Genomic DNA, 57,671 nt, shown 5'->3' on the forward strand with positions numbered 1-57,671 from the left:
GTTGAGCACGGCCCGCGCTCTGGCCTTGCCCTCCGGCGTGCGCGCGGCAAAGCTGCGCGCCATGGCCACGCCGATGTTCGTGGGGGAGCGCAGCACGTCCACGAACCCTTCGGGTGTGCTGCCCTGCCAATCGGGGCCCACCCACAAGTACTTGCCCGCCGGCGTCGCCGAGGCGGAGCCGAGTTGGTGCGTCACCGTGGTGAAGGCATTGACGATCTGGATCGTCCAGTAGTGGCCTTGGGGAACATCGTCCGGCGTCTGGATGACCACCGGCTCATCGCCCAGATCGGCGAAGCAGGCACCGTAGATCGTGTCGTTATTGGGCGTCACCACCTTGCGCTGGCTGGCGGGCAGATAGTCGTCGACATAGCCCATCCAGTTCTTGGGACTGCCGGGAAACAGCCCCATCGCCATTCCGGGCCCGTGCCCTTCCATAAGCGCCCAGGTACTGCTCCGCCCCACGGTGTTCACCAGCGGATGCCCCCAGACATAGACCACGCGGGCCAGCGCCTCGACATAGTGCTCACTGGTCAGGCTGGCGGGAACGCCGCCGCCGTTGGCCAGCCCCGGATTGGCCGGCGTGAACTGGCGGATGAGATAGGGCGCCTTTGAAGGCGGGGGCGGCGTGTCGACCATGACGGCAATCTCCTGGCAATCGCTTGCCGGAGCCTATCGGCCTTCGTTGAAGGCAATCATTGGGAGGAACCCGCAAAACACGGCGTACTATCCCCATCGGTAACAGGCCAAAGCCGCGCCATCGGGAGCCCTCTCCGCAGGGCCGAGGGTTTCACCCGATGTTTTTGGCTTTGGCCGCGAGGGAAACAGGGCGGAACGCAGGAGAATATGATGGCCGCTGATTCCCCCCGTCCGAACATCGTCGCGATCATGATCGATGACATGGCGCCCATGGACCTATCCGCCTACCACCGCGGCCTTGGCGCGGTGAGCACGCCCAACATGGACCGTCTGGCCCGCGAGGGCATGATGGTTTCCGACTACTACGCGCAGCCCAGTTGCACGGCCGGGCGCGCCGCGTTCCTCACCGGGCAATACCCGATCCGCACCGGCCTCACCTCGGTCGGCCAGCCCGGCGCCAAAGTCGGCCTTCAGGACGGAGATGTAACGCTGGCCGCGCTGCTCAAGGATCTGGGCTATGCCACGGCATTGTTCGGCAAGAGCCATGTGGGCGACCGCAACGAGTTCCTGCCGACCGTCCACGGTTTCGACGAGTTTCGCGGCTTTCTCTATCATCTCAACATGATGGAGATGCCCGAGCAGCCCGATTTCCCCACAGACCCGAATTTCGCCGGCCGTCCGCGCAACATGATCCACGCCCGCGCGAGCGACAAAGACGATCCGACGGAAGATCCGCGTTGGGGCCGTGTCGGCAAGCAGACGATCGAGGATCTCGGCCCGCTGACCACCGAACGGATGGGCACGATCGACGACGAGTTCACCGATGCTTCGATCGAATACATCAAAGCGCAGAAGGCAGCCGGAAAGCCTTTCTTCCTGTGGCACTGCCCTTCGCGCATGCACCAGCAGATTCACGTTTCGCCCGAATGGTTCGGCAAGAGCGGGCACACGCCGTATTTCGATGCGGTGCTGCAACTCGATGGCCTGATCGGCAAGCTGCTCGATACGCTGGACGAGGAAGGCCTGACGGACAACACCATCGTACTGCTGACTTCGGACAACGGCATCAATCTGGCGCATTGGCCAATGGCCGGCACCGCATCGTTCCGCGGCGAGAAGGGTACGACGTGGGATGGCGGCTTCCGCGTTCCCATGCTGATCCGCTGGCCGGGCAAGATCGCCGCGAACAGCTGGACCGGCGAGTTCATGACCAGCGAGGATTGGGTGCCGACCTTGCTGGCCGCCGTGGGCGAGCCGGATGTGAAAGAGCAGCTCGTCGCGGGCAAGACCATCGGCGGGACCGACTACAAGGTCCATCTGGATGGCTACAACCAGATCGACATGCTGACCAAGCCCGACGGTAAATCGCAGCGCCGCGAATTCTTCTTCTTCGCGGAAACGGAGCCAACCGCCCTGCGCGTCGATAACTGGAAGGTCCATATCGCGATCAAGGACAAGTGGCTCGATGCGGCCACCAAGATTCCGGGCGGCCTGGTGATCGACATCAAGGCCGATCCGTTCGAACGCAGTCCCGATACCGGCGGCCAGTTCCTCTGGATGAAGGAAAAGAGCTGGATCATGCCCGAACTGACCGAGCCGATCGCCCGCTTCGTGCAGAGCCTGCATGACTTCCCGCCCTCGCAGAAGGGAACCGGCATCGGCATGGCCGCGGTTCTTGCGGGAATGAAGGACCACACGCCTAGCGACTGAAGGCGCGCATGAGCGGGGCTTTGGCCAAGGCCAAGCCCCGCTGTCAGGTCAGGTCGAAATCCAAAAAGCAAAAGCGTGGTCCGTTCATCCTGAACCGGACCACGCTTTTGCTTTGGTCGTCGCGGAGGGCTCCGGCGAACTTGAGCGGGCGCTAAACCTCGCTCTTGTGGAGGCGCTTGAGGAACGGGACCGCGATCAGCGTATTGACCACCGCCGCCAGAATGATCGCGGCGGGTGCCAGCTTTGCGTCCGGAAAGCTTGTCGTCGCGATGCCGATCGCGACACCGGGGTGACGGGCAGCGGAAGCCAGCGCCAGCACGGCCCGGTTGTCCCGATTGTCTCCGGCCAGAAACCAGCCGGCGGCCAGCCCGACCAGACTCATCGCGACCAGCGCCACGATCGTCCCGTCCCCGAGCAATTTGCCGACGGCCGGCGCCAGCGCGACCAGCAGGGACAGCACGCTGACCGCAAACAGGACGTTGGCCACTTTGCTGAGGGGCCCCGAGACCGCCCCGGCCCTTGCGTCACCCAGCACGCGCTGGCCCAGCACGCCCAGCACCAGCGGCAGAGCGATCGTCAGCCCCAGCGTCGTCGCCATGCCGGCGCGCGACACCTGCATTTGCAGGCCAAAAATCTCGCCTATCAGCGAAAGGCCGATCGGTGCCAGCACCAGCGAGGCCAGCGCCGCGGCGACCAGAAGACCGGAGATGTACGATGCGTCGCCACCGGCCTTGGCCTGCTTGCGGGGCAAGAGAGGCGGCACCGGCGAAAAGGCCAGCGCCACCAGCGCAACTTTCACCGGGCCCTTCAGATCGAAGACATCCGCCATGATAATCGCAACGACCGGCACGATGACGAACATCGCGATCACCGCGCGCAAGCCCAGCCGCCATTCGCGGAACAGGTAGAAGAAATCCCCCGCTCTTGCCCGCAACGCAAGGGAAAGAACGGTGAGCATCACGCTCAGCAAAACGAGCAGCTTCATGGCCTGCACGAGAGTCATGTCGGTCTCCGATCCGGTCCGAAGGCGCGTGCGCCGGGCGATCGGCATGGTTCGCCCGGCGCCGCGATGATGGGCTTTGCCTGTTCCCGAAAGGTCACTCGATATGCTGGGCGAACGCCAGGTAGCGCTCGTGCAGTTCGTCTTCCTCGCTCTGGCTGAGATTGCGGGCGGCCAGCTTGATGTCCACCCGCTCGATCTTGCCGCCCTTGAAGGCGAACGGCGGCTTGTAGGCATCCGACACCGGCGATCCGCTGTCCGCGCCGACCCCGAAAGTATCGATGCCGAACCGGCCTGCGACGGTCTGTTCGATACGGCCCCGGCCGACTTCCTCGCCATTGAGCAGCAGCACGGCCTCGCCGCCCTTGCCCAGCCCGCCGCCGTCATAGGCGAAGGCGACTTCGATGGTCGACTTGCCCTTGGGCAGCGGCTTGCTGGACACGACGTTCAGCCGCACCTTTTCGAAGAAGTTGTAATGATAGACCGGCTTGCCATCGAGAATGTAGATCGCATACCCGGCCGAACCTCCACCTGCCGCCAGCAGCACGCCTTCGGCTTTGCCGGAGTCGTTATCCACGGCCACCTTGATGGAGTGCGAGCGGTTCTTGGTATTGGGCGATGCCGTTTCCGGCAGCCGCGCCGCGCCTTCGAAATAGGTGAATTCGGTACGGTTCGGATCCGCGCCGCCGGGTGACGGCTTGGGTTCGGCCAGACGGCCGGCTCCGCGATCGTCGAGCGGGTAGACGTTGTATTTCTCCGCTTCCTCGTCGAAGATCCGCTTCAGTTCCTCCACCTTTTCCGGGTGCTTGGCGGCCAGATTCTTAGCCTCGCTGAAGTCCTCGTCGATGTTGTAGAGTTCCCAGGTGTCGTTTTCCCAGTGGCCCGGCGCGAAGTCCTGCCGCCATGGGAACGTGTGCTGGGCGCAGGCGATCCAGCCTTTGTCGTAGATCGCCCGGTTGGAGAATATCTCGAAATACTGGCGTTCGCGCACGGCATGGGCATCGGCACTGGCGAAAGTCGACTGGATGGAAACGCCGTCCATCGGCTTCTGCTCGACGCCGTTGACGTAATCCGGCGCGGGAATGCCGGCCGCCTCAAGCAAGGTCGGCACGATATCGATCAGGTGGCAGAATTGCGGCCGCAGACCACCCTTGTCCTTGATCTTGTCCGGCCACGAAATCACCATCGGATTGCGCGATCCGCCGAAGTGGGAGGCGACCTGCTTCACCCACTGGAACGGCGCGTTGCCACACCAGGCCCAGCCCAGCGGATAGTGCGGCTCGGTATCCGGGCCGCCGATCTCGTCATAAGCGGCCAGATTGTCCTCGATCGACGAGGGGATGCCGTTGAGGTTCATCACCTCGTTCACGGTCCCGGTCATGCCGCCTTCGGAACTCGCGCCGTTATCGCCGACGATATAGATGATGATGGTATTATCCGCATCGGGCATTTCACGCACGGCGTCGATCAGGCGGCCGCATTCGTGATCGGCGAAGGACAGATAGCCCGCAAAGTTCTCCATGAACCGCGCGAACAGCTTCTTCTCGTCGGCCGAGAGGCTGTCCCAGTCCTGCACCCAGTCCGGCTTCGCCGTCAGTTCGGTGTCCGGCGGGATGATGCCGGCGGCGAGCTGCCGCTGGTAGGTTTCCTCGCGGACCTTTTCCCAGCCCTTGTCGAACTGGCCCTTGAACTTGTCCCGCCACTCGGCAGGCGGATGATGCGGCGCGTGGGCCGCGCCCGGCGCGAAGTAGCAGAAATAGGGCTTATCGGGCGCCACCGACTTCGAATAGCGGATCCAGTTGATCGCGCGGTCGGTCATGTCGGTCTGGAAATGGTAGCCTTCCTCGGGCGACTTGTCGGGCTCCACGGCGACGGTGTTCTCGAAGAGGACCGGGTAGTACTGGTGGGTTTCCCCGGCGATGAAGCCATAGAAATAGTCGAAACCCATGCCGGTGGGCCAGCGGTCGAACGGCCCGGCGACGCTGCTCTCCCAGTCAGGCGTATTGTGGTTCTTGCCGAACCAGCTGGTGGCGTAGCCGTTTTCCTTGAGGATGCGCCCGACCGTCGAGGTCGATTGCGGGATCATGTTGTTGTAGCTGGGAAACCCGGTTGCCCATTCCGACAGGAACCCGGTGCCGCAATTGTGGTGATTGCGCCCGGTAATCAGCGCCGCGCGCGAGGGGCCGCAGATCGCCGTCGTGTGAAACCGCGTGTAGCGCAATCCGGTGCCCGCCAACTTGTCCAGAACCGGCGTCGGCACCGGCCCGCCGAACGTGCTCGCCTGGCCGAAGCCGACGTCATCGAGCAAGATCAGCAGGACATTCGGCGCCCCCTTGGGAGGTTTGGGCAATTCCGGCCACTGGCTTTCCGATTCCTGGTAGGTCTTGCCGATCTTGCCGGTGAACGGCGGCCGGGGAAGCGGGAGATGGCTGCGATCGATGTCGGGCATGGGGCTGCTCACGTCGTGGGAGGTGAGCGCTCATCCTGACGTGTTCGACTGCCGCAGATATCGGGAATGTCCCTGACCATGCCGGGGGCAGGACCTGAAAAAGGGGCAACCAAGCCGCAGAACCGGACGGGTCCGTGGGCCGGCCGATCCGATCTCGGCGCGCGCGACTTCAATTATGGCCGGAGATAGACCTTGCCTGCTTCGAGGCGCTCACCTGAAATGCGGATGCATCGCCGGGGCCCAAACGGAAAAAAGCCCGCATCCCTGCGGGCTTTTTCCGTTTTCGTGCTGCTAGCTACCAGTCGGTGCCAGACGCCAAATCATTCCCACTCGATCGTGCCCGGCGGCTTCGAGGTGTAGTCATAAACCACGCGGTTGATGCCCTTCACCTCGTTGATGATGCGGGTGGCCACGCGTGACAGGAACGCGGCGTCGAACGGATAGATATCCGCCGTCATGCCGTCGGTCGAGGTCACGGCGCGCAGGGCGCAGACGTTGTCGTAGGTGCGGCCATCGCCCATCACGCCCACGGTCTTGACCGGCAGCAGCACCGCGAAGGCCTGCCAGATCGCGTCGTAGAGACCCGCGTTGCGGATTTCCTCAAGGTAGATCGCATCGGCCTTGCGCAGGATGTCGCAGCGCTCGCGCGTCACTTCGCCGGGGATGCGGATCGCCAGACCCGGTCCGGGGAACGGGTGACGGCCCACGAAGATCTCGGGCAGGCCCAGTTCGCGGCCCAGTTCGCGGACTTCGTCCTTGAACAGTTCGCGCAGCGGCTCGACGAGCTTCATGTTCATGCGCTCGGGCAGGCCGCCGACGTTGTGGTGGCTCTTGATCGTCACCGAGGGACCGCCGGTGAACGAGACCGATTCGATCACGTCCGGGTAGAGCGTGCCCTGCGCCAGGAACTCGGCGCCGCCGATCTTCTTCGCCTCGTCCTCGAAGACGTCGATGAAGGTCTTGCCGATGAACTTGCGCTTGGCCTCGGGGTCGGTGACGCCGGCAAGGCCGTTGAGGAACAGCGTCGATGCGTCGACGTGGACCAGCGGGATGTTGTAGTGGCCGCGGAACAGGCTGACGACCTGCTCGGCCTCGCCCATGCGCAGGATGCCGCCGTCGACGAAGACGCAAGTGAGCTGGTCGCCGATCGCTTCATGGATCAGCAGCGCGGCCACGGCGGAATCGACGCCGCCCGACAGGCCGCAGATCACGCGGCCTTCGCCGACCTGGGCGCGGATCTCGTCGATCTTGGTCTTGCGGAACTCGGCCATGGTCCAGTCGCCGGCAAGGCCGCAGACATGGCGCACGAAGTTCTTCAGCAGCTTGCCGCCGTCAGGCGTGTGCACGACTTCGGGGTGGAACTGCATCGCGTAGATGCGCTTCTCGTCATTGGCGATCACCGCGAAAGGCGCGCCTTCGCTCGATGCAACGGGACGGAAACCGGGGGCAAGGCTGGTCACCTTGTCGCCATGGCTCATCCAGACCTGATGGCGCTCGCCCTTGGCCCAGAGGCCGTCGAACAGCGCGCAATCGTCGCCGATTTCGATGAAGGCGCGGCCGAATTCGCCCGAATCGCCCGCCAGCACTTCACCGCCAAGCTGGTGCATCAGCGATTGCTGGCCATAACAGATGCCGAGCACCGGCAGGCCGCTATCAAGGATTTCGGCGGGAATGCGCGGGCCATTCTCGTCCAGCACCGAAGCGGGCGATCCCGAGAGGATCACGCCGGCCGGATTCATGCGGGCGAAGGCTTCCTTCGCGGCGTTGAACGGGGCGATCTCGGAATAGACGCCGGCCTCGCGCACGCGGCGTGCGATAAGCTGGGTCACCTGGCTGCCGAAGTCGACGATCAGGATAGAATCGGAACTGTGGCCCGGAGTCCGGGCGGGAGTCTGGTCAGTCATGGCCGGCCACTATAGGCAGAGGCCGCAGGTGTCCAGTGGAGGCGCGCATTCCTGCGAGGATTTGCGGTTAACCCGCTCCCGGCGCTCTCTCTTGCGAGCAACGTTGCAAAACATGCACGTAATTTTGTTGCTTTGTAATTTGCAAAAATTCCCCGCTGGCGTAATTGGGATTCATGACCGGGCGACGTGACCGCACGGTTAGCGATAAGCCAAAAAACGTAAGTTTGCAGGACAAGCCATAAATTCGCGGATGCCCCTCCCGGCATTCGCTGCTGCCGTGGGCGCTGGGTGTGTGCCCTGCGGCGGAAGTTCATGCACCCTCCCGGCATGGGCGAACCACACATGGCGAAGGGCGGCTCCCCAAGGGGCCGCCCTTTTTGCATCCGTTTCGGCGTCATCACGGGCGGCAAAACAGCCCGGCGGCGATCATGCCCGCGCGTCTGTCCCAGTCTTGTGGAAAAGCCCGCCCCCTCAGCCGGTTTTGCTTGGGTTCCTCGCCCCCAAACCCTATATGCTCGATATGGCTAGCTCCGACGACACCCGACCCGACAACGCCCGGCCCGACAACGGCAAGAACCAGAACAGCTACGGCGCGGATTCGATCAAGGTCCTGAAGGGCCTTGACGCGGTCCGCAAGCGTCCGGGCATGTACATTGGCGACACCGACGACGGCTCCGGTCTTCACCACATGGTGTTCGAAGTCTCGGACAACGCGATTGACGAGGCACTGGCAGGTCACTGCGACCTCGTGCTGATCGAACTCAATCCCGATGGCTCGGTCTCGGTCGAGGATAACGGGCGCGGCATTCCCACCGGCCTCCATTCCGAGGAAGGCGTCTCGGCGGCCGAGGTCATCATGACCCAGCTCCATGCCGGCGGCAAATTCGAGAACACTTCGGACGACAACGCCTACAAGGTGTCCGGCGGCCTCCACGGCGTGGGCGTCTCGGTGGTGAACGCGCTTTCCGAATGGCTCGAACTCACCATCTGGCGCGACGGCAAGGAGCACTGGATGAAGTTCGCCAACGGCGATGCCGTGGCGCCGCTCAAGATCGTCGGCGATGCGCCGAAGGTCAGCCAGAACCCGGACGACAACGGTTTCAAGAAGGGCACGCGCGTAACCTTCCTCGCCTCGACCGAGACGTTCAAGAACGTCACCGAGTTCGACTTCGACAAGCTGGAACACCGCTACCGCGAACTGGCCTTCCTAAACTCCGGCGTGCGCATTCTCCTGCGCGACAAGCGCCATGAGGAGGTCAAGGAACACGATCTCTATTACGAAGGCGGCATCGGCGCTTTCGTGAAGTACCTCGACCGCAACAAGCAGCCGCTCATGCCCGAACCGATCTCGATCGGCGCCGACAAGGACGGCATCGGCATGGAAGTGGCGCTTGAGTGGAACGATTCGTACTACGAGAACGTCCTGTGCTTCACCAACAACATCCCGCAGCGTGACGGCGGCACCCACCTTGCCGCGTTCCGCGCCGCGTTGACGCGCACGCTCAACGGCTATGCCGAGCGTTCGGGCCTGCTCAAGAAGGAAAAGGTCTCGCTTTCGGGCGACGACATGCGCGAAGGGCTCACCGCGATCGTCTCGGTCAAGCTGCCCGACCCCAAGTTCTCGTCGCAGACCAAGGACAAGCTGGTCTCCTCCGAAGTGCGTCAGCCGCTCGAAGCGCTGATGGCGGACAAGATGAGCGACTGGCTGGAGGAAAACCCCGGCCACGCCAAGACCATCATCCTGAAGGTGATCGACGCCGCCGCCGCCCGCGAAGCCGCGCGCCGCGCCCGCGAATTGACCCGCCGCAAGGGCGCGATGGACATCGCCTCGCTGCCCGGCAAGCTGGCCGACTGCCAGGAGCGCGATCCCAGCAAGTGCGAACTGTTCCTGGTCGAGGGTGACTCCGCAGGCGGTTCGGCCAAGTCCGGGCGTGACCGCAAGACGCAGGCGATCCTGCCGCTCAAGGGCAAGATCCTCAACGTCGAGCGCGCGCGGTTCGACCGCATCATCTCGTCGAAGGAAGTGGGCACGCTGATCCAGGCCATGGGCACGGGGATCCGCGACGACTTCAATCTTGAGAAGCTGCGCTACCACAAGATCGTCATCATGACCGACGCCGACGTCGACGGCGCCCATATCCGCACGCTGCTGCTGACGTTCTTCCACCGCCAGATGCCGGACATCATCCGCGCCGGGCACCTCTTCATCGCGCAGCCGCCGCTCTACAAGGTCGCCAAGGGCCGCAGCGAGGTCTACCTCAAGGACAACGCCGCGCTCGACCGCTATCTGGTCGAGGCCGGGACGGCCGGCCGCGTGCTCGAAACCTCGGGCGGCGCGCGCATGGGCCCCGACCTTGCCATCCTGGTCGAACACGCGATCCGCTTCCGCAACCTGATGGCCTTCGTGCCGCGCCGCTTCGATCCCACCATTATCGAGGCGCTGGCACTTTCCGGCGCGTTCGAGCCCGATCTCTCCCCCGCCGACCGCAACGCCGCGCTGGAACGCACGGCCAAGTGGCTCGATCGCGGCGATCTCGAGGCCCGCTGGTCCGCGCGCATGACCGAGGAAGGCAACTTGGAAATCGAGCGCCTGTGGCGCGGCGTCACCGATCACCACAAGATCGAAGGCGCGTTCCTGGCCAGTGCCGAGGCCCGCAAGCTCGCCCGCCTTTCGGCCGAGAATACCGACGTCTACGCCGGTGCCGCCCGCTTCACCCGCGCCAGCGCCGTGGTCGAGAGCGAAGCGACCGAAACCGAAGACGAAGCCGCCGCCACCCGTCCGGTGCTGGGCGCCGATGCGATCACGCGCCCGCTGCAATTGCTGGACGCGGTGCTCGCCGCGGGCCGCAAGGGCCTCTCGATCCAGCGCTACAAGGGCCTTGGCGAGATGAATGCCGATCAGCTCTGGGAAACCACGCTCGATCCGGAAAACCGCGCCCTGCTTCAGGTCAAGGTGGAAGACGCCGACGTCACCGACGAGATCTTCACCCGCCTGATGGGCGACGTGGTCGAACCGCGCCGCGAATTCATTCAGGAAAACGCTCTCAACGTCGCCAATCTCGACGTCTGAGCCACTGGCTCATCCCGTTCCGCAACGCATCGGTCGATGCGTTGCGGAACGGGCCTTGAAGGGTCAGTCCGTCTGCGCCCCGCCGTCCACTGCGGACGGGTCCATCCACATCACCTCCCAGACATAGCCGTCGGGATCTTCGACATGGCGGTTGTACATGAAGCCGAGGTCCTGCACCGGATCGGGATCGGCGGTGCCGCCTGCCGCCGCCGCGCGGTTCACGATTGAATCGACATCGTCCCGGCTCTCGGCGGACAGTGCGATCAGTGTCTGACTGCTGGTCCGCGCATCGCCGATCGGGCGCTTGGTAAATCCGCCGTAGTAGGCATGAGTCAGCAGCATGACGCCGATGGCGTCCGAAAACATCACGCAAACGGCATCTTCATTTGAGAACTGCGGATTCACCGTCCCGCCCAAAGCGACGTAGAAAGCCGAGGAGGCCGTCAGATCGCGCACGGGCAGGTTCACGAAGATCATCTTGGGCATGGTCCACACCTCCGCCTTTCAGGGAATGGTCCCGGCCGGGCCGGAACCGCGACATTTGCTAACATCGCGGCGCGAAGCTGTCTCGGCATATCCATCGGGGATGGCCGCATTTTTCGCCGCCCCGCCTGCTGACAAGCGCGCGGCGGCCTCCTAGCATCGCTCCCCTGAAACGGGGGAAATCATGACGAAACTGGGTCGAAGCGCATTCGTTCTGGCGCTTCTGGGCGGAACCGCGCTGCTTGCCGCAGGCGCGCAGGCACGCGACATCGGCGAAACCGTGGCGAAGACACTGCCGCGCCTGCAATCGACGATGAACGGCAATGACTGCAACGGCGCGCTCAAGCTGGTTTCGCCGATCCTCGCCCGCAAGGACTTCACCACGCTCGAACCCAAGCAGCAGGCCCCGGTCCTGCTGGCGGCAACGCTGTGCGAGGGCGACACCAACAAGCTGGAGCCGGCGCTGGTCCATGCCCGGATGCTCACCGCCCTGCCCGGCGCGCCCGATGTCGCCTGGCGCATTCGCTACGGCGTCGAGATCGACACCGGCCGCAACGAGGATGCCGTGACCACGCTGGAAACGGTGATGAAGAAGCCTTCGGCGGCGGCGACGTTCGAGAACGAGTGGATTTTCGCGCTGGCCCGCAAGCTCGCCGCGACGCCCGACGATCCGGCCTATGGCCGCCTGACCGCGCTGGTGAGCGCCGACGATTTCGCACCGGCACAGTATGAATTCGGCTTCGACGGAATGCGTCTGGCCCACGCCCGCCAGCTCGCCAAGGACGGCAAGCCGGACCAGGCCAAGGCGATGCTGGGCAAATTGCGCCTCGGCTCCGCCATGCGCGATGCCAGCCTCGATCCGGTGCTGCGCGGCCTGCTACCGGCCGACTTCAAGCTGAGCGATGCCTATCGGCACGAAGTTTCGGTGCTGGAGAAGATGAGCCTCGAACGGCCCGGCCTCCTGGCCTTGCCGATCGATCTTGCCGCGACCCAGCGCGCGCTGGGGCAGGGCGACAAGGCGCTGGCCACGCTCGAAGCCGCGCGGCCGGACGGCGCGCTGGCCAAGCAGTTCTCCGACCGCAAGGACCGGATCAACTGGTGGTGGGACGGCATGGCACGGACCTACGAACAGCTCGGTCGCTACGACAAGTCGGTAGAGGCCTATCAAGCCGCCATCGCACTGGGCGAATACGGTAAGCCCAATTTCAGCCAGACGATCAACCTTGCCTATCTCCACATTCGGTTCGGCCATCCGCAGGACGCGATGACGGTGCTTGCGCCGTTTGCCGATCAGCCCGTCGCCATAGCCAGCCCTTACGGCATGATGGAGTTCCACCTCGCCCATGGCTGCGCCGCGCAGGCACTGGGGCAGACCGACGCCGCGAATGCCGACCTCGCCTACGCCGTGGCCCATGCGAAAGATCACCCCGAAGCCTTCACCGACCTGCAACTCTGCCTGGGACGGATCGACACGGCAGCGGCGGCGATGATTGCCCGGCTGAACGATCCCACGCTCCGCATTGATGCGCTTGCCCAGCTTAGCGACTATCGTGCGCTTCCCGCCGGAGCCCCACCGGGACCATTCGAGGCCGGAATGCAAGTGCTGCGCGGCCGCGCCGATGTGCAAGCGGCCATAGCGCGCGCCGGCGGCACCCGGCATTTCGACATCTATCCGTCCTCGCTCTAGCTGCGCTTGCGCCTACGCATGGGCGCGGCCATAATCCGCGCCCATGCGTATCCTTCTTGCTGCCGCGCTCCTTGCCGGCTCCGCTTCCGTCGCCATCTCGCCCGCAATGGCCCAAAATACCTCGAATTCCGGTCCCGCCCCGATCCTGACCACGCCCGAGGCGAAAGACGTCTGGACTCACGCCGAGCCGCAAGTGGCGCGCGTCACCCATGTCGCGCTCGACCTCGATGTCGATTTCGCCACGAAGACGCTGTCCGGCAGCGCCGTGCTCGACATTCTTGCCGCGCCCGGCGCCACCCAAGTCGTGCTCGATGTCAACGACATCGCCATTTCCGCCGTCACCGACATGGCGACAGGCAACCCGCTCAAGTGGACGGTCGGCCCCAAGGACGCGAAGAATGCGGACATCGGCTCCGCGCTGACGGTCGAACTGGCAGGCGCCAAGCAAGTCAGGATCACTTACCGCACCAAGCCCGGCGCTGCGGCGCTGCAATGGCTGCCGCCGGAAATGACGTTCGGCAAGAAGCAGCCGTTCCTGTTCAGCCAGGGCGAATCGATCCTCAACCGCTCGTGGATCCCGACGCAGGACAGCCCCGGCATCCGCCAGACCTGGGACGCCACCTTGCGCGTGCCGGGCAATCTGGTCGCGGTGATGAGCGCGGAAAAGCTCTCGGGAGACAAGGGCGAGGCGCTGCCCGACGGCCGCCGCCAGTTCCGCTTCCGCATGGACAAGCCGGTGCCGCCCTACCTGATCGCCTTTGCGGTGGGCGACCTGAAGTTCCGCTCGCTCGGCCCCCGCTCGGGCGTCTGGGCCGAGGCGCCGATGCTGGACAAGGCGGCGAAGGAATTCGTCGATGTCGAGAAGATGATCGACGCCGCCAGCAAGCTCTACGGACCCTATCGCTGGGGCCGCTACGACATGCTCGTGCTGCCGCCCGCCTTCCCCTACGGCGGCATGGAAAACCCGATGCTGACCTTCCTGACGCCGACCATCGTCACGGGCGACCGCTCGAACACCGATGTCGTCGCGCATGAACTGGCGCATTCGTGGTCGGGCAATCTCGTCACCAATGCCACATGGTCGGATTCGTGGCTGAACGAGGGCTTCACCACCTACTTCGAGAACCGCATCATGGAGGCGCTCTACGGCAAGGAGCAGGCCGCGACTTACGCCGATCTCGACTGGGACGTGATGCAGCGCGAGATTGCCGATGGCGGCGGCCAGACCGGCGCCGTCACGCGCCTGCACGGCGATCCGGGCGCGGGCGAGGTGGATTACACCAAGGGCTCCAACTTCCTGCGCATGATCGAATATACGGTCGGCCGCGAGAAGTGGGACGCCTATCTCACCTCCTACTTCGACCGCCATGCCTTCCAGCCGCAGACGACTGCCGGGTTCCTTGCGGACCTGCGCGAACGCCTGCTGAAGGACCAGCCGGAACTGGAACTGAAGCTCCAGCTCGACCGCTGGTCCTATGGCGCGGGCCTGCCCGACAATGCCGTGCGCGTGCACAGCGCGACGCTGGCCAAGATCGATACCAAGCTGGCCGCCTTCAACGCCGGTGGGCCTGCCAGCGCGGTGCAGCCCACGGGCTGGACCACGCAGGAATGGCTGCGCTTCCTCAACGGCATCGACCGCCAGCAGACGCCCGCGCGCCTGAAGGAACTGGACGAGACGCTCGGCCTCTCCGCATCGAGCAATGCCTATATCCAGTCGGCATGGTTCGAACTGGCCATCGCCAACCGCTATGACCCGGCAGTGCCCTATCTGCGCAGCTATCTCTCGCGGATCGGGCGCGGGCTGCTGGTCTATCCGCTCTACAAGGGGCTGATGAAGCAGGGCGATTGGGGCCAACCCAAGGCGCGGGACTTCTTCGCCGAGGCCAAGCCCACCTACCACCCCTCCACCGCCGCCGGGATCGAGCGTATCGTCGCCGGACAGGAGTAACCGCATGAGTCAGCGCTTCGGAAACGCCCCCGGCCCCGCCGAATTCGAGGCCCTCGCCCATGCCGCCTTCGCGCGCATTCCCGAGCCGTTCGCGCAGCACCTCGACGGGATCACCGTCCACATCGAGGAGTTCGCGGACGAGGAAACGCTGCGGGCACTGGGGATCGAGGATCCCTGGGAACTGTCCGGCCTCTACCACGGCCGCCCGCTGGACGAGGAATCGGTGTGGGTTTCGGGCGAGTTCCGCCCGCGCATCACGCTCTACCGCCAGCCGCTGCTGGCGGAGTGGTGCGAGACCGATGTGTCGCTGGAAGACCTTGTGACGCATGTGGTGGTGCATGAGGTGGGGCACCACTTCGGCCTGTCGGACGACGACATGCACGCGTTGGAAGACGACGCCGATTGACGTGTCCTCCCCTGCAAGGGGAGGTGGCAGCGCAAAGCGCTGACGGAGGGGTGTAACCGGCCCAGTCACGCACAAACGAGAGGTTGACACCCCTCCACCACCCTTCCTTCGACAAGCTCAGGATGAGCGGGGGGCGGTCCCCCTCCCCTTGCAGGGGAGGATCTGGCTATCAAAGACCAGCCTCTCACCACCAAACCCCGTCGCCCCCGCGGAGGCGGGGGCCCCGCTTCCTTTCTGCCACGCCGCCAGAAGAAGCGGGATCCCCGCCTTCGCGGGGATGACGGGAGTGTGGGGTACAAACGCTCGGGTTTAAATCAACTCGTGAACAGCGCCTTCCTGATCACCGCGTGCACCCCGTAATTCCCGTTCACGATCTGCGACACACCAAAGTCCACACCCACCGACAGCAGCGAGATCGCCTCGTCCTCGGTCAATTGCTTGGCCGTCATCAGGAACCGCCGCGCCTTCCGAAACGCGTCGCGCATGGCGGCATCGATCGAGCTTTGCTTGTAGACCTCGCTCTGCGCGTCCGGCCCCAGTTCCTTGAGGTAATCGGGGTGCGAGAAGCCCATGATGACCCACTCGGTCTCGGTCTCGATCAGCGGGTAGTCGACGTCCTTCAACTGCTCCATCACGCCCGCGCCCTTGTGGTGGACGATCTGGATCAGCCCGGTCATCGAACATTCGATGGCGGTGCCGCATAGCTCGCTGTCCCCCTGCGAGGCATGGGGATCGCCCAGCGAGAGCAGCGCGCCGGGCACCTGCACCGGCAGGAACACCCGCGCGCCGGGGCCGGTGCGCCAGTTGTCGAGATTGCCGCCGAAGCTGGCCGGCGGCACGGAATCGACAAGGCCATTATGGTTCGGCGCCACCGCGATCACGCCGAAATGCGGGCGGATCGGGATCTCGACGTTTTGCAGGATGTCGTAATTGCGCTCGATGGTCTCCGGATCGACCGGCACGCCCGGATAGTCGTAACGCGAATGCGTCACGCCCGAGGGATCGACCTGCGGCGTCCAGCGGTAGGAATAGACCGCGTGCGCCGTGGGCAGCCGCCCGCCCGCCGCTTCCACTTCGTAGATCGTCACGACCTCGCGGTTCTTCGGCTCGGTCAGCAGATCGTTGTAGTGGAAGCCCCAGTATGTCGCGGCGTTGGAACCGAAGCTCTTGCCGGCAAAGCGCGAATTGCCGCTGGGGCGGGGTTTCAGGTCGAGGATGCGCACTTCGATGAGGTCGCCCGGCATCGCGCCCTCGATGTGGATCGGCCCGGTGCAGATATGCACGCCGAAGCCCTCACCCGGCCCGCGTCCGAAGGCACTGGCGTCCATCGGCCCCGCGCCGCGCCGCTCGACCGTCTTGCCGCAGTGGTCCCAGTGGTAGACGCTCTCCACCCCCGCATCGCCTTCGACCATGCGTTCGGGATCGTCGTTGGCGTGATGGGTCAGCGCCTCGATCGTCACGAAGTCACCCGACCGCACGCGCAGTGCCGGTTTCAGGTCCTTGCTGAGATAGCCCCAGTGGATCGTCTCGGGCGTAGCGGGCAGATGGTGGTGCCGCGAGGTGCCGGTGTCGCCCATGTAGGCGGGCACTTGCGGGCTGTCCTCGGCCGCCTGCTCGTCAAGCTGCTCGTCGAGAACTTCCTCGACCTCGACCGCCTCTTCGACTTTGGCAATGCGCTCCTTGCGGGCGGGGCGGCCACGGCGCAGCAATTCGACCGCCGCCTGCTCCTGCGGCGGCGCCTTGCGGTATTCGCGGGGGCTGATGCCGTACTGCTCGCGAAAGGCGCGGCTGAAAGAGGCGCTGTCGTTGAAGCCCCATTCGAACAGGATATCCGAAATCGACTTCTGCACATGGAGCGGGCTGCGAAGATCGAGCCGGCAGCGTTCGAGGCGGCGCACTTTCACATAGTGGCCGAAGCTGTCGTCGATCGATTCGAACAGCTTCTGGAGATAGCGGGGCGAGATGCCGTGCTCGGCAGCGACTTGCTGGTAATTGAGATCGGGGTCCGAAAGGCGGATCTCGATGGTCTGGAAGATGCGCTCCAGCAATGCCGCGCGCATGCCCGCCGCGCCGCCCAGCGCCTTGGCCGGGGCATTGTCGAGCAAGGCGGTGACGAGGAATTCGGGAAAGGCCAGCTCGACCGGACGGGCCTGATCGGTGGTGATGTCGGTCAGCGTATCGGCCAGCGACCGCAGCATGCCCGCGAAAATGCGCGCCGAGCCGCCGTCCGTGCCGATCTTGCGCGGCGGGCCGCTGATCGGGGTCTTCAAGCGCTGGCTGAGTTCGCTGTGCGGCACCTGCACAATCAGGCTGCGGTTATCGCCCGTGAAGGCCAGGTTCACCGGCGAATCGCCGCGCCCGCAGATGATATCCCCATCGGCAAGGCGCAGTTCCTGCCCGGCATCGCGCATGATGGCGCTGCCGTCGAGGATCATCGCCAGCCAGTAGGTTGCGGGCTGGTCGCGGAAGTCGATAGTCCACGATTGGCCCGTGCCGGTGACGCGGATGAAGTCGATATGGGTGCTGGATCGGAAATGGATCAGCTCGCCATAGAGCGTCGCCTCATCCGCCTCGTCGAGCGTCAGCGACAAGCGTTTGAGCGCGAACCGCCAGGCGTCGCGGCGTTGTTCCTTGGGGTAGACATTCGTCGTGATGCGCAAGCGAGAACCACCCTGATAGACCGGTGGCACCCTTCCCGAGCGGGCGTCCTTTAGTACTTTGGCAATTTCGTACTTTGGCGACCTTATGACGGAAGGTGTATCGAGCCTCCCGCCCCTCGGCAAGGGCAGCGTATATCTTAGTCGAAGGGCGTCTCGTTGCCGTAAACGCTGGTTCCCACCTGCTCCACCGGCGCCTCGCCCCGGCCGCAGACGGCAAGCATCGTCAGGGCGTAGACCAGCGCGCTGGAGGCCATGTCTGCGCCGGTCGGCCGCCAGCGCGGCATGCCGGTGGTGACGGCGGGCACGCGGTGCATGTTGAACACGTTGTGATCGCGCCACATGCTGGAATAGACCGGGTGCGCCGGCTCCACCGCCGCGCCGCGCGCCAGCCGGGTGGCGGCATCGACCGCGCCGACCAGCGGCGCGACTTCGGACGGCCGCGCCTCGAAACCGTGGCGCACGACCACCGGCTCCACGTCGAAAGCCTCCACATCCACGCCGCGCATGGCGTCCATGATGCCGTGATAGGCGTCTGCCGCCTTCTGGCGCGGGTTCAGCGAAACGTCGATGTAGAGCGCACAGACCTCCGTCCCCGCGCCGAAATCGATCGGCATCCCGCCGCGTACCGACGCGATCTGGACTTTGGGATGGATCGCGCCGCTGGCGGTCTCCATGATCGAATCGCGCTCGAACTGCAGGCCCCAGGCGTGGAGTGCGTCGATCACCGGGCCAAGGCGGTAGATCGGGTTCGGGTGGCGGCGCGGATCGGTGGGCGCGTCGAGGATCGGCGAGAACACGCCCTGCCCGAAGATCCGCACGCGGTAGAGCGCATAGCCGCAGCCCTGCCATGTCAGGCCGAAGTCGGTCCCCTCGGCCGCAATCGCATAGTCGGGCGCGACGCCGCCGTGGTGGAACAGATAATGCGCGCCGATATCCTTGCCGTTCCAGCCGATGCCGGAGAATTCCTCGATCGGTTCCGGCCCGATCTCGCCCGGGCAGGCGGTGAGCCAGGTCTTGCCGGACAGGCCGATGCCGGCCTTGCGCAGCGCCTTGGCGGCGATCAGGAAGCACGACATCGGCCCGCGATCGTTGCTGACCGGATAGCCGCGCAGGCGGCCTTCCTCGTCCAGCCAGCACTGGGTCCATTCGGGATCGGCCAGCGTGGAATCGCGATAGCGGAACTTGTCATGCTCACGCATGCCGCTGGGGCTTTCGGTGTCGAGATGCGCGGTGAACAGCAGGTTCGCGCCGCGTCCGGTTCCGCCGTATTCGCCGATCACATTGGGCCGTTCCGGCGTGGCGCCGACCTTGCGCGGCTTGAAGCCTTCCTTCGCCATCCAGTCATGGACGAATTCGGCCGCCGCCAGTTCCTCGCGCGAGCGGCTGGGGATGTTGCCGAGCGTCAGCGCCAGTTCGACCAGTTCGTCGGTATCGATGGCTGCGGCGATGGCGGCGCGCTCGTCCTCCGACACGGCATAAGGTGCCTTGGCGGGATCGGCGAAAGCGGGAACGGGATCGGGCATATCGGCCAAAGTCAGGCTCCGTTTGAAATCAGTGACCGGCAGCGAAGAGGGCTTCACCCTCCGCCTCGCGGCCATAACGCGGCAACAGCATGAGCAGCAGCGCGCCTGCCAGCAGCGCCGCGCCAACGCCGACCAGCGCCGGGCGATAGGAGCGGCGCGCGTCGAATACGAGGTCGAGCAGGATCGGCGTCGTCCCCTGCGCGGCGATCACCGCCGAATACATGGCGCCGATCACCGATCCGAAATGCCGCGTGCCGAAGTAGCGGGCGATGAAATAGGGCAGCGCGCCGAACTGGCCGCCAAGGCCGATGCCCAGCAGCGCCCCGCCAACGATCAGCAGCGGCATGCCCTGCGCGGTTTCCAGCAGCACGAGGCCGACCACCGCCATCAGATACATCGGCACCGCCACGCGCGGGGTCTGGATCTTGTCCATGATGCGGCCGGTGGCGATCTGCCAGCCGGAAGTGACGAGCGCGAAGACGCTGACTACCGCTGTGCCGGTCGTCACCGAAAAGCCCCGGTCGGAAAGGATCGGCACGACATGGCTGAACACCGCCGTAGTGCCGCCCGCGCCCGCCGCCAGCGCGATCAGGATCAGCCAGAACATCGGCGTCTGCGCCGCTTCGCCCAAGGTCATGCCCTCACGCTCGACGGCCGCTTCGGCACCGGCCACGGCGGCACGGTCGCGCAGCAAGAGGACCAGCAGCGGCAGCGCGATCACCAGCATGAAGGCGCTGATGCCCAGATAGCCCGCGCGCCAGCCCCATGTCTGCACCAGCACGGCGGCCAGCACCGGCAGCACCACCGAGCCGATGCCACAACCGCCGCCCGCGCTGATCCCCAGCGCCGTGCCGCGATTCTCGTCGAACCAGTCGGCGATCACTTTCTGGAAGATCGGCGTACCCGCCATCGCCCCGAACACCGCGAGCACGGTGAAGGTCGCATAGAACTGCACGAGGCTGCCGCTGTTGAGCGCCAGCGCCGCGATCGAGAGCGAAAGGCCGAACACACCGATCAGCAACGTCTTGCGCGCCCCGGCCTTGTCCACGTAGCGGCCGATCAGCGGGTATGTGATCGCGCCCACCAGCGCCAGAATGCCCAGCACGCCCGAAACGCTGGCGCGGCTCCAGCCGAAAGCCTCGGTCAGCGGTACCAGAAACAGCCCGAAAACGGCATGGACGGCGGGCGTCACGCTCACCGAATTGCCCAGCGTGCAGGCGAACAGCACGCCCCCTTTCGAGCCTTTCAAAGCACCGGCCAAGCTCAAGCGCCCCAGGCCTTCACGGCCGCATCGGTCGTGGTCAGCAGGACGCAGTTCTTCTCCATCGCCGAAAGCGAGCTTTCGTGCAGCCCCGGCTCGTAGGCGGCGCTGGCGTCGGAGACGAGGAACACGTCGTAATCGTGATGGAAGGCAGAGCGCGCCGTCTGGTCCACGCAGCAATCGGTGGAGAGGCCGCAGATCACCAGAGTCTGGATACCGCGCGCGCGCAGTTGGGCGTCGAAATCGGTGCCGTGGAAGCTGTCGTAGAGCAGCTTGGCGATCTCGATATCGCCTTCCTCAGGGAAGATCCGGTAGTAATCGGCCCCGCCGTCCGCGACGCGGCAGATCGCCTCGCCCCCCGGCTGCCCGCGCCGGACCATCAGGGTCTTCAGCGCGCGCGAGTCGGTTTCGGCGCTGGTGACGACGCGCATCAGCGCCACTGTGGCCCCGACGCCGCGCGCCGCCGCCACCAGCTTCTCGCAATTGTCGATCGCCGCCTCAGCGGGCGAGAGATCGACCCCATAGCGGCCCAACAGACCCTGTGGCGCCGCGAAATCGACCTGAATGTCGACGACCACCAGCGCGGTCGTCTGCGGATCGATCATGCCCGCAAGGGCGGCGGCATCCACATGAGGCAGATCTTCGGCGCGCAGCGGCATCGGGTTAGCCCTCCACCGCGACTGCAACCTTGTCGGGGAACCGCTCACGCAAGGCGGGCAGGATTTCCGCGCCGAAGATCGGCAGGCTCTTGATGTAATCGTCGAAGATCAGCATCAGCCCGTCGGTGCCGGAGGCTTCGAGCAAGTCGCCCACCTGATCGGTCACGCTCTTGGCGCTGCCGACGATCTGGGCGGACATGAACGAGCTGCGCGCCTTGCGGGTGAAGTCGTTCTCCTTGCCGATCTCTGCGTCCAGGAAGCCGTAAGCGCGCATCATGCCCGCCAACGCCTCTTCGTCCAGCCCGGCGGCATAGTGCTGCGCGGTGGCCTTGGCGGCATCGTCGCTGTCGCCGATCACCAGCGTCATCATCGAATAAGTACGGATATTGCGGCCATATTCGGCGGCGATGGTCTTGGCGCGGTCGCTGTTCTTGGAAAGCTCCGCCCCGGTGCCGCCCGAAAGGAAGATCGCGTCCATTTCCTCGGACGTCAGGCGCATGCCGATCTCGGACGATCCGGCGCAGACGAGGAACGGGCGCTGCTCCGGCTTCGGCCAGGATTCGCAATCGTCCAGCGTCACGTAATCGCCGTGCATGGTGACGGATTCGTCGCTCCACAGCGCCTTCACCGCGCGCACCCATTCGTAGGCGAGGTCATAGCGCTGATCGTGATTCACATGCTCGGGCCAGGCGCCCATCTGCGCGAACTCACCCTTGTAGGAACCAGTCACGACGTTCAGGCCCGCGCGGCCGCCGCTTACCTGCTGCAGAGTCGCCATCATCTTGGCCGCCACCGCCGGGTTCTGCAGCAGCGTGTGCAGGGTGGTGACGATCCGCGTCTTCTTCGTCACTTCGGAAAGCGCCGCCATCAGCACGATCGGATCGAGCGAGGAATCCCAGTGCCTGGTCTCGCCGCCGTAGCCCCGGAACTTCGACATGGACATGATGAAGTCCATGCCGGCCTGCTCGGCCAGCAGCGCGCACTGGCGGTTGTAGGCGTAAGAGCCGTCCAGCTCCGGCTTGTTCTTCGACAGGATCCAGCCGCCGTTGGCGACCGGCAGGAACAGACCAAGGTCCTTGCCGCCGTTGTCGGAGGGAAGGCCAAAGGGTGTCAGCGGATGCGGGTTCATCTCAGTCCTCTGCAAATTCTTGTTCGGTGCTGTCCTGAGATCAGCCTAAGGCAACGCCCGCCCGGTTCTTGATCGGCGGCGCATGTTCTGTTGCCGCCCCGGACAGCAGATCGGCCACCGCCGCGCGCATCGGCATGGATGGGGCCGCGCCCTGTCCCAAGGTACAAAGCGCCGCCGCCGCGCTGGCCCAGGGCAGCGCTTCGGCAAGGCTGCGCCCTTCGTCCAGCAGCGCCGCAAGAGCACCGCAGAAACTGTCCCCCGCGCCCACGGTATCGACCGGAATTACCGGCACGGCAGGGACGTGGATGTCCCAGTCCTTCTTCACCGCCACCGATCCGCGCGCGCCCAGCGTGACGACCACCGCCTGATCGGCGTGCCGGATTAGACTGCGCGCCTCCCGCACCACGGCGGGCAGCGCGTCGACCGGCCCGCAGCAGGCGAAAGCAGCGAGTTCGGTCTGGTTTACCACCAGCAAGTCGACATGATCGAGCAGCACATCCGCCGCCTGCACCGCTGGGGCCGCATTGAGGATGCGGATGCACGTCGAATTGCGGAATACCGGCAGCAGCGCGCCGACCGGCACTTCCAGTTGAGCCAGCAGCACGCCCTCGTTCACCGGCGCGGGAGAGGTAAGCCGCGCATTGGCGCCGCTGACGACGACGATCTGGTTCTCCCCCTCGGCATCGACGGCGATATAGGCCGTGCCGGTCTCCACGCCCGGCAAGGCAATCACGCCGGAGACCGCGATCCCGTCGCGCGCCAGCCGGTCGCGCATCCAGCGCCCGGCATCGTCTTCGCCCACCGCGCCCACCATGCGCGTTTTCGCCCCCATGCGCGCGGCGGCGACCGCCTGATTGGCACCCTTCCCGCCGGGCAATCGGGCCGTCGCCTTGGCCATGACCGTCTCGCCGGGCACAGGCAGGCGATCGAGCGAGGTGATGATATCAAGATTGATCGAACCGACGATGTGAACTGCCAAGACTGTCGCTCCGCTGAGGCCGAACCGCCCCCGAAAAGGGCTGCGTTTTGCAAGTGCAACATCGGGTGCAGCATGGCGCGTCGGGCGGGGTCAAGCGTGCGCAAGCGCTGTGCGTCCCCGCACAATAATTGCGGGTTCCAGCGCCAAGAGCCTTCGCGCGCGTGCGATCTAACTTTGCCGCACACTCTACGCCTTGGCCTTTCGGGAGACACGCGAATTATGACCACCTGGCTCATCACCGGCATCGGCGGAGGCCTTGGCCGCGCTCTTGCCGAAGCCGCGCTCGCACGCGGGGACACCGTCGTCGGCACTACCCGCAAGGACAGCGACCCTGAGTTCGAGGCGCTCGCCCCCGGCCGCGCCCATGCGCTTTCGGTCGATCTGACCGACGAAGCCTCGGTAAAGGCCGCTGTCGCCAAGGCGGAGGAGATCACCGGCGGCATCGACCGGCTGGTCAACAATGCCGGCTACGGGCTGATCGGCGCGATCGAGGAAGTCTCCATCGAAGAGGCCAAGGCGCTGTTCGACGTGAACCTCTTCGCCCCGCTGCGCATGCTGCGCGTGCTGCTGCCCTATATGCGGGCGCGGCGGGCGGGCCATGTCGTCAACATCACTTCGGTCAGCGGCCATGCGCCCTGGGCGGGCACGGCGCTCTACGGCGCCAGCAAGTATGCGATGGAGTGCGTGGGCCAGACTCTGGCGCAGGAAGTGGCACCGATGAACATCCGCGTCACCAATGTCGCGCCCGGCGGCTTCCGCACAGGGTTTGCGGCGGCGGGCCTGAAAATTGCCGAGGCCGATATCGCCGACTACGAGGACGTCGCCCACTTCGCACGCCGCAGCCTTACCGAAGGGGCGGGCAAGGAAAAGGGCGATCCGGCACGCGGAGCCGCGGCGATTCTGACCGCGCTCGACGCCGCCGAGCCGCCGCTGCACCTGTTCCTCGGCGAAGACGCACTGCATTACGCGGGCGATCAACTCGAATTCGTGGGCAAGCAGATGCGCGAGTGGGAAGCCCTGTCGCTCTCCACCGCCTTCGAACCGGCCTGATGCACAAGACCGTGCTGCCCGATTGGGCGGTGGCGCGGGGACGGGGTTACAACGCCTTCCCCTCGCTCGATCCCCGGACCACCACGCTGGTGGTGATCGATATGCAGGCGGCGTTCGTGGGCGAGGGCGAAGTCTTCGGCAATGCCCATGCCCGCGACGCCATTGTGCCGTGCAACGCCCTTGCCACGGCAATGCGACAGGCGGGCGGCACGGTGATCTGGATGCGCCAGACCACCAGCGACGCGCCGCCGCTGGCGATGCCGCAGTGGCAGTACGACCGCTCCGATCCCTTCGTGGCGCGTGCGATTGCGGCGCTGCGACCGGAGGCAGCTTCGCACGATCTTGACCCGGCAATGGCGCGCGAGGCTGGCGATCTGGTGCTCGACAAGTACCGCTACAGTGCCTTTTGCTGCCCGGAACAGGCGTTGGAAAAGGCACTGCGGGAACTTGGTACGGAGACGCTGGTGCTGACCGGCACGCTCACCAATGTCTGCGTGGAATCCACCGCGCGCGAAGCGAACATGCGCGGCTGGAAAGTGATCGTCGTCAGCGACGCCTGCGCAGCGGTGACCGATGAGGAACACAATGCCGCGCTGATGAACCTGCGGCTGAATTTCGCCGATGTGCGTAGTTCGGATGAGGTGCTGGAGATGCTTTCAATGGAAGCCCCGGCTTAGTCCGGCTCGCTCCCTCCGAAAAGAATCCCGTCGCCCCCGCGAAGGCGGGGGCCCCGCTGCCTTGCGTCATACACCAAGAAAAGCGGGGTCCCCGCCTTCGCGGGGACGACGGAGTTTTGTGTCTTGGGCGTGGCGGCAGTGCCTCCCTGCATCGCCATAACCATCCTCTCGTCCCTGCGAGCGCAGCGAAGCAATCCAGGGGCAGTTTACGCGGCTCTAGATTGCTTCGCTACGCTCGCAATGACGAAGGTAGGGTTAGGAGGGGGCAGTTTTGCCCCCCAACCCTCAACTCATCAAACGCGGCACCGAAACCGAGAACACATCGAAATGCGCATCGGGATGCTCGGCCTGCCCGTCGCGCGGGGCCTGACGCACCTGCACCACGCCGTTCTTGCCGAACCCGTCCACCACCGGACGCCCGGCATCACGGCTCAGCCACAACCGCAGCAAGTGCCGCTTGCGCTGCGGCTCGGGCCAATCCCAGAACGTGGTGCGGGCATGAAGCGCGGCGTAGTTGGAAAGCCATTGGATGTCGCCGGGGCGGAAATCCATCTCGATCGCCATGCCCTCTTCGTAGGTAATCGTGTCGAAGAGTTCGAGCACCTCGATCTGCTCGGAGCTCAGCTTGGGCACGCCCTCATATTCCTGCGCGGTGAGGATGTAGAGCGAACCCGCGTACATCGAGAACACCCCGTCGACGAGGCTGACGATGGGCGAAGTGTAAGTGTCCGAAGGCGCATTGTGGTCCTGCCGGCGCCAGTCCCAATGGAACGGCTCCAGCAGCAGCGGCGCCAGATCCGGGCGGCGGCGCAGGATCTCGTTGTAGATCTCCGCGCCAGAGACGAGGCACGAAAGCCCGCCCTCCTTGGCCGGACGCAGGCACATGAGCGCCACGATGTCCGAACTGTCCGAGTGATAGACCAGCTTGTCGCGCACCTTGGAGGACAGCGCGGTCGGATCGTCCATGGTCTTGTCGCTGGTGGCATAGACGTGATCGATCAGGTCGCCCATCTCGTTCTGGCGGATCGGATCGCCCATGTGCAGGCCGAGCACGTAGTAGATCGCGTTCGACAGTGCGTCCGAATAGAGCTGGGTGCGCAGGCCGCGCACCAGCACGAAGCCGCGCCCGTAATCGACATCCTCGCCCCACGACTTCACCGCATCGGCGCAGGCGACCAGCGGATATTCCTCGGCCGTGACGGTACGCAGATCCGGGTTTTCGGACAGAAAGCGCGTGCCGAGCACTTCCAGTTCGGCAACTTGCGCGTCGGACAGCATGTAGATCCACTCGTCGCTCCCGGCGAGCCGATCCCCGCGCCAGGCGGCGGCGGTGGTGACGGGCGGGACAACCTCGCCCGCGTTGGGAGCAGAGGTGGTGGCGGAGCTGGCCATGCTTTCAGGTCCTTCATTGAACGGCATCGGGTACAGGCCCGTTCTAGGTCCTCAAGCCGCCCGCGACTTGTCGCGCCATGTCCGAAAGCTTTTCGGTCCGCGAACCGGGGCGACCGGCCGCACCGAAATTTTCTTTCGGTTCAGTGTTTCCAAGGAACAAGCGCACTTGCCCGCCCCGGCCTCCCCGCCGTAGACTGCCGCTCCGATAGAGGAGCATGCCCATGAAGCGGATACCCCTTCTTTCCTGTGCTGCGCTGGCGACGGTTCTGGTTCTTGGCGGTTGCCAGACTTCTTCCTCCTCCGGCACGACGGCTTCCCCGCCCGCTGCCGCGACGACCGCAGGGCTGGCTTCGACCAAGTGGCAACTCGTCGGCTTCCAGTCGATGGACGACGCGCAGGGCACCACGAAGCCGGGCGAAGGGCGCGTCTACACACTCGAATTCGGCGCCGACGGCGCGCTCGCCATGCAGCTTGACTGCAATCGCGGCCGCACCAGCTGGACCACCCGCGACAGCGGGCCGGAGGGCGGAACGCTGGTGATCGGCCCGATCGCCACCACCCGCGCCATGTGCGAGCAGCCCGACATCGGGCAGATGATGTCCGCGCGCCTGTCCGAAGTCGCCAGTTATACGCTGCGGAACGGGCATCTTTTCCTTGCGCTCAAGATGGATAGCGGCATCTTCGAATTCGCCCCGCTCCAACCCTGAGGCGGAGCATTCCGGGGGAACGACTTGAACCTGAACACGCCGACGAGGGCAGACCGGTGATGGCGCATCGCGGCCCTTGGCGATATGGCGCGCTGGTATTGCTCGCGCTGATCGCAGTGCTGACTGCCGGCGTTTCGGGAGGCCCCGCGCGGGCGGCGATGCGCCCGCTGGCGCTTCCCTTTCAGGCCGCCAGCCCCTCTCCCACCGCGTCACCTGAACCTGCCGCCTCTCCCACCCCCGCTCCGGCGGCGCTCCCGGCCGACCACCCGCCGCTCGTCGATCCCGAAACGCTGGCCAACTTCAATGCCGCCGCCGCCGATGCGGAAGTCGCGCTGGGCAAGCCGCTGGGACACTACGACTACGAGGAGGTTCACCGGCTCGGCAAACTGCGCGACCGCCTCGCGGCCGACCGGGACCGCGCCCGGCAGATCGCCGACGCCAGCAATCTCGACGCGCGCATCATCCAGGCCCAGATCACCGCGCTCGGCCCCGCCCCGGCCGAGGGCAAGACCGAACCGACCGCCATCACCGCACGCCGCAAGGAGCTGGACGGCCAGCTCTCGGTCAAGCTTGCCCCGGTGCTCGATGCCCGCGAGGCGCAGGCGCGCGCCGCGACGCTGGTCTCCGAACTCGATGAGCGGATCGCCACGATGGAGCGGGACCGGCGGCGCGAACGCACCCAATCGATCCTCGATCCGCGCCTGTGGGTCGATGTTGCGGGCGACGTGCGCGAAGGGATCGACATCGCCGCGCGTGAGGGCGCGAAAGGCATCGCCCAGGATACGCCGGGCCACTTCGCGATGCGGCTGCTGGCCGTGGCGGGGCTGGTGCTGCTGGGGCCGTTTGCCTCGATCCGGCTGCTGCGCATCTTCCGCCTCCGCTTCGCGCAAAGGCAGCACGCCACGCAGCAGGCAACGCGGCGGCTGATCCTGATCGTGTTCGAGGACGTGATCGCCGCCATCGTCCTGTTCTTCGCCATCGGCTGCTCGGTCGTGGCCTTTGCCGTGCTCATGCGCCCGTTCGTGGATGACGAGACGCTGGCCGCGCTCAGCGTGCTGTTGCTGCTGGCCGCGCTGGTGGTGGCGATTGCCCAGTGGCTGGCGAAAAGCACGCTGCAATCGCCGTTCCACGAGCTGCGACTGGTGCGGCTGCGCCCCGAACTGGTGGACCGGGCGGTGGGCACGGTCCGGCTGCTCGGCATTGTCCTTGCCCTTGAAGTGATAATCGAGGGGATCGAGGACCGCGGCTTCTTCGCGATCACCGTGATCGAATTTCTCTCCGCGCTCCTGCTGATCTGCGGCGGCGCGCTGGTCTGGCGGTTCGCGCTCCTGATCGACAAGGGACGCGACCGGGAGCCTGACGACGAAGGCCAGGGCCACGAGGCGCGGGTCCATCACACCGGCCCCCGCCGCCCGATGGGCGACCCGCTCGACTTCACCGCGCCGCTGGGCAAGATCCTGATGCTGCTGGCGGCCGGTTGCGCGCTGGCGGCCGTCATCGGCTACATCGTGCTCGCGCGTGAGATCTTCTCCGACCTCGTGGTCTCGGTGGCGATCATCGCCATTGCCATCTTCCTCCACCGGCTGGTCTCGCTGATCGTCGGCCTGCTCGCCGAGGGCGGGCTCAGGCACTACCGCGCCAGCATCCACTTCGTGCCGATGCTGGCGGGCATCGCGCTGACCATCTCGGTCCTGCCGCTGCTGGCGATCACCTGGGGCTACAACAGCCGCGAGATCGGCGACGCCCTCGTCACGCTGCGCACCGGCGTGACCTTCGGCAACGTCAATGTCTCGGCCGGAGACATCCTGACGTTCGCCGCCGTCTTCTTCGGCGGCTACATCGCCACGCGCTGGATCCAGCGCATCGTCAACCTCACGATCCTGCCGCAGTTCGAGATCGACCGCGGCTCACAGGCCTCGATCGTGACGATCATCGGCTATGTCGGCGTGGTCGCGGCGGCAGCCATTGCGGTGGCCAGCACCGGGCTGGACCTCACCAGCCTGGCCTTCATTGCCACTGCGCTTTCGGTCGGCCTGGGTTTCGGCCTGCAATCGACGGTCGAGAACTTCACCAGCGGCGTGATCCTGCTGGTAGAGCGCCCGATCCGCGAGGGCGACTGGATCGAGGTGGGGACCTATTCGGGCATTGTGCGCAAGGTCTCCGTCCGCTCAACGCATCTTGAGAGCTTCGACCGGCACCAGATCATCATCCCGAACTCGCAGCTCATCACCGGCAGCGTGAAGAACCTCAGCCTTGGCGAGCGGCTGGCGCGCGTGGTGGTGCCGATCAACGTGGCTTACGGGTCGGATCTGGAAAAGGTGCGCCGCGTGCTGATCGAGATCGCCAAGGCGCAGGAGGGCGTGCTGATCTATCCCGAGCCGAGCGTCACGCTCGACGCCTTTGCCGAAAACGCGATGCAGATGCGGCTGCTGGTCTTCGTGCGTGACGCCACCGACGGCTCGGGCACGGCATCGACGATCCGCTTCGACATCGCCCGCCGGTTCGCGGAAGAGGGGATCGAGATCCCGTTCCCGCAGATGGACGTGCACGTCCATGGGGAGCTTCGTCCCGGCGAGATTCCCCAAAACCAACCGGCGCCGGAAGAAGCTCCCAAAACCGACGACTGAAGAAATCAGTCGCCCGCCACGATCATCCCGTCGATCCGCAGCGTCGGCACGTTGATCGCGCGATCCTGCACAAGGTCGTTGGCGGGAATGAGCGCCGCGAACATGGCGAGCAGGTTGCCCGCCACAGTGAATTCGGCAACCGGGCCCGCGATCTCGCCATTGACGATCCGGAAGCCCGAAGCACCCCGGCTGTAATCGCCGGTCACGCCATTGACGCCCTGCCCGATCAGCTCGGTCACATAGACCCCGTCGCGAATGTCGGCCATGAGTTCGGCGGGCGAGAGCGTGCCGGGCAGCATGTCGAGATTGCCGACCGAAACGCCCGGCGCCCCGTTGCCGCCCCGCGCCGCGTGGCCGGTGGGCTCAAGGCCAAGCTGGCGGGCAGAGGCGCTTTCCAGCAGCCAGCCGGTCAGGCGCCCATCCTCGACAAGATTACGCGCACAGGTGGCAAGACCCTCGCCGTCGAAGGGCCGCGAACGCAGCCCGCGCCGCCGCAGCGGATCCTCGGCAATGGTCACGCCGGAGGCGAAGATCGCCTCGCCCAGCCGGTCAAGCAGGAAGCTGGAGCGGCGGGCAATCGCACTGCCGGACATCGCACCGATCAGATGGCCGACCAGCGTGCCGCCGACGCGCGGGTCCAGCACCACCGGCATCGGCCCGCTGTGCAGCTTCCCCGGCGCAAGCCGCGCCACCGCGCGTTCGCCGGCAACGGTGCCGATCGAAGCCGGTCCCGGCAGGTCGGACAAGTGATGCGCCGCGCGCCAGTCGCTGTCGCGCTGCTTGCCCGCGCCCTCCCCGGCGACGACCGAGACGCTGACCGAGTGGCTGGTAGAGGCATAGGCCCCGCCGAAACCATGGCTGGTGGCCAGCGCGATCACGCCGCCGCCCGAGCTGGCGGTGGCGCCGTCCGAATTGGTGACCCCGGTCACGGCGCGGGCGGCCTCCTCGGCCTCCTCTGCCATGGCGCGCAAGTCCTGCGGGCCGGGTTCGTGCCTGTCGACAAGGTCAAGGTCCGGCCAGGGCGCGGACGACAGCCGGTCCGACGGCGCCAGCCCGGCATAGGCATCCTCGGGCGCGCTGCGCGCCATTGCCAGCGCGCGCGTCGCCAGTTCGTCCAGCGCTTGCGGCGAAAGATCGCTCGATCCGATGCTGGCCGAGCGGCGGCCGACGAACAGCCGCAGCGAGATATGCTCGCTCTCCGACCGCTCGACATCTTCCAGCTTGCCGAGGCGAACCTGAATCCCCTCCGACGAACTGGCGCCATAGGCCGCATCGGCGGCATCGGCACCGGCACGGCGTGCGCGCTCGACAAGCGCCTGCGCGCGGTCGAGCGCTTCATCGGGGGTGAGCATTCTGCGTCGATCTCCACTGCCACGACGCGCCGATGGGCGCGCGGGTGCGGGCAGAACTAGGCGTCTCTATCGGGAAGGGCAATCAGGCTGGCCGGAGGCCAGTCAGCGCGCCAGAACCAGCGCCAGTCCCTTGAACACCGCGGTCAGCGCGAAAGGCAGGCCGATTGCCAGCGCCCAGAGCCGGATGAGATCGCGCCGATACCACGGCTGAAGCCCCGGATCGCGGGCCTGTTCGTCGGTCAACCGGTTCCAGCGGGCCTCGAAACGGCGGCAAGCGGGAATGATCGCGATGACAAGGATGACCAGCGCCAGATAGGGCAGCAGCGATTCGCCGCCCGCTTTCAGCGCGCCGATGGTCACGAAAATCTGGAGCGCGGTATAGACCAGCAGGGCATAGGCGATGTGATCGCTCATCTTGCGCCGCCAATCGAGCTGCTTTTTCAAGCTCGCATGGCTGATGTCAGGCCGGATATCGGGCGGCGTGAGGTGGACGTCCGGCTTTCCGAGTTCGGCATCGCGGCCGAATCTGTCGGATATGTCCTGTCTGCCGGTCTTGGCCATCAAAGCCCAACCTTTCTGTTTCGAGTGCGACCTTTATATGTCTCTCCCACGATCACTAGATCACGCCGGGACCGGATTGGCAAGCGCATGCCCCCGAAGGCGAAATATTCTTTCCCAGCGTTAAGGAGGGCCGAATGCACCAATCGTTCGACGACCCGCGTTGGCGGTGTCCTGAGGGTTAATAGGTAGCCTTCGTCCCAACCTTCGCCCGCCCCGGCATGCGAAGATCCCCCCGGCGAGAAATGGCCGCTTGCGGTGCGCGGATGGGCTGCGTAAACGGCGGTGAAGATGACCGAAACGAGCGAACGCATGCAGGAAACCTCGGCCCCCGCGGTAAGCGTGGCGCAGAATGGTGGGCTCGAGGTCATCTCGATCGCCAAGAGCTATGACAAGCGCGCGGTTCTGAGCGATATCTCGCTTTCCGTCGCCAAGGGCGAAGTGCTCGGCCTGCTGGGCCCCAACGGCGCCGGCAAGACCACCTGCTTCTATTCGATCATGGGCCTGGTGCGCCCCGACTCGGGCCGTATCCTGATGGACGGCGTCGATGTCACGCGCCTGCCGATGTATCGCCGCGCGATCCTCGGCCTCGGCTACCTGCCGCAGGAAACTTCGATCTTCCGCGGCATGACGGTGGAGCAGAACATCAGCGCGGTGCTCGAACTCAACGAGCCCGACCGCGATGTGCGCGCGTCCGAGCTGGAGCGCCTGCTGGACGAATTCGGCCTCGCCCGCCTGCGGTCTAGCGCGGCCATGGCGCTTTCGGGCGGCGAACGCCGCCGCTGCGAGATTGCCCGCGCGCTGGCGGCCAAGCCCTCTATCATGCTGCTGGACGAACCGTTCGCCGGTATCGACCCGCTGTCCATCGCCGACATCCGCGAACTCGTGCGCGATCTCAAGAATCGCGGCATCGGCGTGCTGATTACCGACCACAACGTGCGCGAGACGCTCGACATCGTTGACCGCGCCTGCATCATCTACGGCGGCCAGGTGCTGTTCGCGGGCAGTCCCGAGGCGCTTGTCGCCGACGAGAACGTGCGCCGCCTCTACCTGGGTGAAGGCTTCACGCTGTGAGGGGGGCTCACGGCGTGAAGGGGGTGGCAGGAATGAGGCAGCCCCCCTCGGGAGCCTGAGCCATGGCGCTGGGGCCGAGGCTGGATCTTCGGCAAAGCCAGTCGCTGGTCATGACGCCGCAGCTCCAGCAGGCGATCAAGCTGCTGGCCCTGTCCAATCTCGAAATCGAAAGCTTCATCGGCGATGCGCTGGAAGCCAATCCGCTGCTCGACATCGGCAGCACCGGCGAAAGCGACGCGCCGTGGGGCGAGCAGCATGATCCCTCGGCCGACACGCGCCGGACCACGCTGGAAGATTCCCCGGTAGACCGGCTGATCGGCGAAGGCCGCGCGCAGGACGACCGCCCGCTCGACATCGACATCCCGGCCGGGGAGCGTGAGCGCGACACCGGGGACGGCAGCGAGCGCGGCGCCGGCGAAAGCGCCCCGCGTGAACGCGGCGACAGCGACTGGAGCAGCGAACAGCGCCTCGGCGGCGGCGAAGACGGCCCCGGGATCGACGACCACGGCAACGGCGCGGCCTCGCTTGTCGAGCACCTGAGCGCGCAGCTCGGCCCCGCCTCCGCCGACCCGGTGCTGACCGCCGTGGCGCGCTACCTGATCGGCCTGCTGGACGAGGCGGGCTACCTGCCGGTGCCGCTCTCCGAAGTCGCGCAGGACCTTGGCATCGACATCGCGGCGGCAGAGGCTGCGCTGGCCCTGCTCCAGTCGCTCGACCCCACCGGCGTCGGCGCGCGCACGCTGGCCGAATGCATCGCGCTGCAGGCGAAGGAAGCGGACCGCTACGACCCCTGCATGGCGAAGCTGATCGACAATCTGGACCTTGTCGCGCGCGGGGACCTGCCGCGCCTCAAGCGGATCTGCGCCGCCGACGACGAGGACATGGCCGATATGCTGGGCGAACTGCGCGGCTATGACCCCAAGCCGGGCCTGCGCTTCGGCGGCGAACCCGGCGCTGCGGTGGTGCCCGATATCCTCGTGACCCCGGCCAAGCCGGTCAAGAACGAGCAGCCGGGCTGGGACATCGCGCTGAACGAGGCGACGCTGCCGCGCCTGATCGTCAATCGCGGCTATTTCGTGGAGCTGCGGCGCGGCTGCACCGACAAGGCCTCGCGCAACTGGCTGTCGGAGAAGCTCACCGATGCCAACTGGCTGATCAAGGCGCTGGACCAGCGGCAGAAGACCATCCTCAAGGTCGCCGCCGAACTGGTGCGCCAGCAGGACGGCTTCTTCCGCCACGGCGTCTCGCACCTCAAGCCGCTGACGCTGCGCACGGTGGCAGAGGCCATCGGCATGCACGAATCGACCGTCAGCCGCGTCACCTCCAACAAGTACGTCAATTGCCCGCGCGGGACGTTCGAGCTGAAGTATTTCTTCACCTCGGGCGTGGCGGCGACGGGCGGCGAAGGCGGCGCTTCGGCAGAGGCGGTGAAAGCCGCGATCCGCCAGCTCATCGATGCCGAGGATGCCAAGGCGATCCTGTCCGACGACACGCTGGTAGACCTACTGAAAGACAAGGGCTTCGAACTCGCGCGGCGCACCGTAGCCAAGTATCGCGAAGCCATCGGCCTGGGCAGTTCAGTACAGCGGCGCCGTCAAAAGGCGATTGCTGCGGCGCGGTAAGTGATAAGCAGGCAGATAGTCAGCAAGTACAGTTAAATGCTTGTTTTGCTTAGTATTATTTTATTTGAATAGATAGGATTCGTGGTAGCTTCCAGCCATGAAGTGCACCGGGCTTGCGGCGGGCTGCAAGAATACGGGCACGCATGGAGAGAATGCCGATGTCCTATGCCGACCGGAATTCCAATCCCAACCAGAAGATCCTGACCGGCGGGATCGTCGCACTGATCCAGGGCGGCGTTGCGCTGGCCCTGATCAACGGCTTTGCCGTCACCATATTCAGAACCGACCCGCCGCCGCATCTCCAGGACCGGCAGATCCAGCTCGAACCGCTGCCGAAGCCCACCGAGACGCCCAGCCCCAAGCACGATACGCCCCGGCTCTCCGATCCGGTCATTACCGCCCCGATCCCGCAAGTGGCGATCCCGACGGCAAAGGATTTCCCGGTCCCCACCCAGACCGAAACGCTGCCGATCTCCACCGGCACGCCCGACGGCATCCGCATCGACCCGGCGCCCACGGCCACGCCCTCCCCGCGTTTCCAGCCGCGCGGCGCGCTGCCCCGCAACGACACCTCGGGCTGGGTCACCACGCTGGACTACCCCACTGCCGACTTGCGCGCCGAGCATCAGGGCACGGTGCGCTTCCAGCTCGACGTCGATGCCCGCGGGCGCGTCAGCCAGTGCAGCATCGTGAGTTCCAGCGGCTATTCCGGCCTTGACGAGGCCACCTGCAAGTTCGTGAGCCGGCGCGCCCGTTTCGAGGCCGCCAGCAATGCCGACGGCGAGGCGGTCGCCGGTACGTACATGGGGACGATCCGCTGGATCATCCCGCGGGACTGACCCGCATACCCCTTGGGCCAGCCCGCCCGGAGCGGCACGTATCCGCACTACGTGTGCCGCTCCGGCACGTTTTGGGTCCTGTCCCCTAGGGCCGGGCGCTTCCCCGTACCCGGCCCGTGGTTCCGCCCTCGCGGTGTTTTACCCCTCACCGCGGGGGCGGGCCTCCCGACCCGATGGCCCCCGATCTTTTGGTGCACGCATAGTCCCGGATACCCCCGTTCGGCCTTTGCCAACCCTGCCGCCCTAGGTCTCGCATAAGCACAAGCGGCGGGGCGGACCGGCGATGATTCCCAGAACATTCCACTTCATCTGGGTCGGCGACGAAAGCCGCCGGCCCGACAACTGCATAGAGACCTGGCGCGCCGCCCATCCGGACTGGACCTTCCGCCTCTGGGGCAATGCCGAACTGGACGGGCACGACTGGATCAATGCCCGCCACATGGCCGAGATGCGGCAGCAGGAATGGAACGGCGTGGCCGACATGATGCGCTGGGAAATCCTGCTCGCGCACGGCGGCATCGTCTTCGACGCCGATTCCGTCTGCACCCGCCCGCTCGACCCCGCGCTGCTCGACTGCGAGGCCTTTGCCTGCTGGGAAAACGAGATCGTCCGCCCCGGCCTGATCGCGGCGGGCTATTTCGGCTGCGAGGCGGGAAATCCGTTCGTGAGGCAGATCGTCGAGGACATCGCCGCCTCTCCCTCGGTGGTGGGCGAAATGGCGTGGAAGACGGTGGGCCCGCAGCGCCTGACCGAGTGCTACCGCAAGTTCGCCTATACCCCCTTGCGCATCTACCCGAGCCACTACTTCATCCCGCGCCACTTCACCGGGGTAACGTACGAAGGCAGCGACCCGGTCTACGCCCACCAGCTCTGGGGCTCGACCAGCCGGTCCTACGACCGGATCCACAAGGTCGATGTCGGGGCAATGACGGCGCCGGTTGTGCCGCCAACCGAGCCCGAGCCCGCCGACAGCTCGCCGCTGGAGAAGATCCACGCACCCTATTTCCTCCAGCGCGTGCCGGTCAGTTCCGAGCTCGCCGCGCTCGGCCGGATGGAGGTTTTCGCCAGCCTGCTGGCCGGGCAGCGCGTGCTCCACGTCGGCTGCGCGGACTGGCCAATCACCGACCCGCGCACCTCGCTCCACGTCCGGCTGGAGGCACACTGCGCCCACCTCGACGGCGTCGATCCGCATGGCGAGGCGCTCGAACAACTGCGCCCTTACGTGACCGGTGACCTGTTCACCGATCTGGCGCAGGCGACCGGCCGCTACGATGTGGTGCTGGTGCCCGAGGTGATGGAGCACGTGCCCGATGTCGCCGGTTTCCTCGCGCAGATCGAGGCAGTGGATGCCGCGCTGTTCCTCATCACCGTGCCCGACGCCTTCCAGTGCCGCGCCCGCCACTTCGACTATCAGGCCGAGACCGGGACCTTCCTCGAAGGCGTCCACCCGGACCACAACGTCTGGTACACGCCCTACACCTTCGCCAACACGCTGCGGAAGTACAGCGGCCTGGAACTGCAGCGGATGTGGTTCTTCAACGGCATCTCGCTGCTGGCGTTGCTGAGCAAGCCGGCCATGGCGCAAGCGGCATAGAGAGATTCACTCAGAGACGCGGGGGCGCAGAGATGCGAACCCGTTTTCCTCCAGCGCAATGCCCAACGAACGGCGAAACCGAGAGAGGAGACAGCTACCTCTCCCTCCCCACACCGCTCATCCTGAGCCTGTCGAAGGATGGGACCAACAGCGCCCCGTCGCCGGGGCTCGAATGCGGGATTAGCAGTCATTAAACGTTGCAGTGGGGTTTGCGAGCTTGCGGAGGGTGTTTAGAAACTGATCGGGCTTGTCCAAACGCAGGCGCAAGGTCTTGTGGTCATCACCGTATGTAACCGCCACGTCGTTGCCCAAAACACCTTTGGTTCGCTCAACAGAACTGATGCTCGCTATAGGAATGGATCGCTCCAAGCCATAGATTTCGGGCAAGAACATAAGATTAAACGGGAATTTCGGCACTACAGAAACGCTGGCCGATGTAACCGCGACTAGCAGGCAGTTGGAGGCAAACGTCCCTGACGCCCAGCGTTCTGCATACAGAACATTGGGCGGCAGTTTGGGATAGATGGGCTTCCCTACCCGGCGACGGTAGATGATAGATAGACCGACCACCGCCGCGATCCAACCGAATCCAGTGAAGAACAGCCAAAATGGCGGGCCTTGATCCATATATTAATCCTGTATCCCCCGCGATGGGTGCGACTGCCATCCTCTAAAGGTTCGTCAACGAACAGCAATGGCGGCGAATCCAGTAAAACGGCCTTCGGATTAATAATGTGAAATTCCACTGTTCCGGTTACGGAACCCCCGCAGGGCGCCTTCCATGACCGGCGTTTGGGGGAGCGGACATCTGGCGGCCACCGGGGATCACAGCGGGCCATTCGCTGCATACTGACCATAACCAAGCGCCACAATAAGCAGCAGCCCTGCTGCGATTGCGGCATATATCGTGTATTTCGCAGCTCGCGCAGGACCGGTATCCGGCAAACGGACGATCGCGCACGATCCCAGAACCGCCAGCGCAAGATAGGCCGTGAACATGGCCTACATGTATCGGCTCGCGATCAACATGTCTGCCACGGCGCGCGCCCTCGTGCCGCCTTTGGATTAAAATCGTGAAAAGCAGACCGATCGTCGGCGGTCGGCGCCCAAAATCCCACCGGCCAGAATCCGCCGGCTAATCCATTTCGAAATGCTCCGGATTCAGCCCCTCCTGCCTACGCCGGTGCATCTCCACGAATGCGCTTTCCAGGCGCCGGGTGTAGTCCGCCGTGCGGAAAAGCGGCGCCGTCAGGCGGTTCTTCGCAAGCCTTGTCCGCAGCGCCGCCAGCCGCCGGGGATCGCGCGCCAGCGCAAGCGCGGTCGCCTCATATGTCTCGACATTCGCCACCGCCATTTCCGGCAGGCCCACTGCATGCACGAGACTCGTCGCCACGCGCGCGGCGAATTGCTTTCCGGTCAGCGTCAGCACCGGCAGACCCGCCCACAGCGCATCGGACGCCGTGGTGTGCGCATTGACGTTGAAGGTATCGAGGAACAGGTCGGCATGCGCGAGGCGGCCCAGATGTTCGCCATGCGGGACGCCCTTGCTGAACACCAGCCGCGCCGGGTCGATCCCGCGCGCGGCGCCTCTCGGCGCAAGTTGGCCTCCGCCCACGGGTTGGAGCGGAGCAGCCAGAGCACGCTGCCCTCGACCGCCTCCAGCAGCCGCATCCAAACCGCGAATGCGTCGGGGCCGATCTTGTAGGTGTGGTTGAAGCAGCAGAACACGAAACCCTGCTCCGGCAGCCCCCAATCGGCCCGGCTGCGGGTGTCGGGAATGATCGCGCGGCGATCGTCGTTGGCCTGATAGCAACCGGCCAGGCGGACGATCTTTTCGGTGAACCAGCGCTCGTCACCGGGCGGCAGCGCCACGGCGTCGGCGATGAAGTAATCCATCGCCGGATGGCCCAGCGTGCCCGGATAACCCATGTAACTCACTTGCACGGGTGCAAGCCGCAGCCCGAACATGGCGCTGCGCGTGCCGCGCGTATAGCCCTTGAGATCGATGGCAAGATCGAGCCCGTCCGCGCGGGCGCGGTGCGCGGCCTGTGCGTCGGTGAGGTGTCCGATCTCGGTAAAGCCATCGACGTGGCGGCGCAGTTCGACGCGCGAGGCATCGCCTTCGCAAGGCGGGCCATAGCTGTAGAGGCGCACATCGAAGCGGGTGCGGTCATGCTCGCGGAACAGGCCGCTCATCAGGTACATCGTGGCATGGTCGTGGAAGTCGGCCGAGAAATAGCCGATGCGGATGCGGCCGTCGCCAGGGAGCCGGGAAGCGGGATCAGGGTCGGGCAGGCTGGCCGGGGCAAGGCCGAACTTCACCGCCGCGCAGGCCAGAGAGCGGCGGTACTGGTGTTCGGGATCGTCAACGAACGGCAGCGTCGCGAATGGCTGGACGGCGGCGGCCGAAGGGCCCTCTGTCAGCGCATATTCGGCGCGGTGGCTCCAGTCGCAGATGTGCGCTTCCTCGAACAGCGCCTGAAGCAGGGCCGAGCGGTCGGCCGGGTCGATCTCGAAAGCCTTGCGGAAGGCGGCAATCGCCTCGGGCAGCGCCCCTTTCAGCACCAGCGCCTTGCCGCGGTTGACGATGGCCTGGGTATTGCCGGGATCGGCCTCCAGCGCGCGGGCATAGGCCTCCAGCGCCTCGTCGATCCGGTCGAGCAGCAGGAGTTCGCCGCCCATGTTGTTGTGCGCATTGCTATGCCCGGGCTTGAGCGCCACGGCCTTGCGATAGCACGCCACCGCCGCCGCGCGGGCGCCGCGCTTGGCGCGCAAGTTGCCGAGGTTGTATTGCGCCTCGACATAAGCGGGATCGATTTCGATGGTCGCCGCGAACTCGGCCTCGGCCTCTTCGGCCCGGTCTGCATTGTCGAGCAGGTTGCCGAGGTTGTAGCGCGCATCGGCATAGCGCGGGTGGCGCGTGATCACCTCGCGGTAGACCGCTTCGGCTTCCCATGTGCGGTTCTGTCGCCGCAAGGTAATGGCCAGGTTGTTGTAACAGGCGGCCGCATCGGGATCGGCGGCAATGGCGCGGCGGAAGGCCGCTTCGGCAGCGGGCAACACTCCCAGCGCCAGTAATGCGGCGCCTTGCAGGTTGTGAACGGCGAAACTCTGCGGAAAATCCTCTGCCAGCGTCGCGCCCTGCCGCACGGCCTCGTCCATTGCGCCGGAGCAGTAGGCGGCGATCATCGATTCGAGCCGGTCTGGCGGCGGATCGGCATTGGCGGCCTCCAGCGCAGCCAACGCCGCCCGGGCACGTGGATTGCGCGGAAATCGGTCCAGAACCTGCCGATAAAGCGCCCGCGCGGCCTCGGTCTCGCCGCGCCGGACGGCGCCGTTGGCCTTGATCATCAGCCCTTCCAGTCCGCCCACCGCCGCCTCCCGCCCGCACAAATGCTCGGCTTTTGCGATAGGCGAACAGGGTTCACGGGCGATGAGCCCCGCTCTCCGTGAACTCCCGCAGAAATCGGGCCGCTCCGGCGTTTTACGCAGGGTTAACCATTCCTGCCGGATAGAGCGAAAGACGCCACAAGGCAGCGCGGGGGAATTGCAAGATCATGAAGATGGAGCCGATCGCTTCGCAACTTGCGACCGCCCCGCCACGGCTCTCCGTCGTGGTGCCGTGCTATAACGAGGAGGCCGTGCTCGACATGCTCGAAGCGCGCCTCTCCGCCGCCTGCGCCGCGCAAATGGGAGACGATTTCGAGATCGTGCTGGTCAACGACGGCTCGAAGGACGCCACCTGGGCGAAAATCTCCGCGCTCGCCGCCCGCAATCCCCACGTGCTCGGCGTCGACCTCTCGCGCAACCATGGCCACCAGCTTGCGGTTACCGCCGGTCTTCAGGTCTGTCGCGGCGATCTGGTGATGATCATTGATGCCGATCTTCAGGATCCGCCTGAACTGCTGGGCGACATGCTTGCGAAGATCGATGAGGGCTACGACGTGGTCTATGGCAAGCGCCGCGAACGCCTTGGCGAAAGCCGCTTCAAGTGCGCCACCGCGGCGATGTTCTACAAGCTGCTCAACCGCATGGCCGATCACGAAATCCCGCTCGATACCGGCGATTTCCGCCTGATGACGCGCCGCGTGGTGGACCAGCTCAATGCCATGCCCGAACGCTTCCGCTTCATTCGCGGCATGGTGAGCTGGATCGGTTTCGAGCAGGTTCCCGTCGAATACGACCGCGATCCGCGCGCGGCGGGGGAGAGCCACTATCCGCTCCACAAGATGATCCGCCTGGCGCTCGACGCGATCACCAGCTTTTCCACGCTGCCGCTGCGGATCGCCTCGCATCTCGGGGTGATGATGGGCCTGATCGGCTTCCTCATGCTGGGCTGGGCGCTGGTGCGCTGGATGGCGGACGGCACCATCATCGGCTGGACCAGCCTGATCGCCGTAGTGCTGATCATGGGCAGCGTGCAACTGCTGATCCTCGGTGTTTTCGGCGACTATCTCGGCCGCCTCTACCTTGAAAACAAGCGCCGCCCGCTGTTCATCGTGCGCGAGATCCGCTCGCAGCGCCCGCCGGCCGCACGCGCCGTCGCGCCGGAGCCGTTCGCGGCCCTGACGACTGCGCCGACCTGGACCGTCGCGGCGCACCGCGATTGAACGCCATGCTGCGCTCCTGCATTCGTTTCGGTCTTGTCGGCGTGGTCAACACGCTGGTCGGCTTTGCCGTGATTGCCGCGCTGCTGCGACTGGGTGCCGGTGACTGGATCGCCAATGCGGTCAGCTACGGTATCGGCCTCTGGGTTTCCTTCACGCTCAACCGGCGCTGGACGTTCGGCATGCGCGGCACCGTGGAGCCCCAGGAAATCGGGCGTTTTCTTGCCGTGTTCGCAGTGTCCTACGCGGCCAATCTCGCCGTTCTGGCGACGATGCGCCATCTCGGCTTTGCGGAAAACCTGATCGGCCAAGGTGCGGCGATGATCGCCTATTCCATCATGTTCTTCCTGCTGTCCCGCCACTTTGTCTTTACCCCGAAAGCCTCTGCCGGATGAGAAACCCGACGCCGAACGAATACGCGGCGACCACCCCGGTCGACTGGCGCCGGGGCATTGTGCCGGGCGCTTGGGCGGTAGCTCTCGTGCTGCTCGCCTGCGTGCCGCTGATCGCGCCGCAAGTTCCGCCGCTGACCGATCTTCCCGCGCACATGTCCCGCTTCATGATCCAGCAGGACGCTGGGCGGTCCGCCGATATCGCGCGCTGGTTCCACTTCGAGTGGAACCTTATCCCGAATCTCGGCACCGACCTTGTGGCCTTCGCGCTGGAACCCTTGATCGGCCTGACCCTGACGATGAAGGCAATCGCCATGCTGATCGTCGCGCTGCAGACGGCAGGCTATCTGCTGCTTTCGCGCACCGCGCATGGGCGGATCGTGGTCAGCGCGCTGTTTGCGCTGCCGCTGGCCTACGGCAACCCATTCCAATACGGCTTCATCAACTTCACACTGGCGACGGCGCTCTCCACCCTTTCGCTGGCGCTCTGGCTAAGCCCTTGGATGATCGCCCGGCCGAAGCTGCGCTGGCTGCTGTTCTGCCCGATCGCCTGCGTCGTGTGGATCAGCCATCTCGCCGCCTGGGCCGTTCTGTGCATCATCGTGGGCTGCTGCGAACTGGCCGCTCGCTTTGAAGACGGAGGAGGTTTCTGGCGCGCGGCCTGCACCGGCTTCATCGCCAGCAGTTGCCTTCTGGTTCCGCAAGTCCTGAGCCTGTTCTGGCCGCATACGCCGGAACACCTTCCGACCGAAGGCTGGTTCATGCTGCCGGAGAAGCTCTATTTCATCGCCAATGTCCTGGCCGATCGCTGGAGCCTGTTCGACACACTGTCCGCCCTTGCGCTGGTTGTCCTGATCGCGCTCGCATGGCGATCTTCCTCTTTCGCCCTGCACAAGGGGCTGGCGCTGGCCGCGCTTGTGCTGTTCGCCCTGTTCTGGTTCATGCCGGGCTGGGTCTATGGCTCGTTCTATGCCGACATGCGCATGCTGCCGACGATCTTCGCGCTGGCCCTCATCGCGTTGCGCCCCGTATCGACAACCCGGAATATCGGCTGGCTGGTGCTGCTGGGGCTGGCTTTCTTCGGATTGCGGCTGGCCGGAAACACGGCAAGCATGGCCCTGTGGGATCGCCAGATACGCGAGGAAGCCGCCGTACTCGACCATGTTCCGCGCGGATCGCAGCTGGTCACGTTCAATGCGATGCCCTGCCGTGGCTACGTGCTGCAAGGGCGCCTTCGCAACATGCACATCGCCAGTTACGCGCTGCTGCGCCGCCATGCTTTCGCCAACGACCAGTTTGCAATGTCGGGCGGACAATTGCTGACGATCAACAATCCCGCCGCCGTCCCTTTCGATCGCGACCCTTCGGCCATCGAGATCGGTGAGCCCTGCCAAGGGCAGAGGCAGGCCCCCGTGCTGACCAGCGCTGAGAAAATTCCTTCGGCAATCCCGTTCATGTGGATCATCTGGCAAAGCACGCAGCCCTTGCCCGTGCCCGGCTGGGCGCCGGTTGCGCGCTCGGGCGAGCATGGTCACTCGATCCTCTATAGGCGCGCTGCCGAATAATCCTCGCGCATCGGCACGGGCGGTGTAACGTCACGGCGCATTCCCGCGAACTTCTCTGGATATGCTGATGCGCACCGGCGAGTCCGAACTCAGGGACTGGATGATCCTCGCCCTGAATGGCGATGCGAAGGCCTATGCCCGGTTGCTGGAGGCGCTCGTGCCGCGCCTGCGCGCCTTTTTCCGCCGCCGCATGGCCGGGCAGGACGACGATATCGAGGATCTCTTGCAGGAAACGCTGATCGCCTTGCACACCCGCCGGATGACTTATGATCCGGCGCGCAGCTTCACCGGCTGGCTCTACGCGATCGCCCGCTACAAGATGATCGACCACTTTCGCCGTCGGGGCCGCACCGTGCCGATTGAGGGCCTGGAAGACAGCTTTTCCATCGACAGTTTCGAGGACGAAGTCGGCGCCGGGCTCGACACCGACGCCCTGCTGGCGACGATCCCCGACAAGCAGGCCCGCGCCATCCGCGCGACCCGGATAGACGGGCTCTCCACTGCCGAGGCCGCCCGGCGCGAGGGCATGGGCGAATCGGACGTGAAGGTTTCCACCCATCGGGGCCTCAAGGCGCTGGCCGCGCGCGTGCGGGAGGCGATGAAGTGAGCCGCGACAAGGTTTCCTGCGATCACCTCGTCGCCGCGCTCAGCGCCGATCTCTGCGCGGTGCCGCGCCACGGTCCGGCACGGCGGCTGGTGATCGGGCTGGTGATCGGCGGGGCGGTGACGCTGGCCGCGCTGGCGCTGGGGCTCGGCATCCGCCGGGATCTGGCCGATGCGATGCAGAGCAGCGGGTTCTGGATGAAGGCGCTTTATGCCGCCATGCTCGCCGTGTTCGCCTGTGCGGCAACGCTGCGGCTGGCGCGGCCCGACTGCGGGCGGATGCGCGGCCTTTGGGCGATGGCCGTGCCGATTGCGCTGCTCGCGCTGGCCGCGCTGCTGGAACTGGCGCGGACGCCGGGTTCGCAGTGGCTCGCTATGTGGTTGGGCCATAGCTGGAAGGTCTGCGCGGCCAATGTCTTCCTGCTTGCCCTGCCGATTCTTGCCGGGCTGCTCTGGGCGCTGCGCCGCCTCGCCCCAACGCGCCTGCGGCTGGCCGGTGCGACCGCCGGCTTGGCCGCCGGTGCCTGGGCAGCCTGTCTCTACTGCCTGCACTGCTCCGAGACTTCGGCGCTTTTCGTGCTGACCTGGTATTCGCTGGGAATCGTGCTCGTCGCCGGCCTGGGCGCGCTGCTGGGCCCGCGGGTGCTGCGCTGGTAGCGCCCCGAGAACAAGGCAAACGACATCAAGGCGCAATCGCTTGCGCCGCCGTTTTTTCATCGATGTTGGATTGGAATGCTGGAGCGGGCGAAGGGATTCGAACCACAAGCGAAGCGGCCTGCCGCGTAGCGCTCGAAAAGAGAGGGTTCGTTTTCGCTGATAGTCGAACTGGAGCGGGCGAAGGGATTCGAACCCTCGACCCCAACCTTGGCAAGGTTGTGCTCTACCCCTGAGCTACGCCCGCTCTGGCGTTCGAGATATTCCGGCAGAACCGGAATTCCCGTATATGAACTGGAGCGGGCGAAGGGATTCGAACCCTCGACCCCAACCTTGGCAAGGTTGTGCTCTACCCCTGAGCTACGCCCGCTCTGACGTTCAAGACCTGCTGGATCAACCGGCAGGTCCGGGGTGGAGGCGGCCCACTAGCAGTGCTTTTTGGGGTCGGCAAGAGCTAAATTGAAAGAATCGTACGAAGCCCTGCAACAAGCCCATAAACCCTTCACAAATCGGTCGCGAAGGCCGATCTAGGGCCTTCAAGCGCATTCGCGCACGCATTCACGGGAGCAAGAATCTTGGCCAGCATGGGTCTCAACCTCGACGAACAGAAGGCGGTCGACCGCTTCCGCCAGACGGTTGCCGAACCGTCCATGACGCAGTTGGTGATCCTCGATTTCTGGGCGGAATGGTGCGGTCCCTGCAAGGCGCTGACGCCGGTTCTGGAGAAAGTCGCCGCCGAATATGCCGACAAGGGCGTGGTGCTCGCCAAGCTCAACGTCGATGAGGAACAGTTCATCGCCGGACAGTTCCAGGTCCGCTCGATCCCCACGGTCTATGCGATCTTCCAGGGCCAGCCTGTCGCCGACCTGACCAGCGCGCGCACCGAATCGCAGCTGAAGCAGATGCTGGACCAGCTGCTTGAAAAGCTGCCGATCCAGCCCGGCGGCGGCGCGCCGCAGCAGGATGTCGCCCCGCTGATCGCGATGGGCGAGGAAGCGCTGGCCGAAGGCGACGGCGAACGCGCCGCATCGATCTTCATGCAGATCCTCGATATCGCGCCGGACAATGCCGAAGTGATCGCGGGCCTCGTGCGCGGGCTGGTTGTGGCCGGACGAATCGAGGAAGCCGAGCAAGTGCTGTCCAGCCTTGAGCCGGAGCTGGCTGCCGACCCGCATCTCGAACGCGCGCGCGCCGCGCTCACGCTTGCCAAGGACAAGCCTGACGACAGCGAACTGGCCGCCCTGCGCGCCGCCGCTGCCGAGCGTCCGGCCGACATGGACGCCCAGCTCGCCTTCGCCAATGCCGCCTTCGCGGCGGGTGAGCGCGACGAGGCTGCCGCGACGCTGCTGCGCATGGTCGCTGCCGACCGCGAGTGGAACGAAGGCGCCGCACGCGCCAAGCTGCTCCAGATCTTCGAGGCCGTCGGACTGGAAGATCCGTGGGTCTCGGCCACGCGCCGCAAGCTCTCCACCGTTCTGTTCGGTTGATGGGGCTCGGCGCCGTGCGGATCACCATCTTCCCCCTGCCCGGCGCCGTCCTCTATCCGGGGCTGCAATTGCCGCTCCACATCTTCGAGCCGCGTTACCGCGCGATGGTGAGCGACGCCCTCGCGCGTGACCGGCGAATCGGCATGATCCAGCCGCAGCGCCCGGTGGAAGGCGCGCCGCTCTTCGCGGTGGGCTGCCTTGGCCGCATCGGCGATGTCGAGGCGCTGGAGGACGGGCGGTTCAACATCCTGCTCGAAGGCGAAGCGCGCTTCCGCACCTTGCGCGAACTCAATGTCTCCACGCCGTTCCGCCAGATCGAGGCGGAATTGCTGGTCGATAGCGACGACGAGACACTGGCCGCAGTGGAACGCGCGAGTTTCGAGCGCGAGGCACGGCGTTTCGCCGATGCGCAGGGCTATGCGGTGGATTGGGATCAGGTGGCGCGGCTGGATGACCGTTCGCTGATCAACGGCGTCTCGCAGATCGCGCCGTTCGATGCGGCGGCCAAGCAGGCCTTGCTGGAAGCGGCGAGCCTTCCGGAGCGGTGCGAGTTGCTGGTGCAGCTCATGCAGTTCTTCGGCCGCCGTGCGGACGATGACGACGACGGTGCAGCGACGTTGCAGTAGAAGCGCGTGTCGGCAGTCGGATCTTCAATCCGTTGCCAAATGAACTGCCAGCCAAACCATACCTCGTCGCCCCCGCGAAGGCGGGGCCCCCGCTTTCTTCGCACCACGGCTCAAGAACAAACGGGATCCGCCAAGTTCACAAACGAAGTGCAACACCAGGTTATGGTGTTGTCATGGGAAGAGCTTACGAACAGCTTGATCTGGAAGAGCGGTGTACGATTGCCCGTCTTCATGAAGACGGGCAATCACTGCGCCAGATCGCGGCAGCTCTGGATCGCTCGGCATCGACGATCTCTCGGGAGCTGAAGCGCAACAGCGGCAGCACGGTGGGCTATCGGCCCGGCTATGCGCAAGAGCAGGCGCGCGCCCGGCGCTGGTCGGGCATGCGCCTCGAACGCGATCAGGCCTTGCGCGAGGGCGTGCTGGGCCGCCTCGCGGCCGGCTGGTCACCCGAGCAGATCGCCGGCCGCATGGCCCGCGAGGCCGGCGTGCGTATCATCAGTCACGAGAGCATCTATCGCTTCATCCATGCCCAGATCAGGCGGACGAACGATCGATCATGGCGCCATTATCTGCCCCGCGCCAAGGCCCGCCGCGGATGGCGCCGCAAGCCCGGCGGATCCTCGGTCCGCTTCATCGCCAAGCGCCAACCCATCGCTATGCGCCCGGACAAGGCCGCGGATCGGTCCCGGCCCGGCCACTGGGAGGCCGACTTCATGCTCTTCGCCCGATACGGCCAGGCCATCCTCGTCGCCCATGAACGCTCCTCGCGCTACACCCTGATCTGCCATCCGCCCGACCGAAAGGCCCGGCGCACCGCCGACCTGCTCGCCGCCATGCTGCGGCCCTGGCCCGCCGCCTTGCGCCAAACCCTGACCCTCGACAACGGCACCGAGTTTGCACAGCACCACAGGTTGCACCGTCTCGGCATCGATACGTTCTTCTGCGACCCCCATGCCCCATGGCAAAAGGGCGGCGTCGAAAACGCCATCGGCCGCCTCAGACGCGACCTGCCGCGCAAGACCAACATCGAGGATCTCTCGCCTGCCCACTTTGAGGACATCATCCAACGCTACAACAATACACCGCGAAAATGCCTCGACTTTAAAACACCCGCCGAGGCATGCTCTCTTCAACCGTTGCACTTCGAATGTGAATCCACATCCCCGCCTTCGCGGGGATGACGGGAGGTTTTTGGGGTAAGTCGGTGCGTGCTTATTCGAAAGCGCTCAGCACGCCACGACGTTGATCGCCAGCCCGCCCTGACTCGTTTCCTTGTACTTGCTCGACATATCGAGCCCGGTTTGGCGCATCGTCTCGATCACCTGATCGAGCGACACGCGCGGCGTCTCGCCGGCATGCAAGGCCAGCTTCGCCGCGTTCACCGCTTTCACCGCCGCGATGGCATTGCGTTCGATACAAGGGATCTGCACCAGCCCGCCCACGGGATCGCACGTGAGACCAAGGTTGTGCTCCATGCCGATCTCCGCCGCCGCGCAGACTTGCACCGGAGTACCGCCCCAGACCGCCGCGAGCCCTGCCGCCGCCATCGAGCAGGCCACGCCCACTTCGCCCTGACAGCCCATCTCCGCGCCCGAGATCGAGGCACGCTGCTTGTAGAGCAGGCCGATCCCGGCGGCAGTGAGCAGGTAGCGGCGCGCCTTCACCGGAATCGCGACATTCCCGTCGCTGCAATACTGGCGCAGCAGCGAGGGGACGATGCCTGCCGCGCCATTGGTGGGCGCAGTGACGACGCGGCCGCCGCTGGCGTTTTCCTCGTTCACCGCCATGGCGTAGAGGTTGAGCCAGTCCATCAGCGTTTCGGCCTGATTGTCCTGCGGGCGGGCGATCAGCTTCTGGTGGATGGCACGCGCACGGCGGCGGACCTTGAGCGGGCCGGGCAAGTGCCCTTCCTTGGTCAGCCCCTGATCGATGCACAGGTTCATGGCATCGGCGATCACGTCCAGCCCGGCGAACGTCTCCTCCTGAGGGCGACGCGCGGCCTCGTTGGCCAGCATGACTTCGGCGATGTCGAGACCGCTCTCGGCGCAGATGGCCAGCAATTCTGCGCCGGACGTGAAGGGGTGGGCCACCGGCGGGCCATTGACCACCTGATCGTCGGGCGCGGGCTGTTCGAGTTGATGGCGGCTGGAATAGAAGCCGCCGCCGGTCGAGAAATACTCGCCGCGCGCCAGTTCCTCGCCCGCCGCGTCCCATGCCGTCAGCACCATGCCGTTGGGGTGGAGGTCGGGGATATGGTCGAAATCGAGGATCAGGTCGCCGGCGCAATCGAAGGCGATCTCATGACGGCCCAGCAGCGCGATCCGGCCGCTGGCGCGCACGGCGGCGGCGGCGGCATGGGCTTCGGCGGGCTCGGCGGTTTCGGGTTCGAAGCCGATCAGGCCCATCAGGCAGGCATCCGGGGTGCCGTGGCCTTCGCCGGTCAGCGCCAGCGATCCTTGCAGGTCCACGCGCACGCGGGCGATCGCTTCAAACTGCCCGGCAGCTTCGATGCCCTGAAGGAAGCGCATGGCGATGCGCATCGGGCCGACGGTGTGCGAACTGGACGGGCCAAGGCCGATACGGAACAGGTCGAGCGCGGAAATCACTGCTGAAACTCGCGGAAATCATGGAAAGTCACGGGGGGCACGCTCTCACGATATTTTTTCGAAACCGCGTGGATAGGCCAGATGCGGCGGGAAGCAATGGGCCAGTCGACTAAATCCCGGCATACCATGCGTAGCGGCCGTTATCCTCCCAATACCCGCCCTTGCCGCCATAGATCCCGTCCAGCGCGGCCACCGCCTCGATCCGGGTGACGAACTTGGCGTGCTTGTAGCCGAGTTGCCGCTCCACCCGAAGGCGCAGCGGCGCGCCGTGCTGCTCTTCCAGCGGACGCCCGTTCATGGCCCAGGCGAGGATCGTCTGCGGGTGGAAGGCGTCCACAAGGTCGATCGATTCGTAATAGGGCCGCCCGCCGTAGAGATCGGCGCAGTGGAACACGAGATAGCGCGCCTCCGGCCGCAGCCGCGCGAGATCGAGCAGGGTGGCGACGCGCGGGCCGGTCCACTTGCCGATCGCGCTCCAGCCCTCGACGCAATCGTGGCGGGTGATCTGGGTGCGCTGGGGGAACTCCTTGAGCGCGGTGAGCGGCAGCATGAGCGGCCGCTCCACCATACCGTCCAGCCGCAGCGCCCATTGCGAAAAGCCCTGCGCGAAGTGGGCGCGATAGACCGGATCGGCCACGGCAAGGCTGCCGTTGGCGCGGAAAGTGGGAGAGATCTGCGATTCGGCAAACTCGCGCGCCAAGGCATCGCCCGCCAGTCCGCGCTGGGTCACGCGGTGGAGATTCTCCGCCTCCCCCAGAAAATCGAGCACTTTGGGATCGCGCGTCAGCCGGTCGCAGCCGGAGAGCAGCAGTCCGCCGGCGCCCACTGCTCCGGCCTGAATCACCCGCCGGCGCGAGAGGATCAGCTTGCTCAACGCCCGCGCTCCTTCGGCAAGCGATACCAGCCCGTCACCATCGAGCGCAGTTCGTTGAACGGCCCCGCCAGCACGACCATGGCGATATGAACGACAAAGAAGCCCACCAGCGCAAAGGCGCAGAGGAAGTGGATCGAGCGCGCGGTCTGCCGCCCGCCGAATATCTCCGTCACCGGTAGCCAGGCATCGGTGCCGGGCGAGAGGGCAAGGCCGGTCAGGATCATCATCGGCAGCAGGCCGAACAGCACCATGGCATAGGCGATCTTCTGAAGCGTATTGTAACGCAGCGCTGCCGCGCCGGTGGGCAGACGCAGCCGGGCGTGGTCCTTCACTTCCTGCCACACATGCCGCAGCCGCCATTCGCGCCGCGTTATGTGGATGTCACGCTGGATATGCCGGTTGATGAGCGACCAGATCAGATAGGCCGCCAGTCCGAGCGAGAGCACCCAGGCGAAAGCCAGATGCCATGTCCGTGCATCGGCCAGACTGTAGGCCGAGGGAATCGTCGCCCAATAAGGAAACGCGCGGCGATGCGGGGTCCCGTCGGGGTCTTTCCAGTAACCGAGCAGCCCGGTCGTCTCGACCCGGTGGCCGACCACTTGCAGATAGCCATATTCATGCGTGCCGATCCGGGCGGACCCGATCTTCAGCCACGGACTATCGAAGTTTGCACCATATTCGCCCCAGTAGAGCCGGGCATGGGCGTTGAAGATCATCAGCCCGCTCATCAGCATAATCAGCAGCGTGACCGCGTTCGTCCAATGCCAGAGCCGCGTCGAAAGCCGGTGGCGCTTCACCAGATCACCGCCATGCGGAGGAGCCAGCGGGACGGGAGGCGATTCGGCAGGCGGGGCGATGTCGCTCATGATCCCAGTTCGCCTCGCGCTTGCCGCCGGTTACAGGTGCGCCGGTTACAGATTGAATCTACGCGCCGAACAGGTGGAGCGCCACCTCCCTTCGATGCGGCATGCGGCGATGCTCGGCCAGATAGATGCCCTGCCACGTCCCCAGCGCCATTTGCCCGCCGATCACCGGAATCGACAGGTTCACGCCAGTCAGCGTAGCCTTGAGGTGCGCGGGCATGTCGTCCGGCCCTTCATCGTCGTGATCGTAATAGGCGCCTTCCGGGGCGACGCGGTCCAGCCAGGCGACCAGATCGCTGCGCACCTCGCGCGCGGCATTCTCCTGAATCAACAGCGAGGCGGAGGTGTGGCGACACAAAAGCGTCAGCAGGCCTTCGCCAATGCCGCTCTCCCGCTGCCACACCGCAATCGCCCGCGTGATATCGGTAAGGCCCCGGCCGGGGGTGTCGAAAGTGAGGATCGTGGTCGCCTGTCTCATGGTGCGGCCATCCTGATCGCAGGACTTCCCCCGATCAAGCCGTGGCATGAAGGGTGAATATGTCTCATTTCAGCAACAGGAGGGGTGTAGAAAGACCGAAAATTTCTTGCTTGACGTATTGGGAAGGCGGTGGAAGACAGCGAAGTTTGAGGGCTTCCATGTAACTTTACAGAGGCAGCGTCAGGACCATGGAAATCGAGGATTCCTGCGGCCTTAGCCCTTATGCTTCATGGACCCCGGTGCCCCGATCTGGCACTTTTTGTCCCAGCATCCTCGCGCAGGCGATTGATCTACCCATATCTGCCGCGTATTGCCGCGCTCGGCGACGGGCCGGCAGACCGGCACGGTGTCTGTCGTCCGCAAGGATCGTTCGGTCGCAGGATCTGCCGGAATTCGGCGTTTCCATACGGCTTCCGGACGGCCGCGAGATGAGCCCGGAAAATCACCGGGCCGCTCGGGTCTCACGCAAGGGTTGGTCATGAGTTGGCTTAGCAAAGTACGCAATTCCCTAGGGAACCTGAAGAAGCGGGACACGCCCGACAACCTGTGGACCAAGTGTCCCGGTTGCGGCGAGATGCTCTTCACCAAGGAGTTCGAGGACAACCTCTCGGTCTGTCCGCGCTGCCAATATCATGGCCGCATCGGTGCGCAGCAGCGCTTCGACCAGTTGCTCGATGCCGGTTACGGCGTTCTCGCCGCCCCGCGCGTGCCGGAGAACCCGCTCAATTTCCGCGATTCCAAGAAGTATTCGGATCGCCTCAAGGCCGCTCGCGCCGCCAATGTGTTCCCCGATGCGCTGACCAATGCGCTGGGCGCGATCGAGGGCCGCAAGGTCGTCCTCGGCGTGCAGGACTTCGCGTTCATGGGCGGATCGATGGGCATGGCGGTGGGCGAAGCCTTCGTCGAAGCCGCCGAGCGCGCCATTGCCGAGAACTGCGGCTACGTCATTTTCACCGCCGCGGGCGGCGCACGCATGCAGGAGGGTATCCTCTCGCTCATGCAGATGCCCAAGGCGACCGTCGCGATCCGCCGCCTTGCGCGGGCGGGTCTGCCCTATATCGTCGTCCTGACCGATCCCACCACCGGCGGCGTCACCGCCAGCTACGCGATGCTGGGCGATATCCACATTGCAGAGCCCGGCGCCCTTATCGGCTTCGCCGGCCAGCGCGTGATCCAGGACACGATCCGCGAGAAACTCCCCGACGGCTTCCAGCGCGCCGAGTACCTCCATGCCCACGGCATGGTGGACATGGTGGTCCACCGCAAGGACCTCAAAGGCACGCTGGCCTCGCTGCTCGGTTATCTTGAACGAAAGGAAGTTGCGTGAACATCGACAGCGCGCTGGTACGCGAGCTCGCCGAGCTCCTGGCTGAAACCGGCCTGACCGAAATCGAGGTCGAGGACGGCGAACGCAAGATCAAGGTCACGCGCCAGGTTGCGCAGCAGGTCTTCGCTGCTGCCGCCCCGGCCATGCCTTACGCCGCCCCCGCCGCTGCGCCGGCTGCCGCCGCTCCGGTTGCCGAAGTGGCTCCGGCCGCTCCGGTCGATGCGGTGAAGTCGCCGATGGTCGGCACCGCCTACCTCGCACCGGAGCCCAGCGCCCCGAACTTCATCAGCGTGGGTCAGCAGGTCAAGGCCGGCGACATCCTCCTGATCGTCGAAGCCATGAAGGTGATGAACCAGATCGTCGCGCCCAAGGGCGGCACGATCACGGCGATCCTCATCGAGAACCAGCAGCCGGTCGAATTCGACCAGCCGCTCGTCGTGATCGCCTGAGGACCATAATCTGATGGCCATCAAGCGCCTCCTGATTGCCAACCGCGGCGAGATCGCGCTGCGCATCCACCGCGCCGCGCGCGAGATGGGCATCGAAACCGTCGCGGTCCACTCGACCGCCGACGCCGAAGCCATGCACGTGCGCCTTGCCGACCATGCGGTCTGCATCGGCCCGCCGGCAGCGAAGGATTCGTACCTCAATGTCGCGGCGATCATCGCTGCGGCCGAGATCACCCATGCCGATGCGATCCACCCCGGCTACGGCTTCCTTTCAGAGAACGCCCAGTTCGCCGAAATCGTCGAGGCGCACGGCCTGATCTGGGTCGGGCCCAAGCCCGAGCACATCCGCACGATGGGCGACAAGGTGCAGGCCAAGCGCACCGCTGGCGCCCTCGGCCTGCCGCTGGTTCCGGGTTCGGACGGCGCGATCGAGGATTTCGCCGTCGCGCGCGATCTGGCCGAGACGATCGGCTATCCGGTCATCATCAAGGCCGCTTCGGGCGGCGGTGGCCGCGGCATGAAGGTCGTGAACTCGGCCGAGGAACTCGAAAGCCAGATGGGCCAGGCCCGTTCGGAGGCGAAGGCTGCCTTCGGCGATGCCACCGTCTACATGGAAAAGTACCTCGGCAACCCGCGCCATATCGAGTTCCAGATCTTCGGTGACGGCAAGGGCGAGGCGGTGCATCTGGGTGAGCGCGACTGCTCGCTGCAGCGCCGCCACCAGAAGGTGCTGGAAGAAGCGCCTTCCCCGGTCATCACCCCCGAAGAGCGCGACCGCATGGGCGGCATCGTCGCCAAGGCCATGGCCGACATGGCCTATCGCGGCGCCGGCACCATCGAGTTCCTGTGGGAAAACGGTGAGTTCTACTTCATCGAGATGAACACCCGCCTGCAGGTGGAGCATCCGGTGACCGAAGCCATCACCGGCGTCGACCTCGTGCGCGAACAGATCCGCGTGGCCGAGGGCAACCCGCTTTCGTTCCGTCAGGAAGAGATCGAGTTCAAGGGCCACGCCATCGAGTGCCGCATCAACGCGGAAGACCCGTGGAACTTCACGCCTTCGCCGGGTCAGGTCACCGCCTACCACGCGGCGGGCGGCATGAACGTGCGCGTCGATTCGGGGCTCTATGCGGGTTACCGCATCCCGCCCTACTACGATTCGATGATCGGCAAGCTCATCGTCTCGGGCCGTACCCGCAAGGGCGCGATCATGCGCCTGAAGCGTGCGCTGGATGAAATGGTGATCGACGGAGTGAAGACCTCGATCCCGCTGCATCAGGCGCTGCTGGACGACCCCGAGTTCCAGAGCGGCGACTATACCATCAAGTGGCTGGAAGAGTGGCTGGCGAAGCGCGCCGGTTGAGGCGCGCTGCAACAGACCTGAACGGATAGAGCATGATCTCGTTTCTTGAATTCGAAAAGCCGATCGCGGAACTGGAAGCGCGCATTGCCGAACTGCGCGCCACCGCCAGCGGCAGCGATCTCGACATCGCGTCCGAGATCGGCCGTCTGGAAAAGAAGAGCGCGGCGCTGCTGAGCGGTACTTACGCCAAGCTCTCGCCCTGGCAGAAGACGCAAGTGGCGCGCCATCCGCAGCGCCCCCACTTCGTGGACTACCTCGCGCTCGGCTTTACCGAGTTCGTGCCGCTGGGCGGTGACCGTCTCTATGGCGAAGATCAGGCGATCATCGGCGGTCTGGCCAAGCTCAATGGCCGCAAGGTCATGCTGATCGGCCACGAGAAGGGTTCCGACACCACCTCGCGCATCCGCCACAACTTCGGCATGGCCAAGCCCGAAGGTTATCGCAAGGCGATCCGCCTGATGGAAATGGCCGGCAAGTTCGGCCTGCCGGTCATCACGCTGGTCGATACCGCCGGTGCCTTCCCTGGCGTCGAGGCCGAGGAACGCGGTCAGGCGGAAGCGATTGCCCGTTCGATCGAGGCCTGCCTTGGCGTGCCGGTGCCGATGGTTTCGGCCATCGTCGGCGAGGGCGGCTCGGGCGGCGCCGTGGCGCTGGCTGCGGCCGACCGCGTGCTGATGCTGGAACACTCGATCTACTCGGTGATCTCGCCCGAGGGCGCTTCGTCGATCCTCTGGCGCACGCCGGACAAGGCGCCCGACGCGGCCGAGGCGATGAAGGTGACGGCGCAGGATCTGCTTGCGCTCGGCGTGATCGAGCGCGTTGTGCCCGAACCGACCGGCGGTGCGCACCGCGATGCCGGCAAGGCCGCGCAGGCACTGCTTGGCGCCATCGAGCAGGAACTGGACGCACTCCGCGCCCTGCCGACCAGCGAATTGCTGGCCCGCCGCGAGGAACGCTTCCTGGCAATCGGCCGCGCCTGACGTAAGGCTACGATCCAAGACTTCGCACGGCGCGGAAAGGGCAAGGCTCTTTCCGCGCCGTTTGCGTTCGGGTCTGCGGATTTACTTCGGCCAACCTTCCCCGCCCTCTCCCCTCCCCAACCTCCCAACCTCCCCGACCTCCCCATCTCCGCTCGTCCTGAGCTTGTCGAAGGACGCTGGCGCTGCGCTGTGGTCCTTCGACAAGCTCAGGACGAGCGGGGCCGAGGGCTATCGGCAAACATCCCCCGAACCAACCAATCCCCCATTCTCCGCAGCCGATTATATAAAAACATTTGGCTTTTGCCTCGGCTACGTGTTTGGTGCGGCCGAAGCCCGAAGACCGGGCAAGCGACACGTGAAAGGGATGAGGATGAGCAACGGGGCGAAACTGCGCGCGCGCACGGCATGGATGACCGCCTGCGCAATGGCGGTCATCGCGACATCGCAGGCGGCAACTGCACAAGTCGCAGGACCTTTCGATCTCGCCGTGATCCCCGCCTCCCCGGTCTGGTCGCAAGACATCACCATGCCCGCCGGCGACTGGACCCTCTCTTTCTGGGCCTCGCTGGACAGCAATGAAGGCGGCACGCTGGCGACCCTTGCCGGCAAGGACAGCAATACCGCGCTGGCCTCGATCGCGGTGACCGGCGGCACGCCGGTACTGAACGCGAACGGCCAGACCGCAAGCGGCGCAGCCCTGCGCGGCGGCCAGTGGCATCACTTCGCGCTGGTCAACACGGCCAAGGGCCTGACGCTTTCGGTCGACGGGAAACCCGCCGCCACGCTCGCGCAGTCCCTCTCTACCCAGCCCGCGCGCCTGCTGGTCGGCGCCGCACCGGCCCCGGCCGCCCACCTCGCCGGTCTGCGCCTCGATCTGGGCGCGACCTCGCCCGGCGACTTGCGCCATGCCGCCGCAACGCCGCCCAATCCCGCGCTGATGCAGTTCGCGGAATCCAGCCCGCGCTGGCCGCTGCAAGTGCGCCAGATGCAGGGGCAGGTCACCCCGCAGCCGGTCTCGACACTGCCGCGCGGCGCCGCGCCGGATAAGCCGGTCGCCAAGCCGGTGCCGCAAGTCACTCCGCTCGCCGAAAACGGCGCGGGCAAGTGGACGCTCCAGAAGTGGACGCTCGCCGCCGCGCCCGAGGTGAACGGCGATGCCGCCACGATCTCGCGCCCGGGCTTCGGCGATGCCCGGTGGTATGCCGCCACCGTCCCCGGCACAGTGCTGACCACGCTGGTCGATCGCGGCGTCTATCCCGATCCGGCGCACGGCCTCAACAACCTCGCCATCCCCGAGAAGCTGGCGCATCAGGACTACTGGTACCGCACCGAGTTCGACCTGCCCGCCGGGGCCTCGGGCCGCCACCTCGAACTCCTGCTGAACGGCGTCAACTACGCCTCGCAGATCTGGGTCAACGGCACCGAAGTCGGCACGACCAAGGGCGCTTTCGTGCGCGGCAAGTTCGACGTTTCGCCGCTGCTGAAGCCCGGCCGCAACGCCATTGCCGTGCGCGTCTCGCCGCCGCCACGCCCCGGCATTGCCCATGAGGAATCGCTGACGTCCGGCGTCGGCGAAAATGGCGGCATGATGATGCTCGACGGGCCGACGTTCGGCGCGGCGGAAGGCTGGGACTGGATCCCGACCATCCGCGATCGCCAGACCGGGCTCTGGCAGGACGTCCAGCTCCTCGCCACCGGAGACGCGCGCATCGGCGACCCGCAAGTCGTCACCACGCTGCCCAAGGCGGACAACAGCGTCGCCAATATCGAGATCACCGTGCCGGTCGCCAACCTTTCG

45 protein-coding genes, 2 tRNA genes and 1 pseudogene (2 of these 48 running past the window's edge) are annotated in these 57,671 nt (G+C 65.6%); 26 read left to right on the forward strand and 22 right to left on the reverse strand.

Annotated features, from left to right (window positions below; genetic code table 11):
* Positions 1–636: the start of a DUF1254 domain-containing protein gene (locus tag AC1VVK_RS08105; protein ID WP_482905056.1), read on the reverse strand. It extends 870 nt beyond the left edge of the window; only the first 636 of its 1,506 coding nucleotides appear in the window; the start codon lies at positions 634–636; the stop codon falls past the left edge of the window.
* A 210-nt stretch (positions 637–846) separates the two neighbouring features.
* On the opposite strand from AC1VVK_RS08105, the gene AC1VVK_RS08110 reads away from it, so the two are divergent.
* On the forward strand, positions 847–2,346 hold the full coding sequence (locus tag AC1VVK_RS08110) for an arylsulfatase (RefSeq protein WP_482905057.1): 1,500 nt from the start codon (positions 847–849) through the stop codon (positions 2,344–2,346).
* Positions 2,347–2,497: 151 nt separating this feature from the next.
* Here the strand turns inward: AC1VVK_RS08110 and AC1VVK_RS08115 are convergent, their stop codons facing one another.
* The 3 genes from AC1VVK_RS08115 to guaA all read right to left on the reverse strand — a co-directional run bounded on the left by AC1VVK_RS08115 (position 2,498) and on the right by guaA (position 7,699).
* Complete coding sequence (locus AC1VVK_RS08115; RefSeq protein WP_482905058.1) at positions 2,498–3,349, reverse strand: hypothetical protein; 852 nt, start codon at positions 3,347–3,349, stop codon at positions 2,498–2,500.
* 94 nt (positions 3,350–3,443) lie between these two features.
* On the reverse strand, positions 3,444–5,795 hold the full coding sequence (locus AC1VVK_RS08120) for an arylsulfatase (protein WP_482905059.1): 2,352 nt from the start codon (positions 5,793–5,795) through the stop codon (positions 3,444–3,446).
* 320 nt (positions 5,796–6,115) lie between these two features.
* Complete coding sequence (gene guaA, locus AC1VVK_RS08125) at positions 6,116–7,699, reverse strand: glutamine-hydrolyzing GMP synthase (RefSeq protein WP_132390072.1); 1,584 nt, start codon at positions 7,697–7,699, stop codon at positions 6,116–6,118.
* Positions 7,700–8,219: 520 nt separating this feature from the next.
* On the opposite strand from guaA, the gene gyrB reads away from it, so the two are divergent.
* A complete protein-coding gene (gyrB, locus tag AC1VVK_RS08130; protein WP_132390070.1) occupies positions 8,220–10,769 on the forward strand; it encodes a DNA topoisomerase (ATP-hydrolyzing) subunit B in 2,550 nt (849 codons plus the stop codon).
* Between the two features lie 63 nt (positions 10,770–10,832).
* Here the strand turns inward: gyrB and AC1VVK_RS08135 are convergent, their stop codons facing one another.
* Positions 10,833–11,255 (reverse strand): VOC family protein, encoded by a 423-nt coding sequence (locus AC1VVK_RS08135; protein ID WP_482905060.1) that lies wholly within the window; start codon positions 11,253–11,255, stop codon positions 10,833–10,835.
* A 181-nt stretch (positions 11,256–11,436) separates the two neighbouring features.
* Here AC1VVK_RS08135 and AC1VVK_RS08140 point away from each other — a divergent pair, with 181 nt between their 5' ends.
* Genes AC1VVK_RS08140 through AC1VVK_RS08150 form a run of 3 tightly spaced genes read left to right on the forward strand, consistent with a single transcriptional unit; the run spans position 11,437 to position 15,293 of the window.
* Positions 11,437–12,939 (forward strand): hypothetical protein, encoded by a 1,503-nt coding sequence (locus tag AC1VVK_RS08140; RefSeq protein WP_482905061.1) that lies wholly within the window; start codon positions 11,437–11,439, stop codon positions 12,937–12,939.
* A gap of 43 nt (positions 12,940–12,982) precedes the next feature.
* Positions 12,983–14,887, forward strand: a complete 1,905-nt coding sequence (locus AC1VVK_RS08145) for a M1 family metallopeptidase (protein ID WP_482905062.1) — start codon at positions 12,983–12,985, stop codon at positions 14,885–14,887.
* A gap of 4 nt (positions 14,888–14,891) precedes the next feature.
* On the forward strand, positions 14,892–15,293 hold the full coding sequence (locus AC1VVK_RS08150) for a metallopeptidase family protein (protein ID WP_132390061.1): 402 nt from the start codon (positions 14,892–14,894) through the stop codon (positions 15,291–15,293).
* 314 nt (positions 15,294–15,607) lie between these two features.
* Here the strand turns inward: AC1VVK_RS08150 and AC1VVK_RS08155 are convergent, their stop codons facing one another.
* From AC1VVK_RS08155 to AC1VVK_RS08180, 6 genes are all read right to left on the reverse strand, one after another.
* Entirely contained in the window at positions 15,608–17,953 is a 2,346-nt protein-coding gene (locus tag AC1VVK_RS08155; protein WP_482905063.1) for an acetamidase/formamidase family protein, read from the reverse strand.
* A gap of 137 nt (positions 17,954–18,090) precedes the next feature.
* Positions 18,091–19,533: a zinc-binding metallopeptidase family protein gene (locus AC1VVK_RS08160; protein WP_482905064.1), complete on the reverse strand. Its 1,443-nt coding sequence runs from the start codon at positions 19,531–19,533 to the stop codon at positions 18,091–18,093.
* Positions 19,505–20,737, reverse strand: a complete 1,233-nt coding sequence (locus AC1VVK_RS08165) for an MFS transporter (RefSeq protein ID WP_482905065.1) — start codon at positions 20,735–20,737, stop codon at positions 19,505–19,507. Before AC1VVK_RS08165 ends, AC1VVK_RS08160 begins: the two co-directional genes overlap by 29 nt.
* A gap of 2 nt (positions 20,738–20,739) precedes the next feature.
* A complete protein-coding gene (locus AC1VVK_RS08170) occupies positions 20,740–21,396 on the reverse strand; it encodes a cysteine hydrolase family protein (protein ID WP_482905066.1) in 657 nt (218 codons plus the stop codon).
* A gap of 4 nt (positions 21,397–21,400) precedes the next feature.
* Entirely contained in the window at positions 21,401–22,525 is a 1,125-nt protein-coding gene (locus AC1VVK_RS08175; protein WP_482905067.1) for an LLM class flavin-dependent oxidoreductase, read from the reverse strand.
* 40 nt (positions 22,526–22,565) lie between these two features.
* Entirely contained in the window at positions 22,566–23,504 is a 939-nt protein-coding gene (locus tag AC1VVK_RS08180; protein WP_482905068.1) for a ribokinase, read from the reverse strand.
* 219 nt (positions 23,505–23,723) lie between these two features.
* Here AC1VVK_RS08180 and AC1VVK_RS08185 point away from each other — a divergent pair, with 219 nt between their 5' ends.
* Both AC1VVK_RS08185 and AC1VVK_RS08190 read left to right on the forward strand, forming a co-directional pair.
* Positions 23,724–24,554 (forward strand): oxidoreductase, encoded by an 831-nt coding sequence (locus tag AC1VVK_RS08185; protein WP_482905069.1) that lies wholly within the window; start codon positions 23,724–23,726, stop codon positions 24,552–24,554.
* Positions 24,554–25,231 carry a cysteine hydrolase family protein gene (locus AC1VVK_RS08190; protein ID WP_482905070.1) on the forward strand — a complete coding sequence of 226 codons (678 nt, stop codon included), beginning with the start codon at positions 24,554–24,556 and terminating at the stop codon, positions 25,229–25,231. Before AC1VVK_RS08185 ends, AC1VVK_RS08190 begins: the two co-directional genes overlap by 1 nt.
* A 285-nt stretch (positions 25,232–25,516) precedes the next feature.
* Here the strand turns inward: AC1VVK_RS08190 and AC1VVK_RS08195 are convergent, their stop codons facing one another.
* Positions 25,517–26,623: a TauD/TfdA family dioxygenase gene (locus tag AC1VVK_RS08195; RefSeq protein ID WP_482905071.1), complete on the reverse strand. Its 1,107-nt coding sequence runs from the start codon at positions 26,621–26,623 to the stop codon at positions 25,517–25,519.
* Between the two features lie 221 nt (positions 26,624–26,844).
* Here AC1VVK_RS08195 and AC1VVK_RS08200 point away from each other — a divergent pair, with 221 nt between their 5' ends.
* A complete protein-coding gene (locus tag AC1VVK_RS08200; RefSeq protein ID WP_482905072.1) occupies positions 26,845–27,330 on the forward strand; it encodes an META domain-containing protein in 486 nt (161 codons plus the stop codon).
* A 59-nt stretch (positions 27,331–27,389) separates the two neighbouring features.
* On the forward strand, positions 27,390–29,957 hold the full coding sequence (locus tag AC1VVK_RS08205) for a DUF3772 domain-containing protein (RefSeq protein WP_482905137.1): 2,568 nt from the start codon (positions 27,390–27,392) through the stop codon (positions 29,955–29,957).
* Between the two features lie 5 nt (positions 29,958–29,962).
* Here AC1VVK_RS08205 and AC1VVK_RS08210 read toward each other — a convergent pair whose 3' ends face one another.
* Together AC1VVK_RS08210 and AC1VVK_RS08215 are read right to left on the reverse strand one after the other, a co-directional pair.
* A complete protein-coding gene (locus AC1VVK_RS08210; protein WP_482905073.1) occupies positions 29,963–31,309 on the reverse strand; it encodes a TldD/PmbA family protein in 1,347 nt (448 codons plus the stop codon).
* A 102-nt stretch (positions 31,310–31,411) separates the two neighbouring features.
* Positions 31,412–31,870 carry a hypothetical protein gene (locus AC1VVK_RS08215; RefSeq protein ID WP_482905074.1) on the reverse strand — a complete coding sequence of 153 codons (459 nt, stop codon included), beginning with the start codon at positions 31,868–31,870 and terminating at the stop codon, positions 31,412–31,414.
* A 288-nt stretch (positions 31,871–32,158) separates the two neighbouring features.
* Between AC1VVK_RS08215 and lptB the strand changes: the two genes are divergently transcribed.
* The 4 genes from lptB to AC1VVK_RS08235 all read left to right on the forward strand — a co-directional run bounded on the left by lptB (position 32,159) and on the right by AC1VVK_RS08235 (position 36,996).
* Positions 32,159–32,941 carry an LPS export ABC transporter ATP-binding protein gene (gene lptB / locus AC1VVK_RS08220; RefSeq protein WP_132390032.1) on the forward strand — a complete coding sequence of 261 codons (783 nt, stop codon included), beginning with the start codon at positions 32,159–32,161 and terminating at the stop codon, positions 32,939–32,941.
* A 62-nt stretch (positions 32,942–33,003) separates the two neighbouring features.
* Positions 33,004–34,563 (forward strand): RNA polymerase factor sigma-54, encoded by a 1,560-nt coding sequence (rpoN, locus tag AC1VVK_RS08225; RefSeq protein ID WP_482905075.1) that lies wholly within the window; start codon positions 33,004–33,006, stop codon positions 34,561–34,563.
* 158 nt (positions 34,564–34,721) lie between these two features.
* Complete coding sequence (locus AC1VVK_RS08230; protein WP_482905076.1) at positions 34,722–35,402, forward strand: energy transducer TonB; 681 nt, start codon at positions 34,722–34,724, stop codon at positions 35,400–35,402.
* Between the two features lie 283 nt (positions 35,403–35,685).
* Complete coding sequence (locus AC1VVK_RS08235) at positions 35,686–36,996, forward strand: glycosyltransferase (protein ID WP_482905077.1); 1,311 nt, start codon at positions 35,686–35,688, stop codon at positions 36,994–36,996.
* 180 nt (positions 36,997–37,176) lie between these two features.
* On the opposite strand, the gene AC1VVK_RS08240 is transcribed toward AC1VVK_RS08235, so the two are convergent.
* Together AC1VVK_RS08240 and AC1VVK_RS08245 are read right to left on the reverse strand one after the other, a co-directional pair.
* Complete coding sequence (locus AC1VVK_RS08240) at positions 37,177–37,623, reverse strand: hypothetical protein (RefSeq protein WP_482905078.1); 447 nt, start codon at positions 37,621–37,623, stop codon at positions 37,177–37,179.
* Positions 37,624–38,131: 508 nt separating this feature from the next.
* Positions 38,132–40,347, reverse strand: a pseudogene (locus AC1VVK_RS08245) (tetratricopeptide repeat protein).
* Between the two features lie 206 nt (positions 40,348–40,553).
* On the opposite strand from AC1VVK_RS08245, the gene AC1VVK_RS08250 reads away from it, so the two are divergent.
* From AC1VVK_RS08250 to AC1VVK_RS08270, 5 genes are all read left to right on the forward strand, one after another.
* Positions 40,554–41,606, forward strand: a complete 1,053-nt coding sequence (locus AC1VVK_RS08250) for a glycosyltransferase family 2 protein (RefSeq protein ID WP_482905079.1) — start codon at positions 40,554–40,556, stop codon at positions 41,604–41,606.
* A gap of 5 nt (positions 41,607–41,611) precedes the next feature.
* Entirely contained in the window at positions 41,612–41,998 is a 387-nt protein-coding gene (locus AC1VVK_RS08255) for a GtrA family protein (RefSeq protein ID WP_482905080.1), read from the forward strand.
* Positions 41,995–43,560 carry a hypothetical protein gene (locus AC1VVK_RS08260; RefSeq protein ID WP_482905081.1) on the forward strand — a complete coding sequence of 522 codons (1,566 nt, stop codon included), beginning with the start codon at positions 41,995–41,997 and terminating at the stop codon, positions 43,558–43,560. The genes AC1VVK_RS08255 and AC1VVK_RS08260 overlap by 4 nt, the downstream gene beginning before the upstream one ends.
* A 67-nt stretch (positions 43,561–43,627) precedes the next feature.
* Positions 43,628–44,167, forward strand: a complete 540-nt coding sequence (locus AC1VVK_RS08265) for a sigma-70 family RNA polymerase sigma factor (protein WP_482905082.1) — start codon at positions 43,628–43,630, stop codon at positions 44,165–44,167.
* Entirely contained in the window at positions 44,164–44,820 is a 657-nt protein-coding gene (locus AC1VVK_RS08270) for a DUF1109 domain-containing protein (RefSeq protein ID WP_482905083.1), read from the forward strand. The genes AC1VVK_RS08265 and AC1VVK_RS08270 overlap by 4 nt, the downstream gene beginning before the upstream one ends.
* Before the next feature lie 169 nt (positions 44,821–44,989).
* Here AC1VVK_RS08270 and AC1VVK_RS08275 read toward each other — a convergent pair.
* Both AC1VVK_RS08275 and AC1VVK_RS08280 read right to left on the reverse strand, forming a co-directional pair.
* Positions 44,990–45,064 (reverse strand) — tRNA-Gly (locus AC1VVK_RS08275).
* A gap of 48 nt (positions 45,065–45,112) precedes the next feature.
* Positions 45,113–45,187: transfer RNA gene (locus AC1VVK_RS08280), tRNA-Gly, on the reverse strand.
* Between the two features lie 214 nt (positions 45,188–45,401).
* Here AC1VVK_RS08280 and AC1VVK_RS08285 point away from each other — a divergent pair.
* The 3 genes from AC1VVK_RS08285 to AC1VVK_RS08295 all read left to right on the forward strand — a co-directional run bounded on the left by AC1VVK_RS08285 (position 45,402) and on the right by AC1VVK_RS08295 (position 48,114).
* Positions 45,402–46,304 carry a tetratricopeptide repeat protein gene (locus AC1VVK_RS08285; protein ID WP_482905138.1) on the forward strand — a complete coding sequence of 301 codons (903 nt, stop codon included), beginning with the start codon at positions 45,402–45,404 and terminating at the stop codon, positions 46,302–46,304.
* The gene (locus tag AC1VVK_RS08290; RefSeq protein WP_482905139.1) at positions 46,304–46,930 is read left to right on the forward strand and encodes an LON peptidase substrate-binding domain-containing protein; all 627 of its coding nucleotides are present in this window, start codon (positions 46,304–46,306) and stop codon (positions 46,928–46,930) included. The genes AC1VVK_RS08285 and AC1VVK_RS08290 overlap by 1 nt, the downstream gene beginning before the upstream one ends.
* A gap of 173 nt (positions 46,931–47,103) precedes the next feature.
* A complete protein-coding gene (locus AC1VVK_RS08295) occupies positions 47,104–48,114 on the forward strand; it encodes an IS30 family transposase (protein WP_482905084.1) in 1,011 nt (336 codons plus the stop codon).
* 45 nt (positions 48,115–48,159) lie between these two features.
* Here the strand turns inward: AC1VVK_RS08295 and AC1VVK_RS08300 are convergent, their stop codons facing one another.
* From AC1VVK_RS08300 to AC1VVK_RS08315, 4 genes are all read right to left on the reverse strand, one after another.
* A complete protein-coding gene (locus AC1VVK_RS08300) occupies positions 48,160–49,539 on the reverse strand; it encodes an L-serine ammonia-lyase (RefSeq protein ID WP_482905085.1) in 1,380 nt (459 codons plus the stop codon).
* 109 nt (positions 49,540–49,648) lie between these two features.
* Positions 49,649–50,413: a molybdopterin-dependent oxidoreductase gene (locus tag AC1VVK_RS08305; RefSeq protein ID WP_482905086.1), complete on the reverse strand. Its 765-nt coding sequence runs from the start codon at positions 50,411–50,413 to the stop codon at positions 49,649–49,651.
* A complete protein-coding gene (locus tag AC1VVK_RS08310; RefSeq protein WP_482905087.1) occupies positions 50,410–51,279 on the reverse strand; it encodes a cytochrome b/b6 domain-containing protein in 870 nt (289 codons plus the stop codon). The genes AC1VVK_RS08305 and AC1VVK_RS08310 overlap by 4 nt, the downstream gene beginning before the upstream one ends.
* Before the next feature lie 58 nt (positions 51,280–51,337).
* The gene (locus AC1VVK_RS08315) at positions 51,338–51,754 is read right to left on the reverse strand and encodes a secondary thiamine-phosphate synthase enzyme YjbQ (protein ID WP_482902627.1); all 417 of its coding nucleotides are present in this window, start codon (positions 51,752–51,754) and stop codon (positions 51,338–51,340) included.
* Between the two features lie 478 nt (positions 51,755–52,232).
* Between AC1VVK_RS08315 and accD the strand changes: the two genes are divergently transcribed.
* The 5 genes from accD to AC1VVK_RS08340 all read left to right on the forward strand — a co-directional run.
* Positions 52,233–53,081, forward strand: a complete 849-nt coding sequence (gene accD, locus AC1VVK_RS08320; RefSeq protein ID WP_132390000.1) for an acetyl-CoA carboxylase, carboxyltransferase subunit beta — start codon at positions 52,233–52,235, stop codon at positions 53,079–53,081.
* Positions 53,078–53,530: an acetyl-CoA carboxylase biotin carboxyl carrier protein gene (gene accB / locus AC1VVK_RS08325; protein ID WP_482902628.1), complete on the forward strand. Its 453-nt coding sequence runs from the start codon at positions 53,078–53,080 to the stop codon at positions 53,528–53,530. Before accD ends, accB begins: the two co-directional genes overlap by 4 nt.
* Positions 53,531–53,543: 13 nt before the next feature.
* Positions 53,544–54,893: an acetyl-CoA carboxylase biotin carboxylase subunit gene (accC, locus tag AC1VVK_RS08330; protein WP_132389996.1), complete on the forward strand. Its 1,350-nt coding sequence runs from the start codon at positions 53,544–53,546 to the stop codon at positions 54,891–54,893.
* Between the two features lie 32 nt (positions 54,894–54,925).
* The gene (locus AC1VVK_RS08335) at positions 54,926–55,873 is read left to right on the forward strand and encodes an acetyl-CoA carboxylase carboxyltransferase subunit alpha (RefSeq protein WP_482902629.1); all 948 of its coding nucleotides are present in this window, start codon (positions 54,926–54,928) and stop codon (positions 55,871–55,873) included.
* A gap of 370 nt (positions 55,874–56,243) precedes the next feature.
* A protein-coding gene (locus AC1VVK_RS08340) for a glycosyl hydrolase 2 galactose-binding domain-containing protein (RefSeq protein WP_482902630.1) crosses the window boundary here: on the forward strand, positions 56,244–57,671 show its 5' portion. Its footprint extends 1,977 nt past the window's final position; 1,428 of the gene's 3,405 nt are visible here — the first part of the coding sequence; the start codon lies at positions 56,244–56,246; its stop codon lies beyond the right edge, outside the window.

This window comes from Novosphingobium sp. BL-S-32 (genome assembly GCF_056857055.1).

What these genes read in the sequence shown, in the direction of transcription:
- AC1VVK_RS08110 (WP_482905057.1), top strand. Translation starts at nt 847, where the DNA reads ATGGCCGCTGATTCCCCCCGTCCGAACATCGTCGCGATCATGATCGAT.
- AC1VVK_RS08115 (WP_482905058.1), bottom strand. Translation starts at nt 3,349, where the DNA reads ATGACTCTCGTGCAGGCCATGAAGCTGCTCGTTTTGCTGAGCGTGATG.
- AC1VVK_RS08120 (WP_482905059.1), bottom strand. Translation starts at nt 5,795, where the DNA reads ATGCCCGACATCGATCGCAGCCATCTCCCGCTTCCCCGGCCGCCGTTC.
- guaA (WP_132390072.1), bottom strand. Translation starts at nt 7,699, where the DNA reads ATGACTGACCAGACTCCCGCCCGGACTCCGGGCCACAGTTCCGATTCT.
- gyrB (WP_132390070.1), top strand. Translation starts at nt 8,220, where the DNA reads ATGGCTAGCTCCGACGACACCCGACCCGACAACGCCCGGCCCGACAAC.
- AC1VVK_RS08135 (WP_482905060.1), bottom strand. Translation starts at nt 11,255, where the DNA reads ATGCCCAAGATGATCTTCGTGAACCTGCCCGTGCGCGATCTGACGGCC.
- AC1VVK_RS08140 (WP_482905061.1), top strand. Translation starts at nt 11,437, where the DNA reads ATGACGAAACTGGGTCGAAGCGCATTCGTTCTGGCGCTTCTGGGCGGA.
- AC1VVK_RS08145 (WP_482905062.1), top strand. Translation starts at nt 12,983, where the DNA reads ATGCGTATCCTTCTTGCTGCCGCGCTCCTTGCCGGCTCCGCTTCCGTC.
- AC1VVK_RS08150 (WP_132390061.1), top strand. Translation starts at nt 14,892, where the DNA reads ATGAGTCAGCGCTTCGGAAACGCCCCCGGCCCCGCCGAATTCGAGGCC.
- AC1VVK_RS08170 (WP_482905066.1), bottom strand. Translation starts at nt 21,396, where the DNA reads ATGCCGCTGCGCGCCGAAGATCTGCCTCATGTGGATGCCGCCGCCCTT.
- AC1VVK_RS08175 (WP_482905067.1), bottom strand. Translation starts at nt 22,525, where the DNA reads ATGAACCCGCATCCGCTGACACCCTTTGGCCTTCCCTCCGACAACGGC.
- AC1VVK_RS08185 (WP_482905069.1), top strand. Translation starts at nt 23,724, where the DNA reads ATGACCACCTGGCTCATCACCGGCATCGGCGGAGGCCTTGGCCGCGCT.
- AC1VVK_RS08190 (WP_482905070.1), top strand. Translation starts at nt 24,554, where the DNA reads ATGCACAAGACCGTGCTGCCCGATTGGGCGGTGGCGCGGGGACGGGGT.
- AC1VVK_RS08195 (WP_482905071.1), bottom strand. Translation starts at nt 26,623, where the DNA reads ATGGCCAGCTCCGCCACCACCTCTGCTCCCAACGCGGGCGAGGTTGTC.
- AC1VVK_RS08200 (WP_482905072.1), top strand. Translation starts at nt 26,845, where the DNA reads ATGAAGCGGATACCCCTTCTTTCCTGTGCTGCGCTGGCGACGGTTCTG.
- AC1VVK_RS08205 (WP_482905137.1), top strand. Translation starts at nt 27,390, where the DNA reads ATGGCGCATCGCGGCCCTTGGCGATATGGCGCGCTGGTATTGCTCGCG.
- AC1VVK_RS08210 (WP_482905073.1), bottom strand. Translation starts at nt 31,309, where the DNA reads ATGCTCACCCCCGATGAAGCGCTCGACCGCGCGCAGGCGCTTGTCGAG.
- AC1VVK_RS08215 (WP_482905074.1), bottom strand. Translation starts at nt 31,870, where the DNA reads ATGGCCAAGACCGGCAGACAGGACATATCCGACAGATTCGGCCGCGAT.
- lptB (WP_132390032.1), top strand. Translation starts at nt 32,159, where the DNA reads ATGACCGAAACGAGCGAACGCATGCAGGAAACCTCGGCCCCCGCGGTA.
- rpoN (WP_482905075.1), top strand. Translation starts at nt 33,004, where the DNA reads ATGGCGCTGGGGCCGAGGCTGGATCTTCGGCAAAGCCAGTCGCTGGTC.
- AC1VVK_RS08230 (WP_482905076.1), top strand. Translation starts at nt 34,722, where the DNA reads ATGTCCTATGCCGACCGGAATTCCAATCCCAACCAGAAGATCCTGACC.
- AC1VVK_RS08235 (WP_482905077.1), top strand. Translation starts at nt 35,686, where the DNA reads ATGATTCCCAGAACATTCCACTTCATCTGGGTCGGCGACGAAAGCCGC.
- AC1VVK_RS08240 (WP_482905078.1), bottom strand. Translation starts at nt 37,623, where the DNA reads ATGGATCAAGGCCCGCCATTTTGGCTGTTCTTCACTGGATTCGGTTGG.
- AC1VVK_RS08250 (WP_482905079.1), top strand. Translation starts at nt 40,554, where the DNA reads ATGAAGATGGAGCCGATCGCTTCGCAACTTGCGACCGCCCCGCCACGG.
- AC1VVK_RS08255 (WP_482905080.1), top strand. Translation starts at nt 41,612, where the DNA reads ATGCTGCGCTCCTGCATTCGTTTCGGTCTTGTCGGCGTGGTCAACACG.
- AC1VVK_RS08260 (WP_482905081.1), top strand. Translation starts at nt 41,995, where the DNA reads ATGAGAAACCCGACGCCGAACGAATACGCGGCGACCACCCCGGTCGAC.
- AC1VVK_RS08265 (WP_482905082.1), top strand. Translation starts at nt 43,628, where the DNA reads ATGCGCACCGGCGAGTCCGAACTCAGGGACTGGATGATCCTCGCCCTG.
- AC1VVK_RS08285 (WP_482905138.1), top strand. Translation starts at nt 45,402, where the DNA reads ATGGGTCTCAACCTCGACGAACAGAAGGCGGTCGACCGCTTCCGCCAG.
- AC1VVK_RS08290 (WP_482905139.1), top strand. Translation starts at nt 46,304, where the DNA reads ATGGGGCTCGGCGCCGTGCGGATCACCATCTTCCCCCTGCCCGGCGCC.
- AC1VVK_RS08295 (WP_482905084.1), top strand. Translation starts at nt 47,104, where the DNA reads ATGGGAAGAGCTTACGAACAGCTTGATCTGGAAGAGCGGTGTACGATT.
- AC1VVK_RS08310 (WP_482905087.1), bottom strand. Translation starts at nt 51,279, where the DNA reads ATGAGCGACATCGCCCCGCCTGCCGAATCGCCTCCCGTCCCGCTGGCT.
- AC1VVK_RS08315 (WP_482902627.1), bottom strand. Translation starts at nt 51,754, where the DNA reads ATGAGACAGGCGACCACGATCCTCACTTTCGACACCCCCGGCCGGGGC.
- accD (WP_132390000.1), top strand. Translation starts at nt 52,233, where the DNA reads ATGAGTTGGCTTAGCAAAGTACGCAATTCCCTAGGGAACCTGAAGAAG.
- accC (WP_132389996.1), top strand. Translation starts at nt 53,544, where the DNA reads ATGGCCATCAAGCGCCTCCTGATTGCCAACCGCGGCGAGATCGCGCTG.
- AC1VVK_RS08335 (WP_482902629.1), top strand. Translation starts at nt 54,926, where the DNA reads ATGATCTCGTTTCTTGAATTCGAAAAGCCGATCGCGGAACTGGAAGCG.